Below are 57,671 nucleotides of genomic sequence, written 5' to 3' on the forward strand. Positions count from 1 at the left end.
CAAGATCAGCCGTGCCAGCGTTTCCTGCGGCAGAGCTGCAAGAATCGTGCTGTCATCACTGCCGGTGCCTGCGGGCGGGCAGACGGTGTGCACGCCGTCTGCACCGGTCTCCACCCGGGCACGGTGAGTGGTTGCCACATATTGCATCCCAAGCTTGTCTGCAGCCGTCAGCAGGGCGGCAAACAGCGGCGTGCCGCCTTCGCCCAGAACGTCTGCGTCCTGCCCGGCCAGTGCTTCGGCGTTCAGCACGATGCACTCGATGCCAAGGGCCTCTGCTGCCTTTTTGGCGCTTTCCGCATCGGCGGTCTGTTCTGCTGCCAGCCGCACGGCAGCGCCCGCCACGGCAAAGCCCTGCTGCTGTAAAATGCGCACAGCTACGGCGCATTCTCTGCTGCCGTCCATCTGCACCAGAACCTTATCCTGACTCTCGTAGGTGTCGAACCCACTGCCGGGCAAAAATGTGTCGCTCATGTTCCCTGCCTCCCGCCATGTGCTTTGCTTTGGGCCACGGCCAGCTGGTCGCAGCGTTCGTTCTCCGGGTGGCCTGCGTGGCCCTTGACCCAGACGTAGGTGATCTTGTGCCGGGCTTCCTGCTCCAGTGCCTGTGCCCAGAGGTCCGGGTTCAGGGCGGGGGAGCCATCTGCTTTTTTCCAGCCCCGGCGCTGCCAGTTTTTGGCCCAGCCCTTCTGAAGCCCGTTGATGACATACTGGCTGTCGGAGCACAGCCGTACCTCGCACGGCTCCTTGAGCTGGCGCAGTGCTTCGATAAAGGCTGTCAGCTCCATGCGGTTGTTGGTGGTGCTGTCGTCGCCGCCGCTCAGCTCTTTTTCGTAAACTTTGCCGTTAAAACGGTAGCGCAGCACGGCACCCCAGCCGCCCGGGCCGGGATTGCCGCTGCATGCGCCGTCGGTGTACACTTCGACCTGCTTCATGCGGTTCTCCTTCTAAAATGAGTTGCTTCTATTTAGCGCTATTTTCCGGCTTCTGTCAAGTGCGAATGTATATTCCGTGCTGGAGCTGCCAAACCTTGGAATTGACAAAAACGCCGGGAAATACTATACTTATCCTAACAAAATGCGTATAGGGGCGCACCGCAGGCGTGTGCCCGGGCGTTCCAACAGAAAAGCCACGGTCGCATCGAGCAGATGGACCTATCTGGCACAAAACCTCTTACGGAACAGGCAGCGGTTTGCAAAAAACACGCTGAGAAATAAATTCTATACGGTGCATCCAACGGAAGCCGATGCGATTTTTCAAGGTGCTTCCCATGCACAGCGCGGCTGTTCCCACAAGCGGGGACGGCCTGCGCTGTAATTATTTTGGAGGTCAGAATGGCACAGTCGAAAGAAAATACCAATAATTCCGCACGCAGCAAGGCAACAGCTGCTGCTCAGAGCACCGGCGCACCCGCCGCGCAGACGGGCGAAAAGCGCCCCCGCACCACCCGCCGCCCTTATTATAACCGTCGGCCCCGCCGCCCGCAGCAGCCCAGAGAGGCCGCTGTGCCCATCCACATCTACCCGCTGGGTGGTCTGGGCGAAGTGGGCAAGAACATGACCGTGTACGAGTGCAACGGCGACATGATCATCGTGGACTGCGGCCTTGTGTTCCCGGACAGCGACATGTACGGCGTGGACATGGTCATCCCGGACTTCACCTTTGTGGTGCAGAACAAGGATAAGATCAAGGGCCTGCTCATCACCCACGGCCACGAAGACCACATCGGCAGCATCCCGTATCTGCTGCAGAAATTTGATCTGCCCATCTATGGCACCCGCCTGACCTGCGGCCTGATCCGCAACAAGCTGGAGGAGTTCGGTCTGGCAGGCAAGACCAAGTTCGTGGAGATCACCCCCAGACAGAAGATCAAGCTGGGCTGCTTTACCATTGAGCCCATCCATGTGAACCACTCCATCCCGGATGCGGTGGCCTTTGCCATCGACAGCCCGGCTGGCACCATCATCCAGACCGGCGACTTCAAGATCGATTACACTCCGCTGGCCTGCGGTGTCACCGACCTGTCCACACTGGCCGAGTACGGCCAGCGCGGCGTGCTGGCTCTGCTGAGCGATTCCACCAACTCCGAGCGCCCGGGCTTTACCGCCACCGAGCAGAAGGTGGCTGCAGGCGTGCGCAATCTGTTCGCCCGTGCCCGCAACAAGCGGATCATCATTGCCACCTTTGCTTCCAACATCTACCGCGTGCAGCAGATCATCGATCTGGCCGTGGAGGATGGCCGCAAGGTGGCATTCAGCGGCCGCAGCATGGTGAACAACACCGCCATGGCGCAGGAGCTGGGCTATATGCACATCCCGGAGGGCACCCTCATCAGCGTGGATGAGCTGAACCAGTATCCTCCGGAGCAGGTAGTGCTCATTACCACCGGCAGCCAGGGCGAACCCTTGAGTGCCCTTTCCCGTATGGCGTCCTGCAGCCACCGTCAGGTGCGCGTGGGCCCCGGCGACTTCATTATCATTTCGGCAAATCCCATTCCCGGCAACGAGAAGAGCGTGACCAAGATCGTCAACGGTCTGCTGCTGCTGGGTGCAGAGGTCATTTACGAGAGCATGTACGATGTGCATGTTTCCGGCCACGCCTGTCAGGAAGAGCAGAAACTCATGCTCACCCTGACGAAGCCCAAGTATTTCCTGCCGGTGCACGGCGAGTACAAGCAGCTCAAAAAGCATGCCCTCACCGCTGCCAGCCTTGGCATCCCTACCAGCAACATTCTGATCGCGGAGAACGGTTCCAATGTCATTCTCAGCCAGGACGAGATAAAGCTGGGTGAGCCTGTCACCGCCGGTGCAGTGATGGTGGACGGCCTTGGCGTGGGCGACGTGGGCAATGTGGTCCTGCGCGACCGCAAGCACCTGTCCGAGGACGGTCTGGTCATCATTGTGGCCACCGTGGACAGCAAGACCGGCAAGGTGCTGGCCGGCCCGGACCTTGTGAGCCGCGGCTTTGTGTATGTGCGCGAGAACGAGAGCCTGATGGACGGTGCACAGAGCATCGTGGAAAATGCGCTGGACCGCTGCGTGGATGAACATGTGCGCGATTGGAACAGCGTCAAGACCCGCGTGCGCGAGGCACTGAGCAGCTATATCTATCGGCGCACCAAGCGCAGCCCGATGATCCTTCCCATCCTGATGGAGGTCTAATCCGGGCACGCTGCCGCAAACAATGCGGCGGAAGGCAGGAGATTTGATGAAACAAAAACCAAGATGGACATTGGAGATGCTCACCGCCAGTCTGGCCGTGCTGTGCGGCCTGCTGGTGCTGGTGCTGCTGATCCAGCGGCCCACGGCATGGCCGGCGCTGCTGGCACTGGTGGTGCTGTGGGGCGTTGTGGTGGTGCTGTTCCGCTGCCAGCTGCGCAAGTGGGTGGCCCGGTGGATGTGCGGCGGCAGCTTTGAAGGCTCCAAGCTGCAGTTCAGTCTGGAGCCGCTCTCTCAGCCGGCCGCGCTGCTTTCCGGTGAGACGGTGCTGTGGTACAATGCACAGTTCCGCACCCGCCTGTTGAACGGACAGGATGCGCTGGTGAACCGCGTGCAGAAGGTGCTGCCCGGCCTTGATCTGCAGCAGTGCCGCAAGCAGGAGGGCCAGCTGCTGACCCTCGCGGACGGCATGTGGAGCGTACACAGCTCCACGGTGCCCGGCGATGCGGAGAGCATGACCCTTCTGGTGCTGAACGAGGAGACCGCCCTGCGCAAGGTGGAGGCGGAATACAAAGCCAGCCGTCCGGGCTATCTGGTGTTTCTGGTGGACGGCTACGACGATGTGTTCGGTGACATGCTGGACAGCGAGCGTGCCCGCCTGCTGGAAGGCATCAACCGCACGCTGGAGGATATGATCGGCCGGGGCAGCGGCTTTTTGCGCCGTGTGGCCAGCGGCCGCTATATCGCTGTGGTGGAAGAGCGCCAGATGGAGCAGTTCGCCAACCGGGGCTACGATGTGCTGGACAAGATCCGTGCGCTGGATCCCAGCGTGAACCTTTCGCTGTCCATCGGCATTGGCCGCGGGGCCAAGACCCTGCGGGAAGCCCAGGATATGGCCGTGCAGGCGCTGGATATGGCGCAGGGCCGCGGCGGCGATCAGGCCGCTGAAATGACACCGGACGGCTTTACGTTCTACGGCGGCGTGAGCCACGGTGTGGAAAAGCGCAGCAAGGTGCGCAGCCGCATCGTGGCCGATCAGCTGGTGAAGCTGATCAAGGAAGCCGACCATGTGGTCATCATGGGCCACCGCATGAGCGACCTGGATGCCATCGGCTCTGCCGAGGGCGTGCTGCGCATCTGCAAAATATGCGATGTCCCGGCGGTGATCGCGGTGCGGCGTGACGCTACCCTTGCGGGCAGCCTGATCGATGCATTGTGCCGTGCAGGCCAGAAGGACGACTTTATCGACCCGAAGGACGCACTGCCCATCATCTCCAAGCGCACCTTGTGCATCGTGGTGGATACATATCAGGTGGGCCTTGTGGAAAGCAAGGATATTCTGGAAAAATGCGGCAAGGTAGCCGTAATCGACCACCACCGCAAGGGCGTGGGCTATATCGAGAACCCGGCGCTGGTCTGTCATGAGCCGTATTCTTCCTCGGCCAGTGAGCTGGTCACGGAGCTTTTGCAGTACGTGGGCGAGCGCGACGACAAGCCCAACCGTGTGGAGGCCGAGGGCCTTTTGTCCGGCATCATGCTGGATACCCGCGATTTTACCCTGCACACCGGTGTGCGTACCTTTGAAGCTGCCGCTGCGCTGCGCCGCTATGGCGCGGAGACGGAGCGGGTGCGCCAGCTGTTCGATGTGACAATGGTGGAGTACAATGCCAAGGCAGATCTGGTGGAAAAAGCACGCATGTACAAAAATTGCGCGATCTCCGTCAGCGGCGAGGTGGCGCCGGAAGCCCGCGTGGCCATTGCACAGGCGGCAAACGATCTGCTGACCATTCAGGGCGTGGATGCCAGCTTTGTGGCAGTGCAGGTGGGCACAGGCGTGAACATTTCGGCCCGCAGTCTGGGTGCCGTGAACGTGCAGGTGATCATGGAATCTTTGGGCGGCGGCGGCCACCAGACCATGGCAGCAGCACAGCTCAAGCATATCACGCCGGAAGCAGCCCGTGCCCGCATCGAAGGTGCCATCGACAAATACTATGCATCGCAGAAAAAGGGCGATGTAGAAGGAAAATAAACGGAACAGAGAGGATCACACCCATGAAACAGTACGATTACCTGATCGTTGGTGCCGGCCTTTACGGCGCGGTCTTTGCACAGGAAGCAAAAAAGGCAGGCAAGAAGTGTCTTGTGATCGATAAGCGCAGCCACATTGCAGGCAATATCTACACGGAGCCGGTGGAGGGCATCAACGTCCACCGCTACGGTGCACATATCTTCCACACCAACAACAAGGCTGTGTGGCAGTATGTGAACCAGTTTGCAGAGTTCAACCGCTACACCAACAGCCCGGTGGCAAACTACCACGGCGAGATCTACAACCTGCCCTTCAATATGAACACCTTTAATAAGATGTGGGGCGTTGTTACCCCTGCCGAAGCCAAGGCCAAGATCGAAGAGCAGAAGAAGGAAGCAGGCATCACCGACCCGCAGAATCTGGAAGAGCAGGCCATCAGCCTTGTGGGCACCGATATCTACGAAAAGCTTATCAAGGGCTACACTGGCAAGCAGTGGGGCCGCCCCTGCACCGAACTGCCGGCCTTCATTATCAAGCGTCTGCCAGTGCGCTTCACCTACGACGACAACTATTTCAACGCACTGTATCAGGGCATTCCCAATGGCGGCTACACCGCCATGGTGGAAAAGATGCTGGACGGCACCGAGGTGCGGCTGAATGTGGACTATCTGGCCGACCGCGAAAATCTGAACGCTCTGGCCGAGAAGGTGGTCTACACCGGCCCGGTGGATGCCTACTTTGGCTACAAGCTGGGTGCTCTGCAGTACCGCAGCGTCCGCTTTGAGACCGAGGTGATGGACACCGACAACTATCAGGGCAACGCAGTGGTCAACTATACCGATGCGGAAACTCCCTACACCCGCATCATCGAGCACAAGCACTTTGAGTTCGGCACCCAGCCCAAAACGGTCATCAGCCGCGAGTACAGCGCTGAGTGGAAGAAGGGCGACGAGCCGTACTACCCCGTCAATGACGAGAAGAACGGTGCCCTGTATGCCGAGTACAAGAAGCTGGCCGATGCGGAGCCGGACGTGATCTTTGGCGGCCGTCTGGGCGAGTATAAGTACTATGACATGGACAAGGTCATTGAGGTAGCTCTGGACGTGGCGGCAAAGGAACTGAAATAAGAAAACTCCTTCAGTCATCACTTGCGTGATGCCAGCTGTTCCCCTTCTGGCACTTTGTGCCACCTCCCCCGGCCGGGGGAGTCTGTCTCAAAGAAGGAGCCTCTGGCGAAAAGGACAAGCCTTCGGTTTTGCCAAAGGCCCCATCTCAGAGGGGGCTGTCTGCGAAGCGGACTGGGGGAGTTCACTTGAGGATAATGCTGCAATGCGCGCTTCCTCTTGCCCAAAAGCGACAAATGCGCTATACTATAAACACAACAACTGCACCGGTTTTCCGGTGAGAAGTGAGGGATAACATCATGAAAGTGATTCTCAAGCAGGATATCAAGGGCATTGGCAAGAAGGACGAGATCCACGAGGTCTCCGACGGCTACGCCCGCAACTATCTGTTCCCGCGCAAGCTGGCCGCTGTGGCAGATGCCAGCGCTGTGAACGTTGCCCGCAGCAAGGAAGCTGCTGCCGATTTCCACGAGGCTGAGACCGTAGCTGCTGCCAAGGATCTGGCCGCAAAGATCGAGGGCAAGACCGTGACCATCAAGGCCAAGGGCGGTGCATCCGGCCGTCTGCACGGCAAAGTCACCGGCAAGGAAGTTGCCGATGCTTTGGCTCAGCTGGCAGGCGCACCCATCGATAAGAAGAAGATCGAGCTGGAGACCAAGGATATCAAGGATGCCGGTGTGTTCAACGGCAAGGTTCGTCTGCACGTTGGTGTGGTCGCTTCTTTCAAGATCATGGTGGAAGTGGAACAGGCCTGATTTTTCTGCCATCTGCGCCCCCTCACAGCAGGGGGCGCTTTTTGGCTTTTCAGCGAAATGATGCAAAAGGATAAACTACCATGCCGAACGAACGACATTATTCCAATGAACTGAATCTGGAAAGCGTGGGCATCAACCTGCCCTACAACATGCAGGCAGAGCAGAGCGTGCTGGGTGCGGTGCTGCTCAAACCGGAAACGCTCACCGACTTGGTGGAGATCATCCGGCCGGAGATGTTCTACACCCGGCAGAACGCGCAGATCTACTCCGAAATGCTGCGCCTGTTCACCGCCGACCAGACCATCGACTTTGTGACATTGCTGGACGCTGTTATCTCGGACGGCGTGTTCCCCAGTGCCGACGAAGCAAAGGTGTACCTGACCGGCCTTGCCGAGACGGTGCCCAGCATCTCCAATGTGAAGGCCTATGCCCAGATCGTGCAGGAAAAGTATCTGGTGCGCCAGCTGATGGGCGTTGCAAAGGACATCCTGCAGGATGCCGGAGATGAGCCGGATGCCGACCTGCTGCTGGAAAACGCGGAGCAGCGCATTTATGAGATCCGCTCCGGCCGCGATTCCAGCGCACTGACACCGCTTTCCTCCAGCATGGTGGAGACCCTGACCAACCTGCAGAAGATCAGCGGCCCGGATGCGGACAAATACAAGGGCATCCCCACAGGCTTCCGCCTGCTGGATACGGTGCTCACCGGCCTTGGCCGCGGCGACCTCATCATCCTTGCGGCCCGCCCCGGTATGGGCAAGACCAGCTTTGCGCTGAACATCGCCACCCGCGTGGCCATGCAGCAGAAGGTGCCGGTGGCCATTTTCAGCTTGGAAATGACCAAGGAACAACTCACGAACCGCATCCTTTCTGCCGAGGCCGGCATCGACAGTCAGGCATTCCGCACCGGTGCCCTGCGCGCCGAGGACTGGGAATATCTGGCCCTTGCCACCGAAAAGCTGCACGATGCACCCATCTATATGGACGATACCTCCGGCATCACCATCACCGAGATGAAGGCGAAGATCCGCCGGGTGAATCAGGACCCCACCCGCCCGAATGTGGGTCTCATCGTCATCGACTATCTGCAGCTGATGACCACCGGCCAGCGCAGCGAGAACCGCGTGCAGGAGATCAGCTCCATCACCCGAAACCTCAAGATCATGGCAAAGGAAATGAATGTGCCCATCATCGCACTTTCTCAGCTGTCCCGTGCGGTGGAAAAGCAGGGCAACAATTCCAGCCACCGGCCCCAGCTTTCCGACCTGCGCGATTCTGGTTCTATCGAGCAGGATGCCGACTGCGTTCTGTTCCTGTACCGCGATTCCTACTATGCCAGCCAGAACCCGGACGGCGCTGAGGTGGATGCCGATACGGCAGAGTGCATCGTGGCGAAGAACCGTCACGGCGAGACCAGCACGGTGCCGCTGGGCTGGGATGGTGCCCACACCCGCTTTATGGATGTGGACTTTAAACGCTGATGAACAATGAAAAAATTCTGGCGCATGTGCGCATGTTTGCTCTGCGAGAAAAGCTGCTTTGTCCGGGTGAGCCGCTGCACTTGGCTGCGGCAGTGTCCGGCAGGGCAGACAGCATGGCACTGCTGCGTATCCTGCTGGCCCTGCAGCCGGAATTCGGGTTTGTGCTTTCGGCCTGCCATGTGAACCACGGCATGCGCGGTGAGAGCGCCGACCGGGACGAAGCCTTTGTGCGGGCGGAATGCGCCCGGCTGGGTGTGCCGCTGCGGGTGTTCCATGCTGCAGAGATGGCCGACGAAGTGGGCCTGCCGTCGGAACATGCCGGGGAGGACTGGGCGCGCCGCCTGCGCTATGCCTGCTTTGCGCGTTTGTGCGGGGAGGGGATAGATGTCGTTGCAACGGCCCATACTGCAAATGATCAGGCTGAGACCCTGCTGCTGCGGCTGGCCCGGGGCACGGGGCTGCACGGTGCGGCAGGCATCCGGCCAAAGCGCGGGTGCTACCTGCGGCCATTGCTGGCCCTTACCCGGCAGGATACCGAAAGCTTCTGCCGTGCAGCCGGGCAGGCATGGGTCACAGATGAGACGAACGCGACCGATGCCTATGCCCGCAACCGGGTGCGCCGTGCGGCGCTGCCTGCGCTGCAAAGCACCAACGGCGCAGCGGCGGAAAACCTTGCCCGCTTCTGCGAGAAGGCAGCCCGCGCGGATGCCTATTTTGCCCGGAAGGCCGAAGAGCTGCTTTCTGCTGCACGTCTGGATGCGGCACAGGCTGCCATCAAAAGCCCGGAAGCCTGCACGGTGTGGCGGCTGGGCCCACTTTCCGCTGCGGATGCGCTTATTTTGGAAGCAGCCATGCATTCGCTGACGGCTCCCGTGCGTGACGCAGAGGAAAAATATGTGCAGCTGCTGTGCGGCCTTGTGCGGCGCGGCAGCGGTGCGGTACAGCTGACTGACCGGGTGCGCTTTTGTGCCGGAGACGGATGCTTCTGGCAGGAGATTGTGCCGGAACGGCCCCGGCAGCAGGAAGACAAACGGCCGGAAAGCCAGCCCTTTCAGCCGGAAAAACAGGCAGAATACTGCCTTGCGGGCGGCTGGAAGGTGACTGCAGGGCTTTTTACGGCTGATTTTGAAGAAAAAATACAAGTCGTTCATAAAAAAGACTTAAAAAATCAGGCGGATTATGCTAGAATAACTACGTTGTATGCTGGTCTTGTCCTGCGCACCCGCCAGCCGGGAGATGTCTACCGCCCGGCGGGGCGAAGTGTACACAACCGGCTGCGCAAGTGGATGAACGAAACGGGCATCCCGGCCAGCCAGCGCGATCAGCTGCCACTGCTGGCGGCGGGCAGCGAAGTACTGTGGGTCTGCGGTGCGGGCTTTGCCGAGGGCCTTGCCCCGGATGCAGACACTGCGCAGGTGCTGCAGATGGAAATGGAACATAGGGAGGAAATAACATGAGTATGCATGATGATATCAAGACTGTTCTGGTCAGTGAAGAAGAGTTAAAGGCAAAGGTTGCTGAGCTGGGTGCCCAGATCAGCAAGGATTACGAGGGCAAGAACCTTGTTCTGGTGTCCATCCTCAAGGGCTCGGTGGTGTTTATGGCCGACCTGATGCGTGCGGTGAGCATTCCCTGCAGCATCGATTTTATGGTGGTGTCCAGCTACGGTGGCAGCAACACTGTTACCAGCGGCCTTGTAAAGATCATCAAGGATCTGGACGGTGATCTGTCCGGCAAGGATGTGCTGATCGTGGAGGATATTCTGGATACCGGCGTCACCCTCTCGAATCTGGTGCCCATGCTCAAGATGCGCAACCCCAACTCGGTAAAGATCTGCACCATTCTGGACAAGCCCAGCCGCCGCAAGGCCGATATCCAGCCTGACTACGAGGGCTTCCAGGTGCCGGACGAGTTCGTGGTGGGCTACGGTCTGGACTACGATGAAAAATACCGCAATCTGCCTTATGTGGGTGTGCTCAAGCCTGAAGTCTACGAGAAGTGATTTCTCACACTATAATTCATCCAAGAACTGGAGTTGATTTTTTTGCAATCCAAAAGACCCCGTTTCAATCCGCTGATCCTTGCTCTGGCGCTGGCGGCGGTGCTGATGGTCTGGTCGGTGCTGGGCGGCACCGGCGCTGCCAGCAGCTCTTCCATGGAATATTCCACGGTGGTGCATTATTTTGAAAGCCTGCAGGTCACGCAGTTCTCGCTGGACCTGAACACCGGTGTCATCACCATGAACCTCAAGGAAGGCGGCAAGAACAACCTGCCCCTGCCCGATACCACGTCCCAGAGCACCACGCAGGCCACCGGTGGACTGCTGAGCGGTATGCTGTCCTCCTCGGATGAGGATACTGCTGCGCAGAAGAACAGCGACGGCACTGTGACTGTGCGCTACAAGCTGCCCTATGCATCCATGTTCGTCAAGTATGTGGGCGACTACATTGCCGCCTACGATGCCGCAAACCCGGATGCTCCCATGGTGTACGATTATACCCCTGTCAAGGAAAACATCCCATGGATGGAGATCCTGTTCTATCTGGCAATGCTGGGCTGCACCGGCTTCCTGCTGTTCTCCATGATGCGCGGCGGTGCTGGCGGCGGCGGAATCATGAACGTTGGCAAAGCCAAGGTGAAGGACGAGCACGAGAACCAAAAGACAGCCACCTTTGCCGATGTTGCCGGTGAGGACGAGGAAAAGGAAGAGCTGAAAGAGGTCGTGGAGTTCCTGAAAAGCCCGGAAAAGTTCAACACTCTGGGCGCACGCATTCCCCACGGCGTGCTGCTGGTAGGCCCTCCGGGCACCGGCAAGACCCTGCTGGCCCGCGCCTGCGCAGGAGAGGCCGGTGTGCCCTTCTATTCCATTTCCGGCTCTGACTTTGTGGAAATGTACGTCGGCGTGGGTGCATCCCGCGTGCGTGACCTGTTCGATAAGGCAAAGAAGTCCATGCCCTGCATCATCTTCATTGATGAGATCGATGCTGTGGGCCGTCAGCGCGGTGCCGGTCTGGGCGGCGGCCACGATGAACGCGAGCAGACCCTGAACCAGCTGCTGGTGGAAATGGACGGCTTTGAGGCCAACGACGGCATCATCGTCATGGCGGCCACCAACCGTGCCGACATTCTGGATAAGGCCCTGCTGCGGCCGGGCCGCTTTGACCGTCAGGTCTATGTGGGCCTTCCGGATGTCAAGGGCCGTGAGGAGATCCTCAAGGTCCACACCAAAAAGAAGCCGCTGGCCCCGGATGTCTCTCTCAGGGTCATTGCACAGCGCACCGCAGGCTTTGCAGGCGCAGACCTTGAGAACCTTGTCAACGAAGCGGCTCTGCTGGCTGCACGCCGCAACCGCAAGGCCATTACCATGGAGGATATCGAGGAAGCTTCCATGAAGGTGATGGCTGGCCCGGAGAAGAAGAGCCGCGTTGTGACCCCGGAGGAAAAGAAGCTGACTGCTTACCACGAGGCAGGCCACGCTGTGGCGGGCTTCTACTGCAAGCATCACCCCCGTGTGCACGAGATCACCATTATCCCGCGTGGTCAGGCTGGCGGCTACACCATGTATCTGCCTGAGAAAGACCGCAGCTACGTGACAAAGGGCGAAATGTTCGAGGATATTGTTTCCAGTCTGGGCGGCCGCGTGGCCGAACAGCTGATCCTGGAGGATATCTCCACCGGTGCTTCCAATGATCTGCAGCAGGCCACCAACATTGCCCGCCAGATGATCACCAAGTACGGCTTCTCGGAGCGGCTTGGCCCTGTGGTGTACGGTACCTCGCAGGAGGAAACCTTCCTGGGCCGCGATCTGGGTCAGGGCAAGGGCTACAGCGAGACCACCGCTGCCGAGATCGACGGCGAGATGCGGGATATCATCGATGAAGCCTACGAGACCTGCCGCCGCACCCTGACCGAGCACATCGATCAGCTGCACGCGCTGGCACAGGCCCTGATGGAACGCGAGAAGCTCAACGAGCAGGAGTTCAACATCATTATGGCGGGCGGTACACTGCCCCCGCGTGAAGGCGATGAGCCGAAGCCGGAACAGCCTGCTCAGACCGTGCAGGCTGCCCCTGCAGAGACTGCTCAGCAGGCCGAAACTGCTGAATCTGCAGAGACCGCTGAGCCTGCCGAACAGGCCGAAACGGCCCAGCCGCTGCCGGAGACCGCTGCACCGGAAACGCCGGATGCACAGGATCCGCAGAACTGATTTGATCCAAACGGAAAGGAGCGAGTGTCGTGGAGGAAAATTTTAACCCGGTCGCACGGACCCGCGCAAACTATTACACCCCCGGCAGCCCGGTGCAGTTCGTCTGCGTGGAGCTGCTCAAGGGTGATGTCAGCGGGGAGCACGCGGTCTGCCTGACCTTCAAGAATATTTCCAAGGTGACCCTGACCGCGCTGGAGATCCACTTCAAGTGCAAGGGCGTGGACGGCGTGATTCTGTGCGAGGACCGGTTCGAGTACCGTGACTTGGAAGTAAAGCCTGGCGAACTGTTTGGCATGGACGATGCGGTGTTCGTTACCGCAAAGGCCATCACCAGCGTGGATGTTTCGCTGTGCAACGTGTACAACGGCAAGCGGGTGGTGCATCTGGACGGCATCAAGCGCGTGCGCCTGCCTGCCCCCAAGCGCCTGTCTGCTGAGCTGGAAAAGGCGCTGGAGACCCGCATGAACCGCCCGGAGCTGAAGTATCAGCCGCAGGTGTTTGAAAATGGCTGGTACTGCGCCTGCGGTGCCTTCCACCCGAAGGAGGAGGATACCGTGTACTGCTCGGAGTGCGGCTGCGACCGCATCCTGCTGCAGAACGCGCTGAACACCCTGCTGCAGCCGGAACAGCCTGCCCAGACCGAGCCGGAACTGGAAACGCCTCTTGCCCCGCAGGCCGAAGAGCCTACCCGCATTATGGGCGCAGCGCCCGTGCAGGAGGAGCCGACCCGGATCATGGGTGCACCGTGCCGTGAAGCAGAACCACAGCCGGAAGAACCTGCTGCAGAGCAGACCCGTGTGATGGATGCCGGAATGCGGGCACAGTTCCCGGGCAGGGCATCCCATGCAGCTGCGGACGAAGGCACCCGTGTGATGCCTGCTGCAGCCCGCCGTGCACAGCCGATATCTCAGCAGCCGGAGCCTGCCTATGACGACGAGGAAGAATACGAGGACGAGCGCGACAGCGTGGCCGAAGCGCTGATCCGCTGGGTGCCGCCCATCACTGCCATTGTCTGTGCAGCAGTGGCACTGTGCGGCTTCGTGTATTACCAGTTCGTGCTGTAACACAAACAGCAGCGGAGAGGGCGGTATGCCTTCTCCGCTTTTTTGTATGCCAGAAGAAGGGAGAACCATTATGCCGGAAGAAGCCTTACAGGCTGCCTTTGAGATCAAGACTGCCTGCGATGAGATCAGCCGCCGCCTGCTGCGCTGGCACTGGGAGCACAAACCCGGTGCGCACAGCTTGGGTGCATTGCTGGATCACGTTGCACAGCGCCAGCAGGAAAGCCCGGACTACTACGACCGTATGCCGGATCTTTCCGGCAAAAACAGCTGGCAGCAGCTGGATACCACCATTTGTATGCGGGTTCTGCTGGACCCGGAAAAGGATGCCGCCAAACCGCTGGACCTGCTGGGCAATACCAGCAATCCGGGTGCGGCCCGCCGCGCCTGCAATGCTGTGCGCACCGCTCGCAACGAAGCCGCCCACGCCACCGATCACACCGATGCCGCTCAGGCGGCGATCCTGTTCAACGAGGCGGTGGAGAGCTTGGAAGACGGCTATGTGGGCACGGCTTTCCGCGAGAATGAACTTGCCCGCTATTACCGCGATGCAGAAAATTATCTGGCGCGCTGCGGCGCAAAGGAGCCGATCGTATCCAGCCGTGCGCCGGAAGAAAAAACGGCTGCGCACGAGCCAGCCCGCCAGAGCACAAAGCAGGGCCAGAACCGCAGCACCCAGAGCCGCAAAACGGCCGGCAGCCGTTCCTCCGGCAGCAGAAGCACCACAGCGCGCAGCAGCTCGGCCAAAAGCCGCAGCACGGCAGGCCGCAAAAAGAAACAGAGAAGAACTGGCAATAAAACCGTGTTCATCGTTCTGCTGGTGGTCCTGCTGCTGGGGCTTGCCGTGCGTGCATGGAGCATGGGCGCAGCCTGACCGCCTGTAATGCCCTGCTTCTCAGAAAAAAGCCGTCTTTTGTACACAGTTGCCAGAAAAACAAAAATGCGTTCGGAATAAACCGGGAAAAGCGCATCTTGCGGGATGGGTGAAAGCGGTTTATAATAAGCATGAAAACGTTTACACATAACAATGCATCCCAAAAGAGAGAAGTACTGCAAATGACCATCAGTGATATTGCAAAAATGGCGGGTGTATCCAGTGCGGCGGTCAGCCGCTACCTGAACGGAGGCCCCCTGAGCGAACAGAAGAGGGCTGTCATCCACGAGGTAGTGGAAAAGACCGGCTACCGCCCGGATACCGCCGCCCAGACTCTGCGCACCGGAAAAGTGAATCAGGTGGGGGTGATCGCTCCCAGCATCGGTTCCCAGTCGGTGGGGCAGATCACGGCAGGCATTGCCAGTGAGCTGGATGCAAAGAGCTATCTGATGCTGCTGGGAAACACCGAGCTGGACGCCCAGCGGGAATTGGGCTATCTGACTGCCATGCAGCGCAACCACGTGGCGGGCATCATCCTGCTGGGCAGCTATTATACCCCTCAGCTGGCGCAGGCGCTGAAAAACTGCCGTGTGCCGGTGGTGGTAACAGGCCAGCGTTTTCAGGATGTGGCCTGCGTGTACAACGACGACCGCACTGCAGCCCGGGAACTTGCCCAGCGGATGCTGGACCATGGCCGCAGAAGGATCGTTTATATTGGCGGTACAGAGAGGGACGATGCCACCGGCGTGCAGCGCCGTGAGGGCGTGCAGGATGCGCTGAACGCTGCCGGACTGAACGGCGAACAGATGCCCCGCATCTGCTGCAACGCCTTTACCATGGAGGAGGGCCAGCGCTGTATGCAGGAACTGCTGGTGCGCTGCCCGGATCTGGACGGTGTGGTCTGCGTGACCGACACGGTGGCCTTTGGTGCCATGCGTGCCCTGCGGGAAGCAGGACGGCATGTGGGGCAGGATGTGGGTCTTGCAGGCGTTGGCGACAGCTGGGCTGGCAGCATGATGGAACCGGGGCTGGCAACGGTGCGCTTTTACCAGAAGCAGGTGGGGCAGGAGGCTGCCCGGATCCTGCTGCAGATGCTGGAAGAAAATGGGAGCAGCGGGCCTGTGCGTCAGGTGACGCTGGACTATCAGATCGTGGAGCGAGGCTCCCTTTGATGATAAAGGATAAAAGTATGGGTCGTAAGCTGATTTTTCTGGATATTGACGGCACGCTGCTGCCGCCGGGTGATATGCTCATCCCGGAAAGCACTCTGGCTGCACTGGATCGCGCCAGAGCAAACGGACACAAGCTGTTTTTGTGCACCGGCCGCAACCACCGCATGACCGAACCGCTGCTGCGGCACGACTGCTTTGCGGGCGCAGTGTGCAGCGCCGGCGGCTATGTGCTGTGCGATGGCAAGACTCTGGTGGATATCCCCATGGAGCCGCAGCAGGCTGAAGGCGTGCGCGCGGCGCTGGAACGCAATGGCGTGGAGTGCACGCTGGAAGCCCGGGATGCCACCTTTGGCGGAAGCAAGATGGCTGAGAGGTGGAACTTTATCCACAAAAAGAACGATGCACCGCTGAACAGCGAAGCAGAACGCTGGCGCAAAGCCATGGAAGAGGGCATGTCCATCCTGCCGCTTTCCGATTACAAAGGGGAACCGCTGTATAAGATCGTGTTCATTGCCGACCACGAGAGCGACCTTGCCGAGGCAAAGCAGCTCTATGCCGACCAGTTCGTGTTCTGCGAGAGCAAGCTGGACAGCCTGACCGATGGCTTTGTGAATGGTGAGCTCATCAACCGCAAATTTGATAAGGGCACCGGAATCAAGGCCATCTGTGATCATCTGGGCTGCACGCTGGCGGATACCATCGGCTTTGGTGACAGCGATAATGACCTGCAGATGACCGATGTGGCGGGCATCAGTGTGTGTATGGCCAATGGCTCCGAAAACCTGAAAAAGCGGTGCGACCGCATTGCTCCCTCGGTATACGAGGACGGCATTGCAAAGGAGTTCAAGGCGCTGGGTCTGATCTGAAAAAACAACAAAGGCTGCGGCAGGGATAAGACCCGGGCCGCAGCTTTTTGCTGCCACAGGGTTTTATAAAACGGAAAAACGTGGTAGAATAAACCAGAATACCGGGTTCAAGGCCCGGCAAAAAGGGAGGAATTGAAATGCGTTCCGTTCTGGAAGTATGTGTGGACAGCACTGCCAGTGCACTGGCAGCAAAGCGCGGCGGTGCCAGCAGGCTGGAACTGTGTGCCGACCTGATCGTGGGCGGTACAACGCCCAGCCTTGCGCTGGTGCGTCAGGTCAAGGCGGAGACCGGCCTGCCGGTGCGTGCTCTGCTGCGGCCCCGGTTCGGAGATTTCTGTTACGACAGCTACGAGCTTGCCCAGATGGAACAGCTGGCCGCAGAGCTGGTGGAGGCCGGGGCGGATGGTATCGTGACCGGTGTGCTGACCCCGGAAGGGCAGCTGGATGCGGAGGCCATGCGGCCCATTTATGCGGCTGCGCGCAGGGCAGCGGAAAAGGCAGGCCGTCCGGTGGCGTGTACCCTGCACCGTGCCTTTGATGTCAGCGCCGACCCCTTTGCGGCACTGGAAACGGTCCGGAGCATGGGCCTTTGTACCATCCTCACCAGCGGGCAGGCGGCGAGTGCCCCAGAGGGAGCGGAGCTTCTCGGCCGACTGGTGGAGCGGGCAGGGGACAGCGTGGAAATTCTGGTAGGTGCCGGTGTCACGGCACAAAACATCCCGGCACTGGCCGCACAGACCGGGGCACATGCGTTCCACCTTTCCGGCAAGCAGGTGCTGCAAAGCCGCATGACCTTCCGCCGCGAGGGTGTGCCCATGGGGCTGCCGGGCTTTTCAGAGTTTGAGGTATGGCAGACGGGTGAAGAAAACATCCGTGCTGCACGGCAGGCACTGGATGCGATCAAGAACAACTAAAACGAAAGCGCTCTCCCAACGGAAACCCAGTGGGAGAGCGCTTTTTTATGATGATGAATTTGAAGGGTGAAGATAGCTTAGTAATGCAGCTCGTCGCCGGTCAGTGCTTCCAGCACCGGCAGCATGGCAGCGGCTTCGGCTTTGGCAGCGGGCAGATCCATATCGCGGTAGTTGCCGCATTCCACTTCGCTGGCACCGGGCACAGCGCCCTCAAAGCCAGCCATGAAGCGGAAGGATTCCACCGTCAGCTCCAGTGCCTCGGCGGGAGTCAGGCCGCGGGTGAGCAGATAGAAGCCGGTGCGGCAGCCCATGGGGCCAACGTAGATCACGCTGTCTTTAAAGGCGCTGTTGCGTGCATAGGTGGCAAACAGATGCTCCAGCGTGTGGGCGGCACCGGTGGACAGGTAATCGCCGTGATTGGGCCTTTTCATGCGGATGTCCCATGTGAGAACATCGCCGTCCTGACGGCTCGGATACATGCCGCGGTCCAGTTTGGTATGGTCAACACAGAAGCTTGCAATGCGTTCCATGATCTTCTCCTTTGGCTTATGCCTGCAGGCGCTGCACGCTGCCGTGAGCGCAGTCCACAGCGATCATCAGACCGTCACGGATGTGGCTGGTAGCACCGGCGGCACCCACAACGGTAGGCTTGAGCAGGGCCTTGCCGGCAATGGCAGCGTGGCTGTTCAGGCCCGGCTCTTCCACCACCAGAGCGGCGGCATCACGCACGTAACTCAGCATTTCGTTGCTGGTGGAGGGCACCACCAGAACCATGCCGGGCTTGAACTTTGCACGCACCTCTTCCAGCGTGCGGCAGACGCAGGCCTTGCCGGTGGCGCTGGTCACGTCGGCATTCTCGCGGCCAACGCCCACACCGGTAGCCAGACAGTTGCCTACCATGTGGATCTTGATCATGTTAGTGGTGCCGGACACGCCCACAGGCACGCCTGCGGTCACAACGGCCAGCTCACCGTTGTGCAGGTAGCCGTTCTCCTTGGCCAGAGAGGTGGACATCTCGATCAGCTCATCGGTGCTGTGTGCCAGAGGCATCATCAGCGGGGTGATGCCCCAGCTCAGGGCCAGCTGACGCTGCACCTGCTCCTTCATCACGCAGGCGATGATGGGCTGCTCCGGGCGGTACTTGCTCAGCAGACGGGCGGTGTTGCCGGACTCGGACACGGTGACGATGGCGGCAGCGTTCACGTCCTTGGCGGTCAGGCAGGCAGCGTGTGCAGTTGCATCGCTCACGCTGATCTTGCCGGTGTTCTCGGTGAGGGGAACAAAGCGGGCGTGATTCTCCTGCTCGGTGCGCTCAGCAATGGCAGACATGGTCTTGAGGGCCTCCACGGGGTAAGCACCGGCAGCAGTCTCGCCGGAAAGCATGATGGCAGAGGTGCCGTCGTAGATGGCATTTGCCACGTCAGAGATCTCGGCGCGGGTGGGACGGGGGTTCACGATCATGCTGTCCAGCATCTGGGTAGCGGTGACGATGGGCTTGCCAAAGGAGAAGGAGCGCTCGATGATATTCTTCTGAATGCCGGGCAGCTCGGTAAAGTCAATCTCAACGCCCAGATCGCCGCGGGCCACCATGACAGCATCGGCTGCAGCCAGAATGCTGTCGATGTTGTTCACGCCCTCACGGTTCTCGATCTTGGCGATGATGCGGATATCGGAATCATATTCGTTGAGCAGGTTACGGATATCGTACACATCCTGCGCGGTGCGCACGAAGGAAGCAGCGATGAAGTCAAAGCCCTGCTGTGCGCCAAAGATGATATCGTCGCGGTCGCGCTGGCTCATATACGGCATGGACAGATGCACGCCGGGCACATTGACACCCTTCTTGTTCTTGATCTTGCCGTTGTTCAGCACCTTGCACACGATGTCGGTGTCGTTCACGGTGATGATCTGCAGCTTGATCAGGCCGTCGTCCAGCATGATGGTGCCGCCGGGCTGCACGTCCTGCGGCAGGTCCTTATAGGTGATGGAGCAGATCTCCTTGGTGCCTTCCACCTCGCGGGTGGTCAGGGTGAAGGTCTGGCCGGCTTCCAGCATTTCAGTGCCGTTCTTGAAGTCCTTCAGGCGGATCTCGGGGCCTTTGGTGTCCAGCAGGGCGGCGACCGGCTTGCCCAGCTCTTCACGAATGGCCTTCAGCTTTTCAAAGCGGCCCAAATGCTCTTCGTGAGAGCCGTGGGAAAAATTAAAACGGGCAACATTCATGCCGTTGGCGACCAGCTCGCGCAGAACGCCTTCCTGATCGGTGGACGGGCCCAGAGTGCAGATGATCTTTGTTTTTCTCATATACTTTTACTACCTCCAACTACAACTTCACATTCTCTATTTTGCGGCAGGCTGTCCGCTGTCATACAGGCAGCTGCACGTGGCCAACGGGAAAAATCCCGTGCTGTGGTACAAAAGCGGAAAAATCCTGTGGTTCAAAACTTTTCCACCTATTATTATATCCGCTGGGATACAATAGGGCAAGGAAAACTTTGCGCTGTGGCTGAATTTTTTAGGCGGTCAAGAAATCTTTGCCACGGAATGACGCATTTACGTTTAAAAATGAAAAAACGCCCGGTCAATTCGTGAACAAAATGACGAACATTTTGGTGAAAATGACGGATATTTGCGGGAAGGCGAAAAAGCTTGCATCCGGCACAGGATTTGCTTATAATGATAAGTAAAGATAGTATCACTTATCCGGGGCAGGTCCCCGGAAGAAATGGAGAAAAAACGATATGGAAAAGCGTGTTTTTCTGATCGTCCTCGACAGCTTTGGAATCGGTGCAGAGCCGGATGCCGCCGCCTTTGGCGATGAGGGCACCAACACCCTGGGTGCCATTGCAAAACACCCCAACTTCAACTGCCCCAACCTGCAAAAGATGGGCATGTTCAACATTGATGGCGTGACCGCAGGCGAAAAGACCGCAGCGCCCATCTGCTCCTTTGCCCGCCTGCAGGAGCAGAGCATGGGCAAGGATACCACCATTGGTCACTGGGAGATCGCCGGTGTGGTAAGCCCCAAGCCGCTGCCCACCTTCCCGAACGGCTTCCCGGATGAGCTGATCCACGAGTTTGAGGAAAAGACCGGCCACAAGGTGCTGTGCAACAAGCCTTACTCCGGCACGCAGGTGCTGAAGGATTACGGCGAGCAGGCCATGAAAGAAAACGCCCTTATCGTCTACACCAGTGCCGACAGCGTATTTCAGGTGGCCGCCAACGAAGAGCTGGTGCCGGTGCATGAGCTGTACCGCTACTGCGAGATCGCCCGCGAGATGCTCAAGGGTGAGTACGGCGTGGGCCGCGTGATCGCACGCCCCTTCCTGGGCCACACTGCGGATACCTTCTACCGCACCACCAACCGCCACGACCTGAGCCTCAAGCCGCCCCGCGCTACCATGCTGGATCTGCTGAAAGATGCTGGCAGGGATGTGATCGCTGTTGGTAAGATCTTTGACATCTTCGACGGTGAGGGTGTGACCGAGAAAATCAAAACCACTGGCAATACCAACGGCATCGCCTTTACCAAGGCCCTGCAGACCCGCGACTTTGAGGGCCTTGCCTTTGTAAATCTGGTGGACTTCGATATGCTCTACGGACACCGCCGCGATGTAGCAGGCTATGCCGCCGCTGCCACCGAGTTTGACAAGTTCGTGGCCGACTTCATCCCCGGAATGCGGGAGGGCGATCTCCTCATGGTCACCGCCGACCATGGCTGCGACCCGTCCTATACCAAGACCACCGACCACACCCGCGAGTATGTGCCGTACCTGATCTGCGGCAAGGGCGTGAAGCCTGGCGTTGACCTTGGCACCCGTCTGTGCTTTGGCACCATCGCCCAGACCATCTGCGAGTATCTTGATGTGGATGCTTCCTCTCTGGACGGCAAGAGCGTCTGGAACGAGATCAAGGCATAATTATTTTGAATGAGAAAGCCGCCTGCATTGGTTCAAGATGCAGGCGGCATTTTTATGCAGTTTATCGGCACGGACTTTCTGGTGAAAAAGCAAAACAGGAAATGACCGCAGTCGTTTCCTGTTTTGCAAATAAAATAATATTTCCGCGATAGAGTCCGGAGCTTGCGCGGAGGACATTTCAAATCGTCAGGCCGCGTCGTTCTGCTGCGAAGCAGCATCCTGAATGGCACCCCAGATGGAGGAAGCCGCATTGTAGATGGACGATGCAGCCTGTTCCACCTCTTCCTGCGTGGGCAGGGAGATAGACGGGGCTTCGGCAGGTGTGTCCCCGCCGGTCTCGCCCTCGGCGGGAGCTTCCGGCTCCGGCGTCTGGGTGTCGGCAGGCTGCTCTGCAGGCTGGTCAGCCGGGACGGTCTCTTCCGGCAGGCTGTCGGCGGGCACTTCTTCGGGAACGCTCTCCGCAGGCACCTCCGAAACGGCAGCGTTCGGGTCGGTGGTGGGGGTGAACACATCGGTCTTTTCCGGCTTCTGGGTGGTGTCGGCAACGGTGCCCTCACCGCCCAGCACGGACGCGATCATTTCCCTGGCCTTGCTCACAGAAGCATCGTCCGGTTTCATGACGTAGAGCTTCTGTCCCTTGGCAGAGTAGCACTTGGTGCTGCTGGAGCTTGTGCCGGTGACGGTATAGCTTTCAATATCCCACTCGGCAAAGTCGCTCAGTTGCATCCGTACCAGCGCACTGATCTGATCCTGTGAAAAGCTGGTCACAAAGCAGTCGGAGGCGGCATCCATGATCTTGGAAAAGCCCATCAGCAGGGCAGGGGACTTGATCTTGTTCAGCATGGCATCGATCACCTTCATCTGGTTGATGCCGCGCTGGATATCGCCGGACGCAAAGGCGTGGCGTTCGCGGGCAAAGGCCAGTGCGGACTTACCGTCCAGATGGTTCCAGCCCTCCACAAAGGTGGTGGGGTCATAGTAGCCGGGGCTGCCCACAGAAGTGAACGCCTGATCGGAGTAGACATCCACGCCGCCCAGCGCATCGATGATGCTGATGAAGCCCGCAAAGTTGATGCGGATGTAATGGTCCACATTGACACCGTACAGATTGCCCAGTGTGGCCATGCTGGTTTCCACGCCGTACAGACCGGCGTGAGTCAGCTTATCCTTGCTGTCAGTGCCGGCAAGGTCTACGTAGTAGTCGCGCGGGGTGTTGATCAGGGCCACCCTCTTGGTGACAGGGTTCACGGCAGCAAGGATATTCACGTCGCTGCGGGCATTTTCGGTCAACTCGCCGCGGGTGTCCACGCCGCTGAGGTAGATCACAAACGGCTCCTTGGTGATCTTGTTGGCCTCGGCACCGGTGAGCAGGCCAGAGGTCATGCTGCCCAAGGCAGAAAGGCCCTGCTGGGCCCAGAAGCAGCCCAGTGCCATGGCAGCGCACAGGAACACCGAAAATACCCGGGCCACCTTGCCGGGAACATTGTACTCCTGACAGCGCTTTACCAGCAGCCACAAAAGCGCCAGCAGCGCGGCCAGAATGACCAGATACAGCACCGGCAGCATCTGGGTGCGCCACAGCTGCACCAGTGCCAGAATGCTTAAAATACCTTGTAAGATCAGCAAAATTTTCCCCCACTTGGAAGGTACTGCCACGGCTCCATCCACGGGCGGATGGGCCTTGGGCGGTACGGGTGTGTTGTGGCCGCTGCGCGGCGGCTTCTGGGGAGGCTGGGCCGGAGGCGGTGTGCTGGGCTGTTCCGGCGGCAGCTCGGAAAAAAACGCCGAGCTGTCTACCTCGATGGGCGCAGTATCCTCAGAGCCTTCCTTGCGGCTGATGTGCCGCAGAGAACGGTAATCTTCGTGGGAACGATCGTTTTCATCCATCATTCAAAACCACTCCTTTTTGTCAGGAAACAGGTACAATGGTCAGCACTGCACGGGCCGGAAGGCAGGTGGCGGTCTGATCTTCGTTGGAAAGCCAGCCAAAGCCTTCACAGATGTGATCCGGGCAGGGCGAATCCACGAACCGGGCTGCACCGTCCTTGATCTGAATGTGGACGGTATAGTAACCGGTGTCCACATCATAGGTCTCATCCACGTCCAGCGGCAGGTTCATGGTGGTGTTGTTGTCGCCGTAGATCAGCTCGGCCCGCAGCCCGGAGCCGGAAGCGTGCACGCGGCGCACCACCAGCAGCACAGCGGCAATGGCCAGAATGACCACGGCAAAGAGAAGATTGGTAAGCAGCTTTTTGTTTTTCATGCGTTAATCCTTGATCTGTAATTGTTCCAGCTCGGCCAGCCACAGTGCGGCACAGGCATCGCTGGGCATCCGCCAGTCGCCGCGGGGCGAAAGGGTCACGCTGCCCACCTTGGGGCCGTCGGGCAGGCAGCTGCGCTTGAACTGTTGGGCAAAGAACCGCCAGTAGAAGTTGCGCAGCCACTTGTACAGCACGCTGTCTGGGTACTCCGGCCGGCCTGCGAATGCAGCCTTTGCCAGCCGGAAGATCTTGGCCGGGCCAAAGCCGAAGCGCAGCACCTGATACAGGTAGAAATCGTGCAGCTCGTAGGGTCCCACAAGGTCCTCGGTCTTCTGCGCGATCTCGCCGTCCTTGGCAGGCAGCAGCTCCGGGGAGACGGGCGTATCCAGAATATCCAGCAGTACCGTGCGCAGAGCATCGGTGGCGGCAATGTCGGCTTCGTAGCGCACAAGGTGGCGCACCAGCGTTTTGGGCACACCGGCGTTCACACCGTACATGCTCATGTGGTCGCCGTTGTAGGTGGCCCAGCCCAGCGCCAGCTCCGAAAGGTCGCCGGTGCCCACTACAAGGCCTCCGGTGCGGTTGGCGGTATCCATCAGCTCCAACGTGCGCACGCGGGCCTGTCCGTTTTCAAAGGTGACATCCAGCACGCTCTCGTCCTGACCGATGTCCGCAAAATGGCTGTGCACGGTGTTGGCGATATCGATCTCTTTAAAGGAGACCTGCAGCTCATCGCACAGGATCTCTGCGTTGCTGCGGGTGCGCTTCGTGGTGCCAAAGCAGGGCATGGTCACAGCCAGCACATCCCGGGCGGGGCGGCCCAGCTGCTTCATGGCACGCACGGCCACCAGCAGCGCAAGACAGCTGTCCAAGCCGCCGGAAATGCCGATGACCGCCGTTTTGGCGTGGGCATGATCCAGCCGTTTGGCAAGGCCGTCCGCCTGCATCTTCAAAATAAGCTCACAGCGCTCGGCGCGGCGCTTGGGGTCGCCGGGCACAAAGGGCGCGGGGTCGATCCAGCGGGTCAGCGTGGTCTCTGCCGGTTCCAGATCGAACTCCACGGTCTGGTAGCCCTCGCCGCTCAGCTCAAAACTGGTGTTGCGGGCACGCTCGGCTTCCATGCGCTGGCAGTCAATCTCGGTCTCGGCACAGCCGCCATCAAAGGGAGCGTTCTCCGCCAGAATAGTGCCGTTCTCGGCGATCAGGTCGTGGCCGGCGAACACCATGTCCTGCGTGCTCTCACCGTGCCCGGCGGAAGCATACAGGTAGCCGCACAGCAGGCGGGCAGACTGGTTGGACACCAGCGCCCGGCGGTACTCGGCCTTGCCGACGGTCTCATCGCTGGCGGAAAGATTTGCGATCACGGTCGCACCGGCCAGCGCGTGGAAGGTGGAGGGCGGCAGGGCGCTCCACAGATCCTCGCAGATCTCCACACCCAGCACAAAGCTGGGCATCTGGCGGCAGCGGAACAGCAGGGAGGTGCCAAAGGGCACCTGCTGACCACACACCTCCACCAGCTCCACCTCGGTGCTGCCCGGGGTGAACTGGCGCTTTTCGTAGAACTCGCCGTAGTTGGGCAGATAGGTCTTGGGCACAAGACCCAGAATGCGGCCATGGCATAGCACGGCGGCGCAGTTGTACAGCTTGCCGTGCACCAGCAGCGGCAGGCCCACCAGCGTGACAACGTCCAGTGCTTTTGTTTCATCAAGCAGGGTGCTCAGGGCATCCAGTGCACCGGTCTGCAGCGTGCGCTGCAGAAACAGGTCGCCGCAGGTATAGCCGGTCAGGCAGAACTCGGGGAACACGGCCAGCTTTACGCCGCGGGCTGCAGCTTTGTGCAAAGCATCCGTGATCTGCCGGACATTATAGGCGCAGTCGGCCACCCGCAGTGCGGGAGAAAGGGCGGCTGCTTTCAAAAAACCATCTTTCATCGGAGGATTTCACATCCTGTCTTTCTTAGTTGACTGCAATTTCCTGCAGTGCACATAGTATACCACAAACAGACCCAAACGGGAAGTAAAAGAACAATGACAAAAACAAAACAGCCGCGCTCTCTCCATCTCGCACTGCCCGACGGAGAAAGCGGGCAAGACAAAAAATAAAAAATCCCACACAAAAATGTGCGGGAATCAAAGACTGAAAAAATGGAAAACGAGATAGACCGTAAGCCGGGTTCTGTATTAAACGACGATCTGTCTAGACCTGCCATTGCTGACAGGTTCGTGCCGCCTTCGGGACACGCGAGCAGCGCTGTACGTCCCATATAGGCGTTGCTTCCGGTAGGGTTTACAAAGCCGCATGGTCACCCATGCGCTGGTGAGCTCTTACCTCGCCGTTTCATCCTTACCGCATTGCTGCGGCGGTTTGTTTTCTGTTGCACTTTCCCTAAGGTCACCCTCGGCTGCCGTTAGCAGTTACCGTGCTCTGTGAGGCCCGGACTTTCCTCAGAGCGGTCAAAGCCGCCCCGCCGCCGTATGTTCCACTCGTTTTCCGCTCCTCATGATACCATAAAAAAGCAGGATTTGCAAGTAGAAGCCTTTTTTGATATAATATCTTATATATTTTTATGTTTTTTTGCGCAGGAGGTGGGGGTGCATATGCGGCTGTTTTTTACGGTGCCCGATACGCCGCAGACCCAAAACGGAGTGCTTCTGCGCAATTTTCTGCGCCAGTGTGCCGTTTCTACCGACCTTGCCCGTGCAGTCAAGTTCCGGGGCAGCGGCTTTTTTGCGGATGGAGAGCCTGTCCTTGCCAACCGCAGGGTGTACCCGGGGCAGACGGTCAGCTTTGAGCTGCCGCCGGAAGGGGAAGGCGTGGCCCCGCAGCCGGAGATCCCGGTAAACGTGGTCTATGAGGATGCCTTTGCAGTGGTGCTGGAAAAGCCGCCGCATCTGGCCGTGCACCCTACCCTGAACTACCCCTACGATACCCTTGCCAACGGGTATGCGGCATGGGCTGCGCAGCAGGGCATCAGCCCGGTGTTCCGCCCGGTGAACCGTATCGATAAGGACACCAGCGGCCTTGTTCTGGCTGCAAAGCACGCCTACGCTGCGCCGCTGCTGGCCCGGAATGTGGAAAAACTCTACTATGCCGTTGTGGAGGGAGAGCTGCCGCTGGGTCCGGGCGTGATCGACGCGCCCATTGGCCGCCAGACGGAGAGCATCATTGGCCGCTGCGTGACCCCGGACGGCAAGCCCAGCCGTACCGAGTATACCATATTAAAAGCAGAAAACGGCCTGAGCCTTGCAGCCTGTGTGCCGGTAACGGGCCGCACCCATCAGATCCGGGTGCATTTTGCGTCCATCGGCCACCCGCTGGCTGGGGATGACCTTTACGGCGGGAGCCGGGAGCGCATTGGGCGGCAGGCGCTGCACTGTGTAAGGCAGAGCTTCCGGGTGCCGGTGTACACCCCGGTTGAGGGTGGAATCCGGGTGGAATGCCCGGCAAATGGAAATAACTGGAAGACTGCTGCGGCGGAAAGCCCGCTGCCGCAGGATATGAAACAGCTTTTTGGTGAAAAGTAAGTGAAAGAACCGCCCAAATTTTGTGACAATGCTTGTTTCAAAGACGGCAGGGTGTATAATAAAATAAGAATGTTGTGTGCATGAGCCTGCTGGAAAGGGCATGTGCGCCCAAGACCGCCGCCGTCTTATCCCGGCACCGTGTGTGCATTGGCGGCAAGGAAGGAGAAAAACCTTTTGATCGAAGACAAGACAAAGGAGCAGCAGCCCGCTTCACCGGTAAAACCGAAACGCGGCCAGAGGCTGCGCTCCCTTTGGGCACAGCTGCAATGCATGGGGCTTTTGCACCGGCACCGGCTGCGCCGTAAAACCCAGAATCATGTGAATGATTTTGGCAGAAAGCTTGCCCAGAATTCTGCCGTGCCAGTCATCGGGGAGACGCTGTATGCACTGGGCTATTCTACAGAGTATGGATTCGTCCGCGTTGGGCGCGGCCTGCGCAGCGGCTGGCTGTGGCTGTGGCAGGCATTTACGACACTGCTGGCAAATGCTGCGGCAATGGCGTTCCCGGGGGCAGCGCAGATGTTCCGGGACCTGTTCGGCCCGATCTGGCTGTTCTTCCGGGGCTGCGGTTCGCTGCTGGTGCACGCCCAACGGGTGCGGAAAGAAAAAGGCTTTGCCGCAGCCTGCAAAGCCAGCGTACATTATCTGGCCAGCGGCGTGCGCCGCAACCTGAAAACACTGCCGCGCATGGCCATGTATGTGCTGCCGGTGTGCGCACTGGCCGTTATGGTGACCGTGTTCAACCATACCGTCCGCCAGCCTTATGCGCTGGAGGTGCAGGTGAACGGTCAGACCGTCGGCTATGTGGCCAATGAGGATGTGTTCAACTCGGCCCGCGAGGCGGTGCAGGAGCGTATCAACTACGCAGACACCGACCATGCAAAGTGGACCGTGGAGCCTACCTACACCGTTACCGTGGCCCACAAGACCATGGATGAAAACGAGATGGCGGACGCGATCCTGAAGAGCGCCAGCGACGAGATCAGCGAGGGCACGGCCCTGTATCTGGATGGTGAGCTGACCGCAGTATGCAGCGATGGTGTCAGCCTGCAGAGCTACCTGAGCAGCCTGCTGGAACCCTATGAGGACCCTGAGAACTCCAACGTGACCGTGGGCTTCAACAAGGAAGTCACGCTGGAAAACGGCATCTACTTCAACGACAGCTTTCAGGACGAAGCGGATGTGGAAAAGGAACTTTCCGGTGTGCAGCAGCAGGAAAAGATCTACACAGTGGGCACAGGCGACACGCTATGGAGCATCGCCCAGAAAAACGACCTCACCTTCCGTGAGCTGTGCGAACTGAATACCAATTTCAAGGGCGCGCCCCTGAACGAGAAATCTAACATTCAGGCCGGTGATGAGCTGATCGTGACCAAGCAGGAAGCTACGCTGGAAGTGCGCATCACCAAGGTGGAGACCTGGCAGGAGGAGATCCCCTATACCACCGAGACCACCACCTCCAACGAGTACACGGTGGGTACCAAGAAAACGGTGCAGAACGGTGTGAACGGCCTGCGTCAGATCACGGCGCAGCGTGTTTATAACACCGATGGCATCCAGCTTTCCCAGAAGATCCTGAGCACGGAAGTGGTGCAGGAGCCTGTCACGGAAAAGATCGTGAAGGGCACCAAAAAGGTGACCAGCAGCACCAGCTACATCACCGGCAGCGGTCAGTTCATCTGGCCGGTGCCCGGCTACCGGAACTGCTCGCGCTGGTACGGCGGCAGCCACAAGGGTGTGGATATCTGTGCGGCTGCCGGTACGCCCATCTACGCATCGGCGGGCGGCACCGTGACCAAGGCCGGCTACAACAAGGCCGGTGCCGGTACGGGTTATGGCTACTCCATCATCATCAGCCACGGCAGCGGCTACACCACGGTGTATGCGCACTGTCTGTCGCTGGCGGTGCACTCTGGTCAGTCGGTCAAGCAGGGCCAGCTGATCGGCTATGTGGGCAGCACCGGACGCTCCAGTGGCAACCACTGCCACTTTGAGATCCGCCGCAACGGCAGCTACATCGCGCCGCAGAATGTGTTCAACCGCAGAAAGTATAGGTAAAGGCAAGTTTGCAGAGGGCTTTTTCTCCGGAGAAGGCCCATCTGCTGTATTATGTAACAGAAAAGGAGAGATGATCTTATGTCTACCCCTCACATCAGTGCTGAAAAAGGCGATTTTGCAAAGACCGTCCTGATGCCGGGCGATCCCCTGCGTGCAAAATTCATTGCGGACACCTTCCTTAAGGATGTCCGTCAGGTGACCGGCGTGCGCGGCATGCTTGGCTTTACCGGCACTTACGAGGGCCGGCCCATCAGCGTGATGGGCAGCGGCATGGGTATGCCGTCCATCGGCATTTATTCCTATGAGCTGTTCAAGTTCTACGATGTAGAGAACATCATCCGCATCGGCTCTGCCGGCAGCTATACCGACAAGGCCAGACTGTTTGATACGGTGCTGGCCGCCGGTGCTGTGAGTGAAAGCAACTATGCCCGTGTGCAGAGCGGCTTTGAAGGGGACATCACGCTGCCCAGCCAGAGCCTGAACGACAAGCTGCGCGCATCTGCCGCAAAGCAGGGCATCCCCCTCATCGAGGGAAACATCCACTCTTCGGATGTGTTCTACCGTCAGCCCTCCGATGCAAAGCCCACCTACTGGGAAAAGCTGCGCGACGAGCGCGGCTGCCTGTGCGTGGAGATGGAGAGCTTTGCCCTGTTTGCCAATGCACAGGTGCTGGGCAAGAACGCTGCCTGCCTGCTGACCATTTCCGACAGCTTTGTTTCGCCGGAGATCACCACGGCAGAACAGCGCCAGAAGAGCTTTACCGATATGATGAAGGTGGCACTGGGTGCAGAATACTAAGCGTTAAAAACGCATTTCAGCGCGGTTTGCCTGCAAAAGGGCTTGCCGCGCTGTTTTCGACCCCTGAAAACCAAAAAAGGAGTGACGGATATGACAAACCTGACCCTGGAAGAAAAGAAGGAGCTCATCCGCATGGCACTGGCTGCACGGGAAAAAGCCTATGTACCCTACAGCGATTTTATGGTAGGCGCTGCCCTGCGCGCCAAGGATGGCCGCATTTTTACCGGCTGCAACGTGGAGAACGCTGCCTTTACCCCCACCAGCTGTGCAGAGCGCACGGCTCTGTTCAAGGCGGTGGCCGAGGGTGTGACCGAGTTCACCGACATTGCTGTGGTGGGCAGCCGCCGCGGCGAGGTGAACGAGCAGATCACTTCTCCCTGCGGGGTGTGCCGCCAGGCTCTGTTTGAATTCGGCGGGCCGGAACTGAACGTTATCATGGCAAAGACACCAGAAGATTTTATCGAGCGCAGCATGGACGAACTGCTTCCCTTCGGTTTTGGCCCCTCCAATGTGGCGGGCAACCGTGCCGTGAGGTAACGGGATAAAAGCGCAGAGGCACACTGCAGGACAATAAAGCAACGGAAATACGTGCATTGTGCGGCAAAACACAGGGAGTGCACGGAAAATGGCCGGAACTACGGCAAATTTGTGCATAAATACTACTTTTGATAAAAACTTACAAAATTATTGTAAAGATTTTGTAATCGGAATTCGCTTGCATCTGACACGGCTTGCCGTTATACTTGAGCCAGTAAATGTGCAGTTCTGCGCATTTTATTTGTTTGACGCAATTTTATTAAAAATAAAAGGAGAGTTTGATTATGATGATTTCTCGTCGTAATTTCCTGGCTGTGGCTGGTGCCGCTGCCGCTGCCGCTGCTCTGACCGCTTGCGGCGGTTCTTCCGCTTCTTCTACCAGCACCGCTTCTTCCGCTGCTGCTTCTACTGCTTCCTCTGCTGCTGAGGGCGGTGAGAAGATCGTCAAGGTCGCTCTGACCTGCGATACCGGCACGATCGATGATGAGAGCTTCAACCAGGCATGCTGGACTGCTGTTTCCAGCTACATGGGCGATGACTGCCAGTACTACATTCCCGAGGCTGACGCTTCCGATGAGGACCGCGAGACCATGATCCGTCAGGCTGTCAACGACGGCGCTGATGTGATCGTCTGCGTCGGCTACCTGTACGGCGCTTCTCTGGCATGGGCTGCTGACCAGTATCCCGATGTCAAGTTCATCGCCGTCGATGTGACGCAGGGCGATATCGGCACCGACGCTATCCCTGCTAACTGCTACTGCATCACCTTCAAGGAGGAGCAGGCAGGCTATCTGGCAGGCTACGCCATCGCAAAGGACGGCAAGACCAAGCTGGGCTTCCTGGGCGGCATGGCTGTTCCCGCTGTTATCCGTTACGGCTACGGCTTCGTGCAGGGCGCTGACGCTGCTGCTGCTGAGCTGGGTCAGAACATCGAGATCAACTACTTCTATGGCGGCCAGTTCTACGGCGATGCAAACATCACCTCCCGTATGGAGGGCTGGTACTCCAACGGCACTCAGGTCGTCTTTGCCTGCGGCGGCGGCATCTACACCTCCGCTGTTGAGGCTGCTCTGAAGAACAATGGCTACGTCATCGGCGTTGACGTTGACCAGAACTACATCGGTGCAAACGGCGTTGCAGATGGCACCTACGCTTATAACCCGTTCATCACCTCTGCTATGAAGGGCCTGTCCGAGGCTGTCAACACTGCTCTGGCTGATATCGATGCCGGCAGCTGGGGCGACATCGCAGGTTCCAATGGCAACTTCGGTCTGGAGGACGGCGATTATATCGGCCTGCCCACCGATGCAGACAGCTGGAACTTCGAGTCCTTCACCACCGACGAGTACGAGGAAGTCAAGGGCAAGATCAAGAGCGGCGAGATCACTGTTGATAACAGCTCCGACGACGCTACCAAGCCCACCGTCAGCGAGTTCACCACTGTCAACTACATCCAGTAAGCTGTTGTCCGGCAGGCCTGCCTGCGGACGATCGATAGTTCTTTTCAAAGCGGGGCATCCTGTAACGGGGTGTCCCGCTTTTTTCTGTCTTCTATTGGTGTAATGCGGGAAAAATGCAGCGTACTCTTCGTGAAAAGAGTACAAAAGTAATACTATTGTCTGTGCTTTCTGCCAAAAAGCAAAAAAGACATGTGCAAATTGCCGCAAATCAGGTATAATGGAACTTAAAGAAGTATCGGTGTCGAAACGACACGAAAGGAGAGTGAGCAGATTGGCAGAGGATTTTGTGATCGAAATGCTCCACATTACCAAGGAGTTCCCTGGAATCAAGGCAAACGACGATATCACCCTGCAGCTGCGCAAAGGCGAGGTACATGCCCTGCTGGGCGAGAACGGCGCCGGCAAAAGTACACTGATGAGCGTGCTGTTTGGCCTGTACCAACCGGAAGCTGGTCAGATCCGCAAAAACGGCAAGGAGGTTGTCATCCGCAACCCCAATGATGCAAACGCACTGGGCATCGGCATGGTGCACCAGCACTTCAAGCTGGTGGAATGCTTCAGCGTGCTGGACAACATCATTCTGGGGGTGGAACCCAACAAGATGGGCTTTTTGCAGAAGGCCGAGGCACGCAAAAAGGTGATGGCCCTGAGCGAAAAGTACGGCCTGCGCGTGGACCCGGATGCACTGATCAGCGATATCTCTGTTGGTATGCAGCAGCGCGTTGAGATCCTGAAGATGCTGTACCGCGACAACGAGATCCTGATCTTCGACGAGCCTACCGCAGTGCTGACCCCGCAGGAGATCGACGAACTGATGGAGATCATGCGCGGGTTCAAGAAGGAAGGCAAGTCCATCCTGTTTATTACCCACAAGCTCAACGAGATCATGGCGGTGGCAGACCGCTGCACTGTTCTGCGCAAGGGCAAGTATATGGGCACCGTGGACATCAGAGACACCACCAAGGAAGAGCTTTCCCGCATGATGGTTGGCCGTGATGTGCAGCTGCAGGTGGACAAAAAGCCTGCCAACCCCGGCGAAGTGGTGCTGGATGTGGAAAACGTCACCATGCACAACGCCCAGCGCAAGAAGGACGCAGTCCGGGATGTCTCTTTTCAGGTGCACGCGGGCGAGATCGTCTGCCTTGCAGGCATTGAGGGCAACGGCCAGACCGAGCTTGTCTACGGCCTGACCGGTCTGGAAAAGATCGGCAGCGGCAAGATCATGCTGGACGGCAAGGACATCACCAATGAGACCATCCGTCAGCGCTCCAAGGACGGCATGAGCCACATCCCGGAGGACCGTCACAAGCACGGTCTGGTGCTGGACTACAGTCTGGAAAATAACATGGTGCTGCAGCGTTACTGGCAGCCGGAGTTCCAGAAGGGCGGCTTTATCCGCAGTGATAAGGTGCGCGAATACTCCGATAAGCTGATCGCGCAGTATGATGTGCGCAGCGGTCAGGGCAGCCTGACCACCGTGCGCAGCATGTCCGGCGGCAACCAGCAGAAGGCCATCATTGCCCGCGAGATCGATAAGGACCCGAAGCTCTTGGTGGCAGTCCAGCCCACCCGCGGTCTGGACGTTGGTGCAATTGAATACATCCACCGTCAGATCGTGGCCGAGCGCGATAAGGGTACGGCCGTGCTGCTGGTCAGTCTGGAGCTGGACGAGGTGATGAACCTGTCCGACCGCATCCTTGTGATGTACGAGGGCGAGGTCGTGGGCGAATTTGACCCCAAGACCACCACCGTGCAGGAGCTGGGCCTGTATATGGCAGGCGCACGCAAGCAGGGAAAGGAGAGCAAATAACACATGAACAAGAAAAAACTTTCCCACAGCAGTCTGAACAGCTCCATCACCAGTGTGCTGGCTGCTCTGCTGTGCATCCTGATCGGCCTTGTGGTCGGTTTTCTGGTGCTGCTGGCCATCAACCCGGCGCACGCATGGGGCGACGGCTTTGTGCGCATCCTGAAGGGCGGCTTCCATGACGCACCCTATGGCGTCGGCAAGGAGCTGGCAAATGCGGCTCCCCTTATTATGACCGGTCTGTCCGTGGCGTTTGCCTTCAAGACCGGCCTGTTCAACATCGGTGCGGCGGGTCAGTACACGCTGGGCGCTTACGGCGCTCTGTACTGCGCCATCATGCTCAAGCTGCCGTGGTTCGTCTGTCTGATCGCAGCCACCATTCTGGGCGGCATCTGGGGTGCGATCCCCGGCTTCTTCAAGGCCTACTTCAACATCAACGAAGTCATTACCTCCATCATGTTCAACTGGATCGGCCTGTATCTGGTCAATGAGCTCATTTACCAGAACGGCACCGGCCCCATGTACGATGTGCGCAACACCCGTACCATCAACATCAGCAAGAACGCCGATTACGCTCAGTCCATCATCCCGGATTTCGGCCTGAACAAGCTGTTCCAGACCAACAGCACCACCATCGCCATCTTCTTGGCGGCAGCAGTGGCAGTTCTGATCTGGGTGGTGCTGAACAAGACCACCTTCGGCTATGAGCTCAAGGCTGTGGGCCTGAACAAGAGCGCTGCCCGCTACGCCGGCATCAACGAGAAGAAGAACATCATCCTCTCCATGGCCATTGCCGGTGCGCTGGCCGGTTTTGGTGCGGGCCTGTACTATCTGTCCAATGTGTCCCAGTGGAACCCGCTGAACTCCACCAGCCTGCCGACAATGGGCTTCAACGGCATTTCCGTTGCACTGCTGGCAAGCTCCAACCCCATTGGCACCATTTTCTCGGCAATCTTCATTTCCCATATCTCGGTGGGCGGCTCCTTCCTTTCCACCAAGTATTACCCCACTGAGATCTCGGACCTGATCAGCGGTATCATCATCTACCTGTGTGCATTCTCCATGCTGTTCCGCGGCAAGATCCACGCACTGCTGTTCAAGAATGCCGATAAAACCAATGTGAACGCAGAGCCTGCTGCTCCTGCAAAATCTGCAACCGAAAAGGAGGGCAAGTGATATGCTGCTTCTGATCAAATATACGCTGCTGTATGGCATCGTTCTGATGCTGGTGGCACTGGGCGGTATGTTCAGTGAGCACTCCGGCATCATCAACATTGCACTGGAAGGCATCATGGTCATTGGCGGTGTGGCGGGTGTTCTCACCCTGACCATGCTGCCTGCCGAAATGCCGGTCTTCCTCGTGGTGCTGATCTCTGTTCTGGTGGCGGCACTGGCCGGTATGGTGTACAGTCTGCTGCTGGCCTTTGCCTCCATCAACCTGAAGGCGGATCAGACCATCGGCGGCACGGCCCTGAACCTGCTGGCCACGGCCATCGCGGTGGTCCTTGCCAAGAATTTCAGCGAGAGCGGCAGTGCAAAGCTGAACTACACCAACAAGCCCTTCCTGTTCAGCATCGGCGGGCTGGAGCTGAGCATTTTTGTGCCGCTGGGCATCATTCTGCTGATCATCAGCTATGTGGTGCTGTACAAGACCCGCTTTGGCCTGCGCCTGCGTGCCTGCGGCGAGCATCCGCAGGCAGCGGACTCTGTGGGCATCAATGTCTACAAGATGCGCTATGCCGGTGTTGTCATTTCCGGTGCACTGGGTGCGATCGGCGGTATGGCCTACATTGTGCCCCCGGTGCAGACCTGGAACTTTGAGGTGGGTGTGGCCGGCGCAGGCTTCCTTGCCATGGCTGTTATGATCTTTGGCCAGTGGAAGCCCTTCAACATCTTTGGCGCAGCCATGTTCTTTGCTGTGTTCAAGAGTCTGGCAAACATTGCAGACTCCACCTTCCTGGCACAGCTGCACTGGTCCAGCAACATCTACAACATGATGCCGTTCGTGGCGTCCATGATCATTCTTGCGTTTACCTCCAAGAACAGCATGGCACCCAAGGCAGAGGGCATCCCCTACGACAAGGGATCCCGCTAAAACGACGATTTGTGTTCCCAAAACAAGGGCGCAGCTGCTTTTTCGGGCGGCTGCGCCCTTTTTGGTTTAAAATTGGGCAAAGTTTACAGAATGATACTTGCTTTTGTTTGGAATTTTGCTATACTATATCTTACAATGTCGTACTATTGAAAAAACGAGGAGCGTGATACGATGCGCGTTTATGATCTGATTGCAAAAAAGCGTGATGGCGGTACGCACAGCCGTGAGGAGCTGGAGCAGATCGTCAATGGCTATGTCAGCGGAGAAGTGACTGATTACCAGATGGCTGCATGGATGATGGCTGTCTATCTGCGCGGCATGACCGATGAGGAGACCGCAGAGCTGACCGATGTGATGGCTCACAGCGGTGTGATGGTGGATCTTTCGCCCATTCCGGGCATCAAGGTGGACAAGCACTCCACCGGCGGCGTGGGCGACAAGACCACGCTGGTCATTGCCCCCATCGTGGCGGCCTGCGGCGTGAAGATCGCCAAGATGAGCGGCCGGGGCCTTGGCCATACCGGCGGCACCATCGATAAGATGGAGAGCGTGCCCGGCACCAGAACCGCCCTCTCACAGGAGGAGTTCTTTGCGCAGGTGAACAGGATCGGCCTGTCGGTCATTGGCCAGAGCGAGGGCATTGCCATTGCCGACAAAAAGATGTACGCCCTGCGGGATGTGACCGCGACCGTCAGCTGCATCCCACTCATCGCATCCAGCATTATGTCCAAGAAACTGGCTTCCGGCTCGGATGCCATCCTGCTGGATGTGACCACCGGCACCGGAGCTTTTATGAAAACGGTAGACCAGAGCATTGAGCTGGCCAAGCTGATGGTATCCATTGGCACCCATCACGGCCGCCGGGTGGCTGCCATGATCACCGATATGGACACCCCGCTGGGCCATAACATTGGCAACAGTCTGGAAGTCATGGAAAGCATGGATGTGCTCAAGGGCCATGGCCCCGCCGACCTGACCGAGGTCTGCCTGCAGCTGGCGGCGAACATGCTGGTGCTGGCCGATAAGGGCACTCCTGCCGAGTGCCGCGCCATGGCCGAGGCGGTGATTGCCGACGGTTCTGCCTTTGCAAAGTGCAAGGAGATGTTTGCGGCGCAGGGCGGCGATACCCGCGTGCTGGACGATTACAGCCTGTTTGAGCAGCCTGCGGCAAGCTTTGAGCTGCTGGCAGAGCAGGACGGTTACATTGTGGCGAACGATGCCGAGAAGATTGGCTCTGCCAGCGTGCTGCTGGGTGCGGGCCGACAGAAAAAGGGCGACCCGCTGGATTTTGCCGCCGGCATCACCCTGCATAAAAAGCGCGGCGACTACGTAAAGAAGGGCGAGAGTCTGGCTACCTTCTACGGCGCAGCCGATAAGTTTGAAGCTGCCGCCGCCGAGTACCGCAGCGGCCTTGGATACGGCCCTGAGAAGCCGGAGGAAGCCCCGCTGGTGTATGCCCTTGTAACGAAGGACGGCGTGGAGCGCTATTAAATGAAATAAAAGCTTCCGGGACGGTTTCTCCCGGGGCTTTTTTGCGTCATTTGGCAGGTTTTTGTTGCATAATGTGGAAAACAGTGGAACTTTGGCAGGAGATATGGTATACTATGATGGATTTGTGCTGTCCCGGCAGAAGGGACGCGGAAAGAGAAAGGACTTGTTATGAAGATCATTCTGGTGGGCGGCGGCAAGGTTGGTACTGCGCTGGCGCGGCAGCTCAGTGAGGAAGACCATAATGTGACCATTGTGGATACCAACAAAGCGCGTGTAGAGCACCTGACTGAAAGCTACGATGTGCTGGGCATCGTGGGCAACGGTTCCTCGATCACCACGCTGGCAGAGGCCGGCATTGAAGACGCGGATGTGTTCATTGCCGTGACCGGTTCGGATGAGCTAAACCTGCTGTGCTGCATGTTTGCCAAAAAGGCGGGCCACTGTCATGCAATTGCCCGTGTGCGCAACCCGTCCTACAGTCATGAGCTGGACTTTATCAAAAAGCAGATCGGCATTTCGGCCATCATCAATCCGGAAATGGCTGCAGCAAAGGAGATCTCCCATCTGCTGCGCTTCCCGGGTGCAAGCAAGATCGACACCTTTGCAGACGGCCGTGTGCGGCTGATCAAGTTTGCACTCACTGCAGAGCAGGGGCTGGATGGCGTGGCCATCCGCGAGATCCCCACCCGCCTGAAGAGCGACATTCTGGTGTGTGCAGTGGAGCGCAGCGGCGGCGTGATCATCCCGAACGGTAACTTTGTACTGCAGAACGGCGATCAGGTCACCTTCCTTGCAACACAGGATAAGGCCCACGAGTTCTTCCAGCGCATCCACCTGCCGGTGCGCCCGGTGCGCAATGCCTTCATCGTGGGCGGCGGTGCCATCGCCTTCTATCTGAGCCAGGAGCTGCTGGAAAACCACGTGCGTGTGCGCATCGTGGAGCGCGACCCTGCCCGCTGCATGGAGCTGGCCGAGCAGCTGCCCGGCGCACAGATCCTGAACGAGGACGGCTCCAACCGCGAATTCCTGCTCTCGGAGGGCATGGAGTCCACCGAGGCTTTTGTGGCCCTGACCAACATCGACGAGGAGAATGTGCTGCTGACCCTGTTTGCCAAAAAGCACTCCAAGGGCAAGCTGGTCACCAAAGTCAACCGTCTGGAATTTGATGATATTCTGGCCGGTCTGGATCTGGGCAGCGTGGTCTACCCCAAGTACATGACCTGCGATTACATCGTGCAGTATGTGCGTGCACTGCAGAACGAAGCGGGCAGCAACATCAAGACGCTGTACCGCATTCTGGACGACCGCGTGGAAGCGCTGGAATTTACCGTCCACGAGAAGAGCGCTGCCACCGGTGTCCCCCTGAGCCAGCTGCACCTGAAAAAGAATCTGCTGCTGTGCTGCATCACCCGCGGCCATCAGATCCTGATCCCGCGCGGCGGCGACCAGATCCAGGTGGGCGACAACGTGATCGTGGTCACGCTGGAGCATGGTCTGCATGACCTGCGCGATATTCTGGACAAGGGCGCAGAGGGTTGACGGAGGCAGACTATGAATTATGCGATCGTTTTCCGTCTGCTGGGCTATGTCATGCTGATCGAGGGTGCGCTGCTGCTGCTGCCCGCAGCGGCCAGCTGGATCTACGGCGAATGGTTCGTGCTGGGCGTGTTTCTGATCACGGCGGCAGTCAGCGCCGCCATCGGCTACGCCCTGCGCGGCATCAAGCCCCAAAGCAAGGTGTTCTATATGCGGGAGGGCTTTGCTGCTACCTCGCTGAGCTGGATCGTCATTTCCATCGTGGGTGCCGTTCCGTTTGTGGTGACGGGCTGCATCCCGAACCCGGTGGATGCCCTGTTTGAGACGGTGTCCGGCTTTACCACCACCGGTGCCAGCATCCTGCCCGGGGTGGAGGATCTGCCCAAGGGCATCCTGTTCTGGCGCAGCTTCACCCACTGGATCGGCGGCATGGGCGTTCTGGTGTTCCTGCTCTCGCTGCTGCCCCTGACCGGCGGCTCCCACGTCAACCTGATGAAGGCAGAAAGCCCCGGTCCGCAGGTGGATAAGCTGGTGCCCAAGGTGCAGTCTACCGCAAAGATCCTGTACGGCATCTATTTTGCACTCACCGTGCTGGAGGTGGTATTCCTGCTGCTGGGCGGCATGCCGCTGTTTGAGTCCATGCTCACGGCCTTCGGTACGGCGGGCACCGGCGGCTTCGGCTTCAAGAACGACAGCTTTACCAGCTTTTCTCCCTACATCCAGTGGGTCGTGACCATCTTCATGATCCTGTTTGGTGTCAACTTCAATGCCTACTTCCTGCTGTTGCTGCGCAAATTCAACCGCGCCATCAGCGAGGAAGTGCGCGGCTACTTCGCCATTATTCTGGTGGCAATTGGCATTATCACGGCCAATATCTACAGCCTTTATAACAGCTTTGGCGAAGCGGTGCGTCAGGCAGCCTTTCAGGTGGGTTCCATCATTACGACCACTGGCTTTTCCAGCTGCGATTTTGACTTGTGGCCCACCCTCTCCAAAGAAATTCTGGTGGTGCTCATGTTCATTGGTGCCTGCGCAGGCAGCACCGGCGGCGGCATCAAGGTGAGCCGCCTCCTCATTCTGGGCAAGACCTTGGGCAAGGAGCTCAAGCAGGCACTGCACCCGCAGGTGGTGGCCCCCGTCCGCATGGACGGCAAGCTGCTCAACCACGAGACCATCCGCACCACCAATGTGTTTATGGGCGCGTATTTCTTCATCTTCGTGGTATCCTTCCTGCTCATCAGTCTGGATGGCTTTGATATGGTGACGAACTTCACAGCCATTGCAGCTACTTTGAACAACATCGGCCCGGGCCTTGCGCAGGTAGGCCCCATGATGAACTTTGGCAGCTTTACGAACCCTGCAAAGCTGGTGATGATCTTTGACATGCTGGCCGGCCGTCTGGAGATCTTCCCGATGCTGGTGCTGTTCCTGCCGGACACATGGCGCAGATTCTAAAAAGCAATTATAAAAAGCCATCTGTGATCTTCTGCTCGTATTGAGCATTTGGAAAGATACAGATGGCTTTTTTGCGCGTAACGGTAAGCTGCACAAACCCCTCTCTTTTCGTGGAAGGCGGATCTGCGAAGCAAAGACGAAGAAGTTTTTATACTTCCACTTTTTCCTGTGCCCGGTACTGCAGGGCTTCCAGCACACAGTCCTCATCCAGCAGCTGTTTGCCTGCCAGATCGGCCACCGTGCGGGCCACCCGCAGGATACGGTCATGGGCGCGGGCGGAAAGGCCCAAAGCGTCGTAGGAGGCGCGCAGCAGCCGCTCGGCGGCGGGGGTCATGCGGCAGACGCGCCGCACCTGCCCGGCGGTGAGCTGGGCATTGCAGAGCACACCCTCAAAACCCGGGGCGGTATAGCGCTTTGCCTGAATGGCCCGGGCGCTAAGCACCTGTTTGCGCAGATCGGCGCTGCTCTCGGAAGGGACGACGGCGTGCAGCTCGTCAAAGGCGATGGGATCCATCTCCACGCACAGGTCGATACGATCCAGCAGCGGACCGGACACCCGGCTGCGGTACTGCCGCACGGCACTGGGCGAACAGGTGCACTGCCGGGTGGGGTGGCCGTAGTAGCCGCACTTACAGGGGTTCATGGCGGCTACCAGCTGGAAGCGGCTGGGATAGGTGGCACTGCCTGCCGCTCGGCTCACGGTGATCTGGCCGTCCTCCAGCGGCTGGCGCAGCACTTCCAGACTCTCGCGGGAGAACTCCGGCAATTCGTCTAAAAACAGCACACCGCAGTTGGCAAGGCTGCACTCGCCGGGCCGGAACTGTGCGCCGCCGCCAGCCAGAGCCGCGGCACTGGCCGAGTGGTGCGGACTGCGGAAAGGCCGTGCAGAGATCAGGCCCCGGCCTTGCGGCAGCTGCCCTGCAATGGAATAAATTTTAGTGGTCTCCACGGCTTCCTCGCGGGTGAGCGGCGGCAGGATGCCGGGCAGACGCTTTGCCAGCATGGATTTGCCGGTGCCGGGTGCGCCAATAAGCAAAACATTGTGTCCGCCTGCGGCAGCAATGACCATAGCCCGCCGCGCCAGCGACTGGCCCATCACGTCCGCAAAATCCGGCACCTGTGCCCATGCGTCTGCAGGGTCAAAGGGAACAACAGCCGCCGGGGCAAGCGGGGAGATGCCGCGCAGGGCATCTACAACTTCGCGTGCCGTGTGGGCGGGGTAGACGGCCATGCTGTCGGCACAGGCCTCGGCTGCTTCGGCGGCATTCTCGGCAGGTACATACAGGGCGTGGGTGCCATTTTCTGCTGCAGCCAGCGCCATGGGCAGCACGCCGGAAACCGGCCGCAGGGTGCCGTCCAGTGCCAGTTCGCCCAGAAATGCCGCGTCGGCAGGCACATCCTCCAGCTGGCCGCTGGCAGTGAGCACTGCCAGCAGAAGCGGCAGGTCGTACACCGGGCCGGTCTTGCGCACATCCGCCGGGGCAAGATTGATGGTAATGCGCCGGTCCGGGAACTTGAAGCCCAGATTTTTGATGGCGGCGCGCACACGGTCGGCGCTTTCACGCACAGCGGAATCCGGCAGGCCCACGATGGAAAAGGCGGGCAGACCGCCGGAAATGTCGGCCTCCACTGCCACGGCAAAGCCGCTCAGGCCGTTCAGACCAAAGCTTCTGGTAACAGAATACATGTTGTTCTCCCTTATCCCAGCGGATGATATGACGGAAAAGAATTGGCAAAAGTGGAAAATATTGGATGATTATGTCATACTTCGACACAAAAATACTTCTGAATTCATTATAGTAAAGGGCAGGAAAGATGTCAATGCGATAGAGAGGAGAGAGTTTTCCATGATGAGCAAAGAATACTGCCGCTATATCCGTACATATTCAGAACTGGAAGGGCTGCAGCATGCCCACACCCTTGTATATTGCGGCGCCGCCGCTGCGCAGGGCGTTGTAATGGAGCTGCGGCAGGAGCAGGATGGCCGGGTGCGCCGCAGCGCGGTGCTGCTGCAGAACAGTTTTGCCCGGGCAATGCAGCTGCTGCGCTACCTGTGTGAAAACAGCGTCGGTTTGGAGCAGTGGCTGGACGTTCTGGACGATGCAGGCCAGAGTTATGAACTGCTGGAAAATGCAGGCGAGGCCGGGATGGTTCCCGACTTTACCGGGAAAAACTTGGATTTTTGTGCCATATGCCGGTTTTGAACTGCAAATCTTGTTGCAGATTACGCAATTGACACATGGATGCGGAGAGTTTATATTATAAGTAGGTTTAACCAAACCTGTTCTTTTTTGCGGAAAAATTTACAAAAGGTAAGGTGTGCAAGATGTATTTGGATGAATATAAGCGCTGGATGGCTGCAGAGCTGGAAGACGCTGATCTGAAGCCGGAGCTGGCCAAGATCGAGGGAAATGACGACGAGATCAAGGACCGCTTTGCTGTGGCTTTGAAGTTTGGCACCGCTGGTCTGCGCGGCGTTCTGGGCGCTGGCACCAACCGTATGAATATCTATGTTGTGCGTCAGGCCACGCAGGGTCTGGCAAACTGGGTCAAGACTCAGGGCGGCAGCCAGACTGTGGCGATCAGCTACGACAGCCGCCTGAAGAGCGATATCTTTGCCAAGACCGCCGCAGGCGTTCTGGCGGCAAACGGTATCAAGGTGCGCATTTACGATGCTCTGATGCCTGTGCCTGCACTGAGCTTTGCTACCCGTTACTACCAGTGCAATGCTGGTATCATGGTCACGGCTTCTCACAACCCGGCCAAGTACAACGGCTACAAGGCCTACGGCCCGGATGGCTGCCAGATGACCGATGATGCTGCTGCCATCGTATACGATGAGATCCAGAAGACGGATGTGCTGACCGGTGCAAAGTACATATCCTTTGCCGAGGGCGTGGAGCAGGGCCTGATCCGCTTTGTGGGCGACGACTGCAAGAAGGCACTGTATGATGCCATTGAGGCCCGTCAGGTGCGCCCGGGCCTGTGCAAGACTGCCGGCCTGAAGCTGGTGTACAGCCCGCTGAATGGTTCCGGTCTGGTGCCGGTCACCCACGTGCTGAACGATATGGGCATCACCGATATCACCATCGTGCCCGAGCAGGAGTACCCCAACGGCTACTTTACCACCTGCTCCTACCCGAACCCCGAAATTTTCGAGGCTCTGAAGCTGGGTCTGGAGCTGGCAACCAAGACTGGTGCCGATCTGATGCTGGCCACCGACCCCGATGCCGACCGCGTGGGCATTGCCATGAAGTGCCCGGATGGCAGCTATGAGCTGGTATCCGGCAACGAGATGGGCGCTCTGCTGCTGGATTACATCTGCGCAGGCCGCATCGAGAAGGGCACCATGCCCAAAAACCCGGTGGCCGTCAAGTCCATCGTATCCACTCCGCTGGCCGATGCCATTGCCGCACACTACGGCGTGGAAATGCGCAGCGTGCTGACCGGCTTCAAGTGGATCGGCGACCAGATCGCAAATCTGGAAGCTGCCGGTGAGGTGGACCGCTTCATCTTTGGCTTCGAGGAGAGCTACGGCTATCTGGCCGGCCCCTATGTACGCGATAAGGATGCCGTCATCGGTTCCATGCTGATCTGCGAAATGGCCGCTTACTACCGCAGCATCGGTTCCTCCATCAAGCAGCGTCTGGAAGAGATCTATAAACAGTATGGCCGCTACCTGAACAAGGTGGACAGCTTCGAGTTCCCCGGCCTGACCGGCATGGAGAAGATGGCTTCCATCATGCAGAAGCTGCGTGATAACCCGCCCGCCGAGCTGGCTGGCCACAAGGTGGTCAAGGTGACCGACTACAAGAAGCCCGAGGAGACCGGCCTGCCCGCTGCAAACGTGCTGATCTACAGTCTGGAAAACGGTGCGACCGTTGTGGTGCGTCCCTCCGGCACGGAGCCGAAGATCAAGACCTACTTCACCACTCTGGGCAAGGATCTGGCTGAAGCACAGGCACAGAAGGATGCTCTGGCTGCTGCCATCGAGCCGATCCTGAAGTAAACTCCATCAAGAACAAGTTTGTGCCCCTCTGCTGTGTGCAGAGGGGCATTTTTGCTGTAGAATATTGGTTGCAGTTTGGGAAGTTATACGCTATAATAAAATATGGCTTACTATAGGAATCGGGCAGGTGAAGAAATTGGAAAAGAGAGTATCCGCGGTACTGGTGGCGGCGGGGTCTTCCACACGCATGGGCTTTGACAAGCTCAGCTTTGATCTGGGCGGCGAGACCGTGCTGCACCGCAGCATCCGCGCGTTTGAACAGGACCCGCTTGTCACGGAGATCGTGCTGGTGGCCGGTAAGAACCGCGCCTTTGTGGAGCAGCAGGCAGCAGACTGCACAAAGCCTGTGCAGATCGCAACGGGCGGCACCACCCGCGCCGAGAGCGCAAAAAACGGCGTGCTGGCGGCAGCAGGGGAGCTTGTGGCAGTGCACGACGCGGCAAGACCCTTCGTCAGTCAGGCCGTCATCACAGCAGCGCTGGAAGCAGCGGCCCGGTGCGGCGCAGCTGCACCTGCCGTACCGGTAAAGGATACCATCAAGGCTGCAGCGCGCGGCAACGGAAAGACCGTGCCGGATGCCTGCCTTGTGTACACAACGCCCGACCGCAGCACCCTGTATGCGGTGCAGACCCCTCAGTGCTTTGACCGCGCAGAGTACCTTGCTGCGCTGGAAGAGCTGGATGCCGAAAAAGCCCGCCTTGTCACCGACGACTGCAGCCTGTTCGAGCTGACCGGCCGCGCCGTGCAGCTGACGCAGGGCGATTACGCCAATTATAAGATCACGACCCGCGAGGACTTGCCCCGCCCGGAACAGAAAGAGGAACACAAAATGCGCATTGGACATGGTTATGACGTGCACCGTCTGGTGGAAGGCCGCAAGTTGATTCTGGGCGGCGTGGAAGTGCCTTTTGAAAAAGGCCTGCTGGGCCACTCGGATGCAGATGTGCTGGCCCATGCGGTGATGGATGCTGTGCTGGGTGCCGCTGCGCTGGGGGATATCGGCCAGCATTTCCCGGATAATGACCCGGCCTACTCTGGTGCCGACAGCCTGAAGCTGGCCCGCCGTGTGGCCGAAATTTTAAAGGAGCACGGCTTCCGCATTGAAAATATCGACGCGACGCTGTTGTGTCAGCGGCCCAAGCTTGCGCCGTACATTCCGGCCATGCGCCAGAATCTGGCCGATGCCTTCGGCCTGCCGGTGGATGCCGTGAGCGTAAAGGCCACCACCGAGGAACATCTGGGCTTTACCGGCGAGGGGCTGGGCATTGCCGCCCACGCCGTTGCCCTGATCGAAACACTGTAAACGGGAGCGTGTACCAATGACTCTGAACGCGATCATTGCAAATTTCCAGACCTTCAAACTGGTCGATTTGCTGGATATCATCATCATTTCCTTCCTGATTTACCAGCTGCTGGGCATTGTCAACCGCACCCGCGCCGGCCAGCTGTTCAAGGGCGCGCTGCTGGTGATGGCAGTTTATCTGGTGGCCAACACCCTGAATATGCGCACGGTGACCTGGCTGCTGAACTCACTGCTGCAGGTGGGCCTGCTGACGCTGGTGGTGTTGTTCCAGCCGGAGATCCGCCGTGCACTGGAGCGCATGGGCCAGACCGACCAGTGGGCTGCCAAGCTGTTCAATGTCAAGGGCCGCTACAACGACCCCAGCCTCAAGGGCGCATGGCGCAGTGCCATCATTGCCATCTGCGATGCGGCAGAGCGCTTTTCTGAGACCAAGACCGGTGCACTGATCGTGCTGGAACGCCACACGAACCTTTCGGAGATCGTGCGCACTGGCACGCCGGTGAACAGTGCGGTCAATCTGGAAGTGCTGGGCACCATTTTCTACGAGGGCACGCCCCTGCACGATGGTGCTGCCATCATTGAGAATGGCCGCATCAAAGCCGCGGGCTGTGTGCTGCCGCTTTCCAACAATCTGGATCTTGGCAAGGATATGGGCACCCGTCACCGCGCCTGCCTTGGCATTGCCGAAAATTCCGATGCAATTGCCATCGTGGTCAGCGAGGAGACCGGCATCATCTCCATGGCAAAGAACGGCGTGCTGATCCGCCATTTTGACCGCCAGACCCTGTATACCCGTCTGGTGGATGAGATGATCCCTAAGGAGACCACCACCGAAAAGACGACGGTCAGCGGCTGGCGCGGTCAGCTGGACCGTCTGTGGAAATGGGTCAGCCAGAAGGAGGACGATGCGCAATGAACAACGAACCCAACAAGAAAAATGGCGCAAAGCCGGCGGTCGCCCATAAGAAAAACATTCTGGACGACCGCCGCATCCGGCTGGCACTTTCGGTGCTGGGTGCCATCGTTGCATGGATGGTGGTCACCATCATCGTGCAGCCCGGCACCAGCAACACCATCTACAATGTGCCGGTGGATTATACCTACGATTCCGCTGCTTACACCTCCCGGGGCCTGAGCATCGTCAGCGCTGAGGATAAGACCGTGAACCTGAAGATCTCCGGCGACGGCTACACCATCGGCGGGCTGACGGCTTCCGACTTTGTGGTCTACCCGGATTTTTCCAGCGTACGCGACAGCGGCGAAAAGACCCTGCGCCTGCTGGTACGCGGTGCCAACGGCCTGCTGAACGGTGTGACCGTGACCATGGAAGGCAATGACAACACGGTGGATGTGGTGTTTGACGTGGTGGAGGAAAAGACCCTGCCCGTTACCATTACCACCAACTACCTGACCATCGCGGACGGTTATATCCTTTATAGTACGGATGTTTCCAAGGAGAATATCACCCTTTCCGGCCCCAGCAGTGAGCTGGATAAAGTTGCTACCTGCACAGCAGAGGTGACCTACAGCGGCGAACTGACCGAGTCCATCACGCTGAACACGCCGCTGCGCTTCTATACCTCCGGCGGCAAGGAAGTCAAGTTTGAGTACACGGAGCTGGAAGAGAACAGCGTGGATGTGACCTTGCAGGTGTACAAGATGGCAACGCTGCCGGTGGACGTGAATTTCATCAATGCACCGCGTGATTTTGATGATTCGATGCTGGTATATGCACTCAGCCGCAAGCAGCTCAAGGTGGCAGGTCCGGCAGCTAAGATCGATATGCTGTCCACGCTGCCCATCGGCAATATCGACCTTTCCACCTTTACACTGAACAAGAGCTATGAGCTGCCCATCGACCTGCCCGCAGACATCTATCTGCTGGATAACATTTCCACCATAATGGTCAGCTTTGACTGCTCCAATCTGGGAACCAAGACCATGAACCTGCCCAATACCTGCGTGCAGGTGGTCAACCTGCCCTCTACCTACCAGCTGACGGTGCAGACCGAACGCCTGATGAATGTAACGCTCTGCGGCCCCAAGGGCGCGATCGAAACGCTGACCCCGGAGCAGGTGGTCATTGAGATCGATGCCGAGGATTTCTCGGTGGCGACCGGCGAGCAGAACATTGCCTGCCGCCTGTATGTGCCCTCCAACGGCAAGATTTTTGCACTGGGCAGCTATGTGCTGCAGTGCCGCATCGAAAGCAACTGAAACAAAAAGGAACACACGATAACATGATTCTGGTTCGCAACATCCGTCTGCCGCTCTCTGCCGGAGAGCCGCAGGCATTTGAAAAAGCCCTGCACGCTGCCCGCATCCCGCGCGGAAAGGTGCAGCATCTGGGCGTGGCAAAGCTCTCGGTGGATGCCCGCCATGGCCAGCCCAAGCTGGTGTATACCGTGGCTGTCACCCTGAAAGAACCTGCCGAGGAAGCGGCTCTTGCAGCCCGCTGTGGTGATGCTTCTCTGCAGCAGAAGGTGGATTTTTCGGTGCAGAATGGCATCCAGCCACTGGCACATCGGCCTGTGGTGTGCGGCCTTGGCCCGGCGGGCCTGTTTGCAGCGCTGCTGCTGGCCCGGCAGGGCTATCAGCCCATTGTGCTGGAGCGCGGCCCGGCGCTGGACGAGCGCGTAAAGGCGGTGGAACATTTTTCTGCTACCGGCGAACTGGATGTGAATGCGAATATTCAATTTGGCGAGGGCGGTGCCGGTACCTTTTCGGACGGCAAGCTGACCACCCGCATCGGCGATGAGCTGTGCGGCTTTGTTACCGAGGTGTTCCTGCAGCACGGTGCGCCGGAGGAGATCGCCTGGAAGCAGAAGCCCCATGTGGGCACCGACCTGCTGCGCGGTGTGATCACATCTATCCGCAAGGAGATCGAAGCTCTGGGCGGTGAGGTGCATTTCAACACGGCCCTGACCGGCTTTGAACAGAAAAATGGTCAGCTCACCGGCATTTTTACCACAAATGGCACCTTTGCCTGCGAAGCTTTGGTGTTCGCGGTGGGCCACTCGGCCCGCGATACCTTCGGGATGCTGATGGACGGCGGCCTGCAGCTGGAATGCAAGCCGTTCAGTGTGGGCTTCCGCGCCGAGCATCTGCAGAGTGAGATCGAAAAGAGCTTATATCACGAGGCTGCCGGGCATCCGGCTTTGCCGCGGGGCGAGTATCAGCTTTCCCAGCATGTGGGGGAGCGGTGCGTTTACACCTTCTGCATGTGCCCCGGCGGGCAGGTGGTGGCATCGGCCAGCGAGGAAGGCCGTGTAGTGACCAACGGCATGAGCTTCCACGCCCGCAATGGCAAAAATGCCAACGCGGCCGTGGTAGTGAGCGTGGGAGGCAAGGACTTTGCAGACGATCCGCGCCGGGCCATCGCGTTCCAGCGGGAGCTGGAAGCCAAAGCCTACGCCGCTGGGCGCAGTGCAGGGGAGTATGCCGCTCCGGCAGAGAACATCCAGAGCTTTCTGGAAGGGCGCGGTCAGCTGAACATTGGACGCGTGCAGCCTACCTATGACCGCGGCGTTGCTGCGGCAGACCTCGGCGCACTGCTGCCGCAGGAGCTGGCCGAAACGCTGCGGGCGGGCCTGCGCGCCTACGAGCGCAAAATTGCGGGTTATACCGCGCCGGAAGCGATCCTTACGGGTCTTGAGACCCGCACCAGCAGCCCGGTGCGGCTGAAGCGGGAAGAAAATTTTGAATGCACCCAGCTGGCAGGTCTGTATCCCTGCGGCGAGGGTGCCGGATATGCGGGCGGCATCATGAGCGCCGCCGTGGATGGCCTGCGGGTGGCCCGCGCCATCATCAGCCGGTATGCACCGGCAGAAGGGTGAGAAGAGTTTGATGAACGATCGTGAAAACGATACAATGAGAGAGAATGAGGGCCGTCAGGTGCAGCAGGAGCTGGAAAACCAGCTGCGCGCCTTTGGCGATACCGTGTCGGATGCCTTTGCCCATGGCTTTGAGGGCAAAGGGGAGGACATTGGCGACCGCGCCTATGGTGTGGGCCGTGCGGCGGTGAATGCTGCAAACTTTGGCCTTGGCGAAGCGGCAAAGGCGTTCCGCAGCAGCCGGGAGGAATACTACCGCAGCCGTCAGAATGCGCAGAAGACGAAACAGGGCTTGAATGAGGACTGTATCAACGCGCAGGCCGCAGGTGTTTCCGGCTGGTTCCGGCAGATGTTCGGCAAGGCAGAGACGACCCCGGCAGACGAGATCCGCGCCAGTGCCAAAAAGCGCTACAGCGCAGGCTGTGCATTGCTGGCAGTCGGCATCACGTTTACGGTGATCTTTGGCATCACGGCGGTTTCCTGTCTGGGTGCGGCGGGCCTGTTTACGCCCAATGCGGCGGTTCTGCAGGCTCTTCTGCAGGACAGCTTTATGGCTGAAAATGCTGCAGCCATGGGCAGCTTTGCGCTGGGGGCGGTGCGGATCACCGGCTGGTGCTTTGCGGCTGTCACCGCCGTGTTCGTGTGGATGATCACTGCCGGTGCGTCCCGCCTGAAGGCCAGCAAGACGCTGCTCCGTCTGGCCGAGGCAGCAGAAGGCTTTGACTGCAAAAAGGGCCTGCCGCTGGAAGCCGTGGACGAGAAAAAGGCCCGGGCACTCAAGCGGGTGCGCAGATTCATCCGCAATGGCTGGCTGAGTGCATGGGTGGACGAAAAAGCGGAAAAGCTTTACCTGACTGCTGAGGATTACCGTGCCGCGCAGGAGGCTGCCGCAGCCTCCAAGGCACCGCCGCAGCCGGAACCGGAGGCAGAAAAAACGGACGATGTGCCGCTCAATCTTGAGACAGCGCGCCGCTTTGCTGCCGTGTTGCAGCAGGAAAAACAGCTGATGCAGGATGCGCAGGGCCGCGAAGAGCTGGACCATATGCAGACCACCACCACTGCCATCTGTGACTGGCTGGAAGCACACCCGGAAAGCCTGCCCAAGGCCCGCCGCTTTGCGGAATACTATATCCCCACCACCCTCAAGCTGCTGCACACCTACAACGATGTGCAGGGCCAGCAGGGCGAAAACGCCGAGACCATCCGCCGCGATATCGCGGGCATCCTTCACACGCTGAATCAGGCCTACGACACCCTGTATGATACGCTGCTCTCGGATGTAGCGATGGATGTCTCTTCTGAGATCGCCGCCCTGCAGGGAATGCTGGCCAACGACGGCCTGACGGGAGGAAATTTTGAATGACCTACCGTGCATGGAATCTGAAGCCGCTGGACCGTGCCGCGCTGCGGGAGCTGACGCAGGCGATTGCGGAGCAGGCCACCGAAGAACTGGAATATAACGCACAGAACGACGAGCCGTGGAGCGAGCAAAAATATGCGGCCACCCTTGCCGCCCAGCAGAAGGAAAATGCCCTGTTGGCGGGCGTGCTGACGGCCCGCGGCATTACCGACCCTACCGAAGCACTGACCCTGCTTGCCGGTGAGGAAGAATTGAGCGCCCCTTCGCTGCTCACCGATATGGACAAGGCCTGCGAGCGCATCTGGCGGGCCATTGACGAGGGCGAGACCATTGTGGTGTTCGGCGATTATGACGTGGACGGCGTGACGGCCACGGCCCTGCTGTACCAGCATCTCAAGGGCATGGGGGCTACCGTAAAATGTATGCTGCCCAGCCGCGAGGGCGACGGCTACGGCCTTTCGCGCAATGCCATCCGTTCCATCCACGATAAGGGCTGCAAGCTGATCGTGACGGTGGATAACGGCATTTCTGCTGTGGAAGAAGCCGATTATGCCGCTGAACTGGGCATTGACCTGATCATTACCGACCATCATCTGCCGCCGGAAACTCTGCCCAAGGCCATTGCCGTGGTAGACCCCCGTCGTGAGGACGACACCAGTCCCTTCAAGGGCCTGTGCGGTGCAGGCGTGGCGTTCAAGCTGTGTGCCGCACTGGATGGCTGCCCGCCGGAAGAAATGCTGGACTACTGCGGCGACCTTGCCGCTGTGGGTACTGTGGCGGACGTGATGCCGCTTACCGGCGAAAACCGCACCCTTGTCAAGGCGGGCCTGCGCCAGCTGCAGAACACGGACCGTCCGGGTCTGGAAGCGTTGCTGGAAGAGGTGGGCCTTGCGGGCAAACCGGTCACCGCAGAAAATGTCAGCTACGCCATTGCGCCCCGCATCAATGCGGCTGGCCGCATGGACAACGCTGTTACGGCTTTGCAGCTGGTGATGTGTGAGGACCCGGACCGCGCCGCAGAGCTGGCCCATAAACTGAACGAGATCAATACAAAGCGTCAGGAGACAGAGCTGCAGATCTTCAAGGCCGCGCAGGAACTGCTGGAACAGGAACCGGAGCGGCTGGAAGACCGCGTGATGCTGCTGTGGGGCCGCGATTGGCACCCCGGTGTCATTGGCATCGTGGCATCCCGGCTGGTGGAACGCACCGGCCGGCCTGTGATCGTGGTGACGATCGACGAGCACGGCGAATGCAAGGGCAGCGGACGCAGCGTGCAGGGCTTCAATTTGCATGCCTGCATTGGTGCCTGCGCAGATCTGCTCATCCGCTACGGCGGCCATGCCATGGCTGCGGGCCTTTCGGTGCGGGAAGAAAATCTGCCCGCTCTGCGCCGCCGCCTGAACGACTGGGCAGCACGGGAATGCCCGGTGCTGCATACCACCCCGCTGGAGTGCGACCTGCCCATCCATCTGGACCGTGTGACCGTGGAAAGTGTGCGGAAGCTCGACCAGCTGGCTCCCTATGGGGCCGAGAACCCGACCCCGGTGTTCCTTTTGCAGAACGCCGTGCTGGATGGGGTATACCCGGTATCGGAGGGCAGGCACAGCCGTCTGCGCTTGCGGCAGGGCAATGCCAGCGTGTATGCCGTGTGGTTCGGTATGCCGCCGGAACGGCTGCCCTATGCCATGGGCGATGTGGTGGATGCTGCGCTGAACCTTTCGGTCTACGATTCGCCCCGGGGCGCACAGCTTTCGGGCCGCATTCTGGACCTGCATCCGGCAGGGCTGGGCACAAAGCTTGCGGAGCAGGCTGCTTTTGTGGTGGCGCTGCGCCGCGGCACACCCCTGACTGAGGAACAGAAAAAGCTTATTACGCCTGAGCGCAGTGATATCGTCACAGTGTACCGTGAGCTGCAGGCGCGCCGCTGGCACGCAGAAGATCTGCAGCCGCTGTGCGCAAAACTGGGCGAGGAAAATACAGGCAAAACGCTGGTGGCGGTCACGGCCTTGGAACAGGTGGGACTGATCGCCACGGTGGAAAAGGGTGGGGCAAAATATCTGGAGCTTGTGCCTGCGCAGGGCAAAAAGAACCTTGCGGATGCCCCGGTCCTGAAATGTTTGGAGGGAATGTAAAATGCCAGAGGGAAAGAAAGCTGCGGTCCCTGCACCGAAGCCGGTGCGGGAAGAGGATCTCTACTCCGCAAAGACCCACCTGCATCAGCCGGTACCGGTGCAGGAAACGGCTACCGTTTCTGCAACAGCACAGCTGGCCGATGCCCCGGAAGGCGCGCTGCCTTCGGAGGTGCGGCCGGAGATCGTTACCTGGGAAAAACTGTGTGAGGCCATCAAGGCCAGCGGCCGCTCCTACAATATGGAGATGATCGAAAAGGCATATAACCTTGCCAACACTGCCCACAAGGGGGTGTGCCGCCGCAGCGGCGAGCCGTATATCTGCCATCCGCTGGCTGTGGCACGACTGGTGCTGGATCTTGGCATGGACTCCGAGAGCATTGCTGCGGCCCTGCTGCACGATGTGGTGGAGGACACTCCCACTACACTGGACGACCTGAAAGCCGCCTTTGGCGAGGAAGTTGCCCTGCTGGTGGACGGCGTGACCAAGCTGACCAAGATTCAGTTCTCTAACATTGAGGAACTGCAGGCTGAAAACCTGCGCAAGATGCTGCTGGCCATGAGCCGCGATGTGCGCGTGATGATCATTAAGCTGTGCGACCGGCTGCACAACATGCGCACCGGTGATGCATGGCCGGAACAGAAGCGCCGCGATAAAGCCCGCGAGACCATGGAGGTGTATGCCCCCATCGCCAACCGTCTGGGCATCCTGAACGTGAAGGAAGAGCTGGAAGACCGCAGCCTGCATTACCTTGACCCTGTGGGCTACGAGGAGATCAGCCGGATGCTCAGTGAGCGTGCAGGCGAGGAGTTCCTTGCAAAGGTGTCCGGTGTGATCGAGCGGCGGCTGGCCGAAAGCGGCATTGAGGGCGCTACCATCAAGCGCCGCGTCAAGAGCATTTACGGCATCTATCGCAAGACCATCATGCAGAACAAGTCCTTTGATGAGATCTACGATATCTATGCGGTGCGGGTCATTCTGGATACGCTGGCCGAGTGCTACAGCACTCTGGGCCTCATCCACGATATGTACCATCCGCTGCCCAACCGCTTCAAGGACTATATCTCCACTCCCAAGCCCAATGGCTACCAGAGCCTGCACACCACCGTCATCGGCCACGAGGGCATCCCCTTTGAGGTGCAGATCCGCACCCGCAAGATGGACGAGCAGGCCGAGTACGGCGTTGCGGCTCACTGGAAGTATAAAGAAGGTCTGGATGGCCACGACAAGCTGGACGAACGTCTGGCATGGGTGAGCCAGCTGTTGGAAAACCAGCGCGTCAGCGAGGATTCCGGCAATCTGCTGCACGACCTCAAGAGCGACCTGCTGCCGGAGGAAGTGTTTGCCTTTACGCCCAAGGGCGATGTCATCAACCTGCCCACCGGCGCTACCTGCATCGATTTTGCCTATGCGATCCATTCGGCGGTGGGCAACCGCATGGTGGGCTGCAAGGTGAACAACCGCATGGTGCCCATCGACCACATCGTTTCCACCGGCGAGATCATCGAAGTGATCCTTGGCCCGGCGGACAAAGGCCCCAGCCGCGACTGGCTCAAGATCGTGCGCACCAGCGAAGCGAAGAGTAAGATCCGAAACTGGTTCAAAAAGATGCGCCGCGAGGAAAATATCACGCAGGGACGTGATGCACTGGCCCGTGAGCTGCGCAGGGAAATGATCATCATTCCGGACGACCAGCTGGACGATTTTATCAACAGCTGTTCCCGCCGCCTGCGCCAGAACAATGCCGAGGAACTTTATGCCGCCATCGGCTACGGCGGCATGACCATTGCCAACTGCCTGCCCAAGCTCAAGGAGGAGTGGCAGAAGCTGAAAGCTTCGGAGGAAAAGGCCGGGGAAGACCTGCCCAAGGTGGACCTGAGCCGTGTGCACGCTACCGACGGCGTGGTGGTGGAAGGCTTCGATAACACCCCCATCAAGTTTGCCAAGTGCTGCAGCCCGCTGCCGGGCGACCCCATCGTGGGCTTTATCACCCGCGGCTTTGGCGTTTCCATCCACAAGCAGAGCTGCGTGAACGCCATTTCCAGCATGAAGGATCCCACCAACGCCCCCCGCTGGGTCAAGGCGTACTGGGCCGACAGCGTCAGGGACAGCTATAAGGCCGGCATTGAGATCATTGCGCTGAACCGCAACGAGCTGCTGCAGGATGTGCTGGCTGCGCTGGCGGATATCCGGGTGCCCATCTATGCGGTGAACGCCCGTCAAGTGGAAAACAACTGCGCCATGGTCAGCCTGACCATCGGCATCAACAATACCGAGCACCTCAACCGTGTGGTCGCAAGACTTTCCAAGGTGAAGGACGTGCTCAAGGTGACAAGGAGCTAAAACATGCGTGCAGTCATTCAGGCGGTGTCTTCCGCCAGTGTGCGGGTAAACGGCGGTGAGCCGCGGGCCATCGGGCCGGGCCTTATGATCCTGCTGGGTGTCAGGGATACCGACAGTCTGGACATCGTGCCCAAGCTTGCCGATAAATGCGCAGGCCTGCGCATCTTCCCGGACGCAGAGGGCAAGCTGAATCTCAGCGCAAAGGACCTTGGCTATTCGGCTCTGGTGGTGAGCCAGTTCACCCTTTACGGCGACACGAAAAAAGGCTACCGGCCCAGCTTTATCAAGGCCGCAAAGCCGCCGCTCTCCGTGGATGCTTACGAGCTGTTCCTTGCAGAGATGAACAAACAGGGCCTGAAGGATGTTCAGCACGGCGAGTTTGGCGCGGACATGCAGGTGGCTCTTGTGAACGAAGGACCCTGCACCATTATCATCGATACCGACGAGTGGAAGAAAAAGGAGTGACCGCCATGCAGGCTTTTCATATTCCGGGCGCTGCGCCGCTGTATACCAATACCTTCCTGCTCATTTCCGACGCAGGCCATGCCGTGGTCATTGATCCGTCGGCAGATGCGCAGACCTACGATAAAATTTTAAAGGAAAACAATGCGCAGCTCACCACCATCCTGTGCACCCACGGCCACTACGACCATGTGGGCAGCGCCGAAGCCTTGCGCACCGAGTGGAACGCAAAGCTCTACTGTGAGGCTGCCGACCTTGCAGGCGACCGCATGTATCCGCTGAGCGCAGCGGACTGCGGCTACGCAGAAGGGGAGACTGTCTCGGTAGACGAGCTGCAGTTCACGGTCTGGCACACGCCCGGCCATACGCCCGGCGGCGTGGTGCTGCTGTGCGGCGAGTATCTCTTCTGCGGCGATACCCTGTTTGCAGGCAGCATCGGCCGTACCGATCTGGAGGGCGGCAGCAGTGCACAGATGGCCGAGAGTCTGCGTAAACTGGCAAAGCTGCCCATCCCGCGCGGCACGCAGGTGCTGCCCGGCCATGGCGAGTTCTCCACCTTTGGCGATGAACTGGACAACAATTACTTCATCCGCAGCGCTGTGCGCGGCAACAATGATTTATTTTAAAGAGTGAACAACATGAAGATTTATATTACCGGCCTGCCTTCCGGCTACGAAGTGGAGCATCTGGTGCGTTTGTTTTACCCCATGGCACCGCTCACCCTCACCCCGCCGGAGAACGCCGAGGACTGCGTCTGGGCAGAAAAAACGCCGGACGGCCTGCATGCACTGGTGCGTCAGGACGGCAGAAGTGCTGAACGACACGCACCGCTGCCCGCGCCTGTGGAACAGGGCGGCGAGACCCCGGAATTCAGCCTTGCCAGCCTGACCTATGATCTGCTGCGGGATTGGACCGGCATCCGCCCGCCATGGGGCAAAATGACCGGTGTGCGCCCGGTGCGGCTCATCCACGACAAGCGCGCCGCAGGCTGGACGGAAGCGGAGATCGACCGCTTCTTCCTTGACCGGTTCGACTGCTCCCAGCAGAAATACCAGATGGCCAAGGCCATTGCCGACCTGCAGGAGCCAATTTTGAAAGTGGGCAATGAACCCGGGACCTACAGCCTGTACATCGGCATCCCGTTCTGCCCGTCCCGGTGTAGCTACTGCAGCTTTGTCAGCTGCAATCTGGACCGCGACCGCAAGATGGTGCAGCCTTATGTGGACTGTCTGTGCAAAGAGGTGGAAGAGATCCGCATTCAGGCAGACAAGGCAGGCCTGAAACTGTGCAGCATCTACATCGGCGGCGGCACGCCCACCAGCCTGTCTGCCGACCAGCTGCGGCAGCTGATGGGCACGGTCCGGGCGAATTTTGACCTCTCGAAGGTCGTGGAATATACGGTGGAGGCGGGCCGTCCGGACTGCACGGATGCCGAAAAGCTGGCGGTCATTAAGGAATACGGCGCTACCCGCATCTCCATCAACCCGCAGACCTTCTCGGACGAGGTGCTGGCGGGCATTGGGCGCAAGCACTCGGCGCAGGACATTCTGGACTGCTATGCCGAAGCGCGCAAGGCCGGTCATGATGATATCAACATGGACCTGATCGCCGGCCTGCCCGGCGACACGGTGGAAAGTTTTGAGCGCAGCCTGCG

Annotated in this window: 45 protein-coding genes and 1 other RNA gene (2 of these 46 running past the window's edge); 37 read left to right on the forward strand and 9 right to left on the reverse strand. The window is 59.0% G+C overall.

Features of this window, described 5'->3' with window-relative positions; all coding sequences use genetic code 11:
- Both PXT33_RS06715 and rnhA read right to left on the reverse strand, forming a co-directional pair.
- Nucleotides 1-471: the 5' portion of a hypothetical protein gene (locus tag PXT33_RS06715; RefSeq protein WP_097778181.1), read on the reverse strand. The gene continues 60 nt to the left of window position 1, outside the view; the window shows 471 of its 531 coding nt (coding positions 1-471); its start codon is at nt 469-471; the stop codon falls past the left edge of the window.
- A complete protein-coding gene (gene rnhA, locus PXT33_RS06720) occupies nt 468-932 on the reverse strand; it encodes a ribonuclease HI (RefSeq protein WP_005939979.1) in 465 nt (154 codons plus the stop codon). Before rnhA ends, PXT33_RS06715 begins: the two co-directional genes overlap by 4 nt.
- Nucleotides 933-1,331: 399 nt before the next feature.
- Here rnhA and PXT33_RS06725 point away from each other — a divergent pair, with 399 nt between their 5' ends.
- The 13 genes from PXT33_RS06725 to PXT33_RS06785 all read left to right on the forward strand — a co-directional run bounded on the left by PXT33_RS06725 (nt 1,332) and on the right by PXT33_RS06785 (nt 17,638).
- Nucleotides 1,332-3,158 (forward strand): ribonuclease J, encoded by a 1,827-nt coding sequence (locus PXT33_RS06725; protein WP_332376175.1) that lies wholly within the window; start codon nt 1,332-1,334, stop codon nt 3,156-3,158.
- 46 nt (nt 3,159-3,204) lie between these two features.
- Nucleotides 3,205-5,184: a DHH family phosphoesterase gene (locus PXT33_RS06730; RefSeq protein ID WP_242959927.1), complete on the forward strand. Its 1,980-nt coding sequence runs from the start codon at nt 3,205-3,207 to the stop codon at nt 5,182-5,184.
- A gap of 23 nt (nt 5,185-5,207) precedes the next feature.
- Nucleotides 5,208-6,311, forward strand: coding sequence for a UDP-galactopyranose mutase (gene glf / locus PXT33_RS06735; protein ID WP_207698260.1), 1,104 nt, complete (start codon nt 5,208-5,210; stop codon nt 6,309-6,311).
- A 296-nt stretch (nt 6,312-6,607) separates the two neighbouring features.
- The gene (gene rplI / locus PXT33_RS06740) at nt 6,608-7,063 is read left to right on the forward strand and encodes a 50S ribosomal protein L9 (protein ID WP_005939994.1); all 456 of its coding nucleotides are present in this window, start codon (nt 6,608-6,610) and stop codon (nt 7,061-7,063) included.
- An 80-nt stretch (nt 7,064-7,143) separates the two neighbouring features.
- Nucleotides 7,144-8,544: a replicative DNA helicase gene (dnaB, locus tag PXT33_RS06745; RefSeq protein WP_005939997.1), complete on the forward strand. Its 1,401-nt coding sequence runs from the start codon at nt 7,144-7,146 to the stop codon at nt 8,542-8,544.
- Nucleotides 8,544-10,001, forward strand: coding sequence for a tRNA lysidine(34) synthetase TilS (gene tilS / locus PXT33_RS06750; protein WP_347070532.1), 1,458 nt, complete (start codon nt 8,544-8,546; stop codon nt 9,999-10,001). Before dnaB ends, tilS begins: the two co-directional genes overlap by 1 nt.
- Nucleotides 9,998-10,546: a hypoxanthine phosphoribosyltransferase gene (hpt, locus tag PXT33_RS06755; protein WP_005940003.1), complete on the forward strand. Its 549-nt coding sequence runs from the start codon at nt 9,998-10,000 to the stop codon at nt 10,544-10,546. The genes tilS and hpt overlap by 4 nt, the downstream gene beginning before the upstream one ends.
- A 33-nt stretch (nt 10,547-10,579) precedes the next feature.
- Complete coding sequence (ftsH, locus tag PXT33_RS06760; RefSeq protein ID WP_332376179.1) at nt 10,580-12,751, forward strand: ATP-dependent zinc metalloprotease FtsH; 2,172 nt, start codon at nt 10,580-10,582, stop codon at nt 12,749-12,751.
- Between the two features lie 29 nt (nt 12,752-12,780).
- Entirely contained in the window at nt 12,781-13,815 is a 1,035-nt protein-coding gene (locus PXT33_RS06765) for a hypothetical protein (RefSeq protein ID WP_097774794.1), read from the forward strand.
- A gap of 70 nt (nt 13,816-13,885) precedes the next feature.
- Nucleotides 13,886-14,686 (forward strand): hypothetical protein, encoded by an 801-nt coding sequence (locus tag PXT33_RS06770; protein WP_165852869.1) that lies wholly within the window; start codon nt 13,886-13,888, stop codon nt 14,684-14,686.
- Between the two features lie 182 nt (nt 14,687-14,868).
- Entirely contained in the window at nt 14,869-15,858 is a 990-nt protein-coding gene (locus PXT33_RS06775; protein ID WP_332376180.1) for a LacI family DNA-binding transcriptional regulator, read from the forward strand.
- A complete protein-coding gene (locus tag PXT33_RS06780) occupies nt 15,858-16,724 on the forward strand; it encodes an HAD family hydrolase (RefSeq protein WP_332376181.1) in 867 nt (288 codons plus the stop codon). Before PXT33_RS06775 ends, PXT33_RS06780 begins: the two co-directional genes overlap by 1 nt.
- 137 nt (nt 16,725-16,861) lie before the next feature.
- Nucleotides 16,862-17,638, forward strand: coding sequence for a copper homeostasis protein CutC (locus tag PXT33_RS06785; protein WP_097778172.1), 777 nt, complete (start codon nt 16,862-16,864; stop codon nt 17,636-17,638).
- Between the two features lie 77 nt (nt 17,639-17,715).
- Here the strand turns inward: PXT33_RS06785 and PXT33_RS06790 are convergent, their stop codons facing one another.
- Together PXT33_RS06790 and pyk are read right to left on the reverse strand one after the other, a co-directional pair.
- On the reverse strand, nt 17,716-18,168 hold the full coding sequence (locus PXT33_RS06790) for an S-ribosylhomocysteine lyase (protein WP_332376182.1): 453 nt from the start codon (nt 18,166-18,168) through the stop codon (nt 17,716-17,718).
- 16 nt (nt 18,169-18,184) lie between these two features.
- Nucleotides 18,185-19,939 (reverse strand): pyruvate kinase, encoded by a 1,755-nt coding sequence (gene pyk / locus PXT33_RS06795; RefSeq protein ID WP_223387858.1) that lies wholly within the window; start codon nt 19,937-19,939, stop codon nt 18,185-18,187.
- A 437-nt stretch (nt 19,940-20,376) separates the two neighbouring features.
- Here pyk and PXT33_RS06800 point away from each other — a divergent pair, with 437 nt between their 5' ends.
- A complete protein-coding gene (locus PXT33_RS06800; protein WP_332376183.1) occupies nt 20,377-21,555 on the forward strand; it encodes a phosphopentomutase in 1,179 nt (392 codons plus the stop codon).
- Between the two features lie 186 nt (nt 21,556-21,741).
- On the opposite strand, the gene PXT33_RS06805 is transcribed toward PXT33_RS06800, so the two are convergent.
- The 4 genes from PXT33_RS06805 to rnpB form a co-directional block, all read right to left on the reverse strand.
- Nucleotides 21,742-23,445 (reverse strand): LCP family protein, encoded by a 1,704-nt coding sequence (locus tag PXT33_RS06805; protein WP_347070533.1) that lies wholly within the window; start codon nt 23,443-23,445, stop codon nt 21,742-21,744.
- 19 nt (nt 23,446-23,464) lie between these two features.
- Nucleotides 23,465-23,818, reverse strand: a complete 354-nt coding sequence (locus PXT33_RS06810; RefSeq protein ID WP_005940047.1) for a NusG domain II-containing protein — start codon at nt 23,816-23,818, stop codon at nt 23,465-23,467.
- Between the two features lie 3 nt (nt 23,819-23,821).
- Nucleotides 23,822-25,747: an NAD(+) synthase gene (locus PXT33_RS06815; RefSeq protein WP_332376185.1), complete on the reverse strand. Its 1,926-nt coding sequence runs from the start codon at nt 25,745-25,747 to the stop codon at nt 23,822-23,824.
- Between the two features lie 217 nt (nt 25,748-25,964).
- Nucleotides 25,965-26,302: RNase P RNA component class A (gene rnpB, locus PXT33_RS06820), an RNA gene on the reverse strand.
- A gap of 111 nt (nt 26,303-26,413) precedes the next feature.
- Here rnpB and PXT33_RS06825 point away from each other — a divergent pair.
- From PXT33_RS06825 to PXT33_RS06875, 11 genes are all read left to right on the forward strand, one after another.
- Nucleotides 26,414-27,340, forward strand: a complete 927-nt coding sequence (locus PXT33_RS06825; protein ID WP_332376186.1) for an RluA family pseudouridine synthase — start codon at nt 26,414-26,416, stop codon at nt 27,338-27,340.
- 174 nt (nt 27,341-27,514) lie between these two features.
- A complete protein-coding gene (locus PXT33_RS06830; RefSeq protein ID WP_242702840.1) occupies nt 27,515-29,398 on the forward strand; it encodes a M23 family metallopeptidase in 1,884 nt (627 codons plus the stop codon).
- A gap of 78 nt (nt 29,399-29,476) precedes the next feature.
- The gene (gene deoD, locus PXT33_RS06835; RefSeq protein ID WP_097774805.1) at nt 29,477-30,196 is read left to right on the forward strand and encodes a purine-nucleoside phosphorylase; all 720 of its coding nucleotides are present in this window, start codon (nt 29,477-29,479) and stop codon (nt 30,194-30,196) included.
- Between the two features lie 90 nt (nt 30,197-30,286).
- Nucleotides 30,287-30,733 (forward strand): cytidine deaminase, encoded by a 447-nt coding sequence (locus PXT33_RS06840; RefSeq protein WP_223387852.1) that lies wholly within the window; start codon nt 30,287-30,289, stop codon nt 30,731-30,733.
- Nucleotides 30,734-31,017: 284 nt separating this feature from the next.
- Nucleotides 31,018-32,193 (forward strand): BMP family protein, encoded by a 1,176-nt coding sequence (locus PXT33_RS06845; protein ID WP_223387851.1) that lies wholly within the window; start codon nt 31,018-31,020, stop codon nt 32,191-32,193.
- A 295-nt stretch (nt 32,194-32,488) separates the two neighbouring features.
- Complete coding sequence (locus PXT33_RS06850) at nt 32,489-34,003, forward strand: ABC transporter ATP-binding protein (protein WP_291017060.1); 1,515 nt, start codon at nt 32,489-32,491, stop codon at nt 34,001-34,003.
- A gap of 3 nt (nt 34,004-34,006) precedes the next feature.
- Complete coding sequence (locus PXT33_RS06855; protein WP_005940077.1) at nt 34,007-35,176, forward strand: ABC transporter permease; 1,170 nt, start codon at nt 34,007-34,009, stop codon at nt 35,174-35,176.
- Nucleotide 35,177: 1 nt separating this feature from the next.
- Nucleotides 35,178-36,095: an ABC transporter permease gene (locus PXT33_RS06860; RefSeq protein WP_332376187.1), complete on the forward strand. Its 918-nt coding sequence runs from the start codon at nt 35,178-35,180 to the stop codon at nt 36,093-36,095.
- Between the two features lie 171 nt (nt 36,096-36,266).
- Nucleotides 36,267-37,586: a thymidine phosphorylase gene (locus PXT33_RS06865; RefSeq protein ID WP_097774808.1), complete on the forward strand. Its 1,320-nt coding sequence runs from the start codon at nt 36,267-36,269 to the stop codon at nt 37,584-37,586.
- A 168-nt stretch (nt 37,587-37,754) separates the two neighbouring features.
- Complete coding sequence (trkA, locus tag PXT33_RS06870; protein ID WP_005940088.1) at nt 37,755-39,125, forward strand: Trk system potassium transporter TrkA; 1,371 nt, start codon at nt 37,755-37,757, stop codon at nt 39,123-39,125.
- Nucleotides 39,126-39,137: 12 nt separating this feature from the next.
- On the forward strand, nt 39,138-40,577 hold the full coding sequence (locus PXT33_RS06875; protein ID WP_097778158.1) for a TrkH family potassium uptake protein: 1,440 nt from the start codon (nt 39,138-39,140) through the stop codon (nt 40,575-40,577).
- 148 nt (nt 40,578-40,725) lie between these two features.
- On the opposite strand, the gene PXT33_RS06880 is transcribed toward PXT33_RS06875, so the two are convergent.
- The gene (locus tag PXT33_RS06880) at nt 40,726-42,264 is read right to left on the reverse strand and encodes a YifB family Mg chelatase-like AAA ATPase (protein ID WP_097781936.1); all 1,539 of its coding nucleotides are present in this window, start codon (nt 42,262-42,264) and stop codon (nt 40,726-40,728) included.
- A gap of 160 nt (nt 42,265-42,424) precedes the next feature.
- Between PXT33_RS06880 and PXT33_RS06885 the strand changes: the two genes are divergently transcribed.
- The 12 genes from PXT33_RS06885 to hemZ all read left to right on the forward strand — a co-directional run.
- Nucleotides 42,425-42,781, forward strand: a complete 357-nt coding sequence (locus PXT33_RS06885; protein WP_332376188.1) for a hypothetical protein — start codon at nt 42,425-42,427, stop codon at nt 42,779-42,781.
- A gap of 122 nt (nt 42,782-42,903) precedes the next feature.
- Complete coding sequence (locus PXT33_RS06890) at nt 42,904-44,586, forward strand: phospho-sugar mutase (RefSeq protein WP_005940102.1); 1,683 nt, start codon at nt 42,904-42,906, stop codon at nt 44,584-44,586.
- A gap of 127 nt (nt 44,587-44,713) precedes the next feature.
- Nucleotides 44,714-45,889: a 2-C-methyl-D-erythritol 2,4-cyclodiphosphate synthase gene (ispF, locus tag PXT33_RS06895; protein ID WP_405002402.1), complete on the forward strand. Its 1,176-nt coding sequence runs from the start codon at nt 44,714-44,716 to the stop codon at nt 45,887-45,889.
- 16 nt (nt 45,890-45,905) lie between these two features.
- Nucleotides 45,906-46,805, forward strand: coding sequence for a diadenylate cyclase CdaA (gene cdaA, locus PXT33_RS06900; RefSeq protein WP_332376190.1), 900 nt, complete (start codon nt 45,906-45,908; stop codon nt 46,803-46,805).
- Nucleotides 46,802-48,106, forward strand: coding sequence for a CdaR family protein (locus PXT33_RS06905; RefSeq protein WP_332376191.1), 1,305 nt, complete (start codon nt 46,802-46,804; stop codon nt 48,104-48,106). The genes cdaA and PXT33_RS06905 overlap by 4 nt, the downstream gene beginning before the upstream one ends.
- Before the next feature lie 23 nt (nt 48,107-48,129).
- A complete protein-coding gene (locus PXT33_RS06910) occupies nt 48,130-49,725 on the forward strand; it encodes an FAD-dependent oxidoreductase (protein WP_332376192.1) in 1,596 nt (531 codons plus the stop codon).
- Nucleotides 49,726-49,735: 10 nt separating this feature from the next.
- A complete protein-coding gene (locus tag PXT33_RS06915) occupies nt 49,736-51,085 on the forward strand; it encodes a 5-bromo-4-chloroindolyl phosphate hydrolysis family protein (protein WP_347070534.1) in 1,350 nt (449 codons plus the stop codon).
- Nucleotides 51,082-53,214: a single-stranded-DNA-specific exonuclease RecJ gene (gene recJ, locus PXT33_RS06920; RefSeq protein ID WP_332376194.1), complete on the forward strand. Its 2,133-nt coding sequence runs from the start codon at nt 51,082-51,084 to the stop codon at nt 53,212-53,214. The genes PXT33_RS06915 and recJ overlap by 4 nt, the downstream gene beginning before the upstream one ends.
- 1 nt (nt 53,215) lies before the next feature.
- The gene (locus PXT33_RS06925; RefSeq protein ID WP_332376195.1) at nt 53,216-55,555 is read left to right on the forward strand and encodes a bifunctional (p)ppGpp synthetase/guanosine-3',5'-bis(diphosphate) 3'-pyrophosphohydrolase; all 2,340 of its coding nucleotides are present in this window, start codon (nt 53,216-53,218) and stop codon (nt 55,553-55,555) included.
- Between the two features lie 3 nt (nt 55,556-55,558).
- A complete protein-coding gene (gene dtd / locus PXT33_RS06930; protein WP_005940113.1) occupies nt 55,559-56,020 on the forward strand; it encodes a D-aminoacyl-tRNA deacylase in 462 nt (153 codons plus the stop codon).
- A gap of 5 nt (nt 56,021-56,025) precedes the next feature.
- The gene (locus PXT33_RS06935) at nt 56,026-56,643 is read left to right on the forward strand and encodes an MBL fold metallo-hydrolase (RefSeq protein WP_005940114.1); all 618 of its coding nucleotides are present in this window, start codon (nt 56,026-56,028) and stop codon (nt 56,641-56,643) included.
- A gap of 12 nt (nt 56,644-56,655) precedes the next feature.
- Nucleotides 56,656-57,671: the 5' portion of a coproporphyrinogen dehydrogenase HemZ gene (hemZ, locus tag PXT33_RS06940; RefSeq protein ID WP_332376196.1), read on the forward strand. Its footprint extends 454 nt past the window's final position; the window shows 1,016 of its 1,470 coding nt (coding positions 1-1,016); the start codon lies at nt 56,656-56,658; the stop codon falls past the right edge of the window.

The organism is Faecalibacterium taiwanense (assembly GCF_036632915.2).
GTDB lineage: Bacteria > Bacillota > Clostridia > Oscillospirales > Ruminococcaceae > Faecalibacterium > Faecalibacterium taiwanense.

What these genes read in the sequence shown, in the direction of transcription:
- PXT33_RS06885 (WP_332376188.1), top strand. Translation starts at nt 42,425, where the DNA reads ATGATGAGCAAAGAATACTGCCGCTATATCCGTACATATTCAGAACTG.
- PXT33_RS06825 (WP_332376186.1), top strand. Translation starts at nt 26,414, where the DNA reads ATGCGGCTGTTTTTTACGGTGCCCGATACGCCGCAGACCCAAAACGGA.
- recJ (WP_332376194.1), top strand. Translation starts at nt 51,082, where the DNA reads ATGACCTACCGTGCATGGAATCTGAAGCCGCTGGACCGTGCCGCGCTG.
- PXT33_RS06910 (WP_332376192.1), top strand. Translation starts at nt 48,130, where the DNA reads ATGATTCTGGTTCGCAACATCCGTCTGCCGCTCTCTGCCGGAGAGCCG.
- PXT33_RS06850 (WP_291017060.1), top strand. Translation starts at nt 32,489, where the DNA reads ATGCTCCACATTACCAAGGAGTTCCCTGGAATCAAGGCAAACGACGAT.
- PXT33_RS06845 (WP_223387851.1), top strand. Translation starts at nt 31,018, where the DNA reads ATGATGATTTCTCGTCGTAATTTCCTGGCTGTGGCTGGTGCCGCTGCC.
- PXT33_RS06935 (WP_005940114.1), top strand. Translation starts at nt 56,026, where the DNA reads ATGCAGGCTTTTCATATTCCGGGCGCTGCGCCGCTGTATACCAATACC.
- glf (WP_207698260.1), top strand. Translation starts at nt 5,208, where the DNA reads ATGAAACAGTACGATTACCTGATCGTTGGTGCCGGCCTTTACGGCGCG.
- PXT33_RS06770 (WP_165852869.1), top strand. Translation starts at nt 13,886, where the DNA reads ATGCCGGAAGAAGCCTTACAGGCTGCCTTTGAGATCAAGACTGCCTGC.
- PXT33_RS06925 (WP_332376195.1), top strand. Translation starts at nt 53,216, where the DNA reads ATGCCAGAGGGAAAGAAAGCTGCGGTCCCTGCACCGAAGCCGGTGCGG.
- rnhA (WP_005939979.1), bottom strand. Translation starts at nt 932, where the DNA reads ATGAAGCAGGTCGAAGTGTACACCGACGGCGCATGCAGCGGCAATCCC.
- PXT33_RS06785 (WP_097778172.1), top strand. Translation starts at nt 16,862, where the DNA reads ATGCGTTCCGTTCTGGAAGTATGTGTGGACAGCACTGCCAGTGCACTG.
- PXT33_RS06890 (WP_005940102.1), top strand. Translation starts at nt 42,904, where the DNA reads ATGTATTTGGATGAATATAAGCGCTGGATGGCTGCAGAGCTGGAAGAC.
- tilS (WP_347070532.1), top strand. Translation starts at nt 8,544, where the DNA reads ATGAACAATGAAAAAATTCTGGCGCATGTGCGCATGTTTGCTCTGCGA.
- PXT33_RS06780 (WP_332376181.1), top strand. Translation starts at nt 15,858, where the DNA reads ATGATAAAGGATAAAAGTATGGGTCGTAAGCTGATTTTTCTGGATATT.
- PXT33_RS06730 (WP_242959927.1), top strand. Translation starts at nt 3,205, where the DNA reads ATGAAACAAAAACCAAGATGGACATTGGAGATGCTCACCGCCAGTCTG.
- PXT33_RS06880 (WP_097781936.1), bottom strand. Translation starts at nt 42,264, where the DNA reads ATGTATTCTGTTACCAGAAGCTTTGGTCTGAACGGCCTGAGCGGCTTT.
- PXT33_RS06860 (WP_332376187.1), top strand. Translation starts at nt 35,178, where the DNA reads ATGCTGCTTCTGATCAAATATACGCTGCTGTATGGCATCGTTCTGATG.
- deoD (WP_097774805.1), top strand. Translation starts at nt 29,477, where the DNA reads ATGTCTACCCCTCACATCAGTGCTGAAAAAGGCGATTTTGCAAAGACC.
- PXT33_RS06800 (WP_332376183.1), top strand. Translation starts at nt 20,377, where the DNA reads ATGGAAAAGCGTGTTTTTCTGATCGTCCTCGACAGCTTTGGAATCGGT.
- cdaA (WP_332376190.1), top strand. Translation starts at nt 45,906, where the DNA reads ATGACTCTGAACGCGATCATTGCAAATTTCCAGACCTTCAAACTGGTC.
- dnaB (WP_005939997.1), top strand. Translation starts at nt 7,144, where the DNA reads ATGCCGAACGAACGACATTATTCCAATGAACTGAATCTGGAAAGCGTG.
- PXT33_RS06905 (WP_332376191.1), top strand. Translation starts at nt 46,802, where the DNA reads ATGAACAACGAACCCAACAAGAAAAATGGCGCAAAGCCGGCGGTCGCC.
- PXT33_RS06865 (WP_097774808.1), top strand. Translation starts at nt 36,267, where the DNA reads ATGCGCGTTTATGATCTGATTGCAAAAAAGCGTGATGGCGGTACGCAC.
- PXT33_RS06815 (WP_332376185.1), bottom strand. Translation starts at nt 25,747, where the DNA reads ATGAAAGATGGTTTTTTGAAAGCAGCCGCCCTTTCTCCCGCACTGCGG.
- trkA (WP_005940088.1), top strand. Translation starts at nt 37,755, where the DNA reads ATGAAGATCATTCTGGTGGGCGGCGGCAAGGTTGGTACTGCGCTGGCG.
- rplI (WP_005939994.1), top strand. Translation starts at nt 6,608, where the DNA reads ATGAAAGTGATTCTCAAGCAGGATATCAAGGGCATTGGCAAGAAGGAC.
- PXT33_RS06840 (WP_223387852.1), top strand. Translation starts at nt 30,287, where the DNA reads ATGACAAACCTGACCCTGGAAGAAAAGAAGGAGCTCATCCGCATGGCA.
- dtd (WP_005940113.1), top strand. Translation starts at nt 55,559, where the DNA reads ATGCGTGCAGTCATTCAGGCGGTGTCTTCCGCCAGTGTGCGGGTAAAC.
- PXT33_RS06855 (WP_005940077.1), top strand. Translation starts at nt 34,007, where the DNA reads ATGAACAAGAAAAAACTTTCCCACAGCAGTCTGAACAGCTCCATCACC.
- PXT33_RS06810 (WP_005940047.1), bottom strand. Translation starts at nt 23,818, where the DNA reads ATGAAAAACAAAAAGCTGCTTACCAATCTTCTCTTTGCCGTGGTCATT.
- hpt (WP_005940003.1), top strand. Translation starts at nt 9,998, where the DNA reads ATGAGTATGCATGATGATATCAAGACTGTTCTGGTCAGTGAAGAAGAG.
- pyk (WP_223387858.1), bottom strand. Translation starts at nt 19,939, where the DNA reads ATGAGAAAAACAAAGATCATCTGCACTCTGGGCCCGTCCACCGATCAG.
- PXT33_RS06725 (WP_332376175.1), top strand. Translation starts at nt 1,332, where the DNA reads ATGGCACAGTCGAAAGAAAATACCAATAATTCCGCACGCAGCAAGGCA.
- PXT33_RS06915 (WP_347070534.1), top strand. Translation starts at nt 49,736, where the DNA reads ATGAACGATCGTGAAAACGATACAATGAGAGAGAATGAGGGCCGTCAG.
- PXT33_RS06805 (WP_347070533.1), bottom strand. Translation starts at nt 23,445, where the DNA reads ATGATGGATGAAAACGATCGTTCCCACGAAGATTACCGTTCTCTGCGG.
- PXT33_RS06775 (WP_332376180.1), top strand. Translation starts at nt 14,869, where the DNA reads ATGACCATCAGTGATATTGCAAAAATGGCGGGTGTATCCAGTGCGGCG.
- PXT33_RS06790 (WP_332376182.1), bottom strand. Translation starts at nt 18,168, where the DNA reads ATGGAACGCATTGCAAGCTTCTGTGTTGACCATACCAAACTGGACCGC.
- PXT33_RS06875 (WP_097778158.1), top strand. Translation starts at nt 39,138, where the DNA reads ATGAATTATGCGATCGTTTTCCGTCTGCTGGGCTATGTCATGCTGATC.